Annotated in this window: 50 protein-coding genes and 2 pseudogenes (1 of these 52 running past the window's edge); 29 read left to right on the top strand and 23 right to left on the bottom strand. The window is 72.8% G+C overall.

Annotated features, from left to right (window positions below; translation table 11 throughout):
* Window positions 1-240 precede the first annotated feature (240 nt).
* The 3 genes from BJ961_RS26770 to BJ961_RS26760 form a co-directional block, all read right to left on the bottom strand.
* Complete coding sequence (locus tag BJ961_RS26770) at window positions 241-840, bottom strand: Tat pathway signal sequence domain protein (protein WP_356625756.1); 600 nt, start codon at window positions 838-840, stop codon at window positions 241-243.
* 242 nt (window positions 841-1,082) lie between these two features.
* Window positions 1,083-1,571: a PaaI family thioesterase gene (locus tag BJ961_RS26765; protein WP_271415349.1), complete on the bottom strand. Its 489-nt coding sequence runs from the start codon at window positions 1,569-1,571 to the stop codon at window positions 1,083-1,085.
* 88 nt (window positions 1,572-1,659) lie between these two features.
* Window positions 1,660-3,939 carry an FdhF/YdeP family oxidoreductase gene (locus tag BJ961_RS26760; protein WP_271415348.1) on the bottom strand — a complete coding sequence of 760 codons (2,280 nt, stop codon included), beginning with the start codon at window positions 3,937-3,939 and terminating at the stop codon, window positions 1,660-1,662.
* A gap of 232 nt (window positions 3,940-4,171) precedes the next feature.
* On the opposite strand from BJ961_RS26760, the gene polA reads away from it, so the two are divergent.
* Together polA and BJ961_RS26750 are read left to right on the top strand one after the other, a co-directional pair.
* Window positions 4,172-6,895 carry a DNA polymerase I gene (gene polA, locus BJ961_RS26755; RefSeq protein WP_271415347.1) on the top strand — a complete coding sequence of 908 codons (2,724 nt, stop codon included), beginning with the start codon at window positions 4,172-4,174 and terminating at the stop codon, window positions 6,893-6,895.
* 664 nt (window positions 6,896-7,559) lie between these two features.
* On the top strand, window positions 7,560-7,943 hold the full coding sequence (locus tag BJ961_RS26750; protein ID WP_271415346.1) for a hypothetical protein: 384 nt from the start codon (window positions 7,560-7,562) through the stop codon (window positions 7,941-7,943).
* Here the strand turns inward: BJ961_RS26750 and BJ961_RS26745 are convergent.
* Window positions 7,894-8,751, bottom strand: coding sequence for a DUF4184 family protein (locus tag BJ961_RS26745; RefSeq protein ID WP_271415345.1), 858 nt, complete (start codon window positions 8,749-8,751; stop codon window positions 7,894-7,896). The two genes, BJ961_RS26750 and BJ961_RS26745, sit on opposite strands and share 50 nt — an antisense overlap.
* A 252-nt stretch (window positions 8,752-9,003) precedes the next feature.
* Between BJ961_RS26745 and BJ961_RS26740 the strand changes: the two genes are divergently transcribed.
* Window positions 9,004-10,809 (top strand): lytic transglycosylase domain-containing protein, encoded by a 1,806-nt coding sequence (locus BJ961_RS26740; RefSeq protein ID WP_271415344.1) that lies wholly within the window; start codon window positions 9,004-9,006, stop codon window positions 10,807-10,809.
* Between the two features lie 76 nt (window positions 10,810-10,885).
* On the opposite strand, the gene BJ961_RS26735 is transcribed toward BJ961_RS26740, so the two are convergent.
* Entirely contained in the window at window positions 10,886-13,858 is a 2,973-nt protein-coding gene (locus tag BJ961_RS26735) for an ATP-dependent RNA helicase (protein ID WP_271415343.1), read from the bottom strand.
* 67 nt (window positions 13,859-13,925) lie between these two features.
* Window positions 13,926-14,771 (bottom strand): class I SAM-dependent methyltransferase, encoded by an 846-nt coding sequence (locus BJ961_RS26730; protein ID WP_271417173.1) that lies wholly within the window; start codon window positions 14,769-14,771, stop codon window positions 13,926-13,928.
* A gap of 379 nt (window positions 14,772-15,150) precedes the next feature.
* Between BJ961_RS26730 and rpsA the strand changes: the two genes are divergently transcribed.
* The 4 genes from rpsA to BJ961_RS26710 all read left to right on the top strand — a co-directional run bounded on the left by rpsA (window position 15,151) and on the right by BJ961_RS26710 (window position 18,828).
* On the top strand, window positions 15,151-16,665 hold the full coding sequence (gene rpsA / locus BJ961_RS26725; protein WP_271415342.1) for a 30S ribosomal protein S1: 1,515 nt from the start codon (window positions 15,151-15,153) through the stop codon (window positions 16,663-16,665).
* Between the two features lie 159 nt (window positions 16,666-16,824).
* Entirely contained in the window at window positions 16,825-17,763 is a 939-nt protein-coding gene (locus BJ961_RS26720; RefSeq protein WP_271415341.1) for a PAC2 family protein, read from the top strand.
* A 32-nt stretch (window positions 17,764-17,795) separates the two neighbouring features.
* On the top strand, window positions 17,796-18,398 hold the full coding sequence (gene coaE / locus BJ961_RS26715; protein ID WP_271415340.1) for a dephospho-CoA kinase: 603 nt from the start codon (window positions 17,796-17,798) through the stop codon (window positions 18,396-18,398).
* Window positions 18,399-18,447: 49 nt separating this feature from the next.
* Window positions 18,448-18,828, top strand: a complete 381-nt coding sequence (locus BJ961_RS26710) for a tetratricopeptide repeat protein (protein ID WP_271415339.1) — start codon at window positions 18,448-18,450, stop codon at window positions 18,826-18,828.
* A 50-nt stretch (window positions 18,829-18,878) separates the two neighbouring features.
* On the opposite strand, the gene BJ961_RS26705 is transcribed toward BJ961_RS26710, so the two are convergent.
* Window positions 18,879-19,145 (bottom strand): DUF6343 family protein, encoded by a 267-nt coding sequence (locus tag BJ961_RS26705; RefSeq protein ID WP_271415338.1) that lies wholly within the window; start codon window positions 19,143-19,145, stop codon window positions 18,879-18,881.
* 174 nt (window positions 19,146-19,319) lie between these two features.
* Between BJ961_RS26705 and BJ961_RS26700 the strand changes: the two genes are divergently transcribed.
* Together BJ961_RS26700 and BJ961_RS26695 are read left to right on the top strand one after the other, a co-directional pair.
* Window positions 19,320-20,012 carry a class I SAM-dependent methyltransferase gene (locus tag BJ961_RS26700; RefSeq protein ID WP_271415337.1) on the top strand — a complete coding sequence of 231 codons (693 nt, stop codon included), beginning with the start codon at window positions 19,320-19,322 and terminating at the stop codon, window positions 20,010-20,012.
* A 103-nt stretch (window positions 20,013-20,115) separates the two neighbouring features.
* Window positions 20,116-20,595, top strand: coding sequence for a DoxX family protein (locus BJ961_RS26695; protein ID WP_271415336.1), 480 nt, complete (start codon window positions 20,116-20,118; stop codon window positions 20,593-20,595).
* 14 nt (window positions 20,596-20,609) lie between these two features.
* Here BJ961_RS26695 and BJ961_RS26690 read toward each other — a convergent pair whose 3' ends face one another.
* Window positions 20,610-21,149 carry an RNA-binding S4 domain-containing protein gene (locus BJ961_RS26690; RefSeq protein ID WP_271415335.1) on the bottom strand — a complete coding sequence of 180 codons (540 nt, stop codon included), beginning with the start codon at window positions 21,147-21,149 and terminating at the stop codon, window positions 20,610-20,612.
* A 79-nt stretch (window positions 21,150-21,228) separates the two neighbouring features.
* On the opposite strand from BJ961_RS26690, the gene BJ961_RS26685 reads away from it, so the two are divergent.
* A complete protein-coding gene (locus BJ961_RS26685; protein ID WP_271415334.1) occupies window positions 21,229-21,942 on the top strand; it encodes a uracil-DNA glycosylase in 714 nt (237 codons plus the stop codon).
* Window positions 21,943-22,021: 79 nt separating this feature from the next.
* Window positions 22,022-22,987, top strand: coding sequence for a prolyl aminopeptidase (pip, locus tag BJ961_RS26680; protein ID WP_271415333.1), 966 nt, complete (start codon window positions 22,022-22,024; stop codon window positions 22,985-22,987).
* A 27-nt stretch (window positions 22,988-23,014) separates the two neighbouring features.
* Here pip and BJ961_RS26675 read toward each other — a convergent pair whose 3' ends face one another.
* Both BJ961_RS26675 and BJ961_RS26670 read right to left on the bottom strand, forming a co-directional pair.
* Entirely contained in the window at window positions 23,015-23,473 is a 459-nt protein-coding gene (locus BJ961_RS26675; protein ID WP_271415332.1) for a GNAT family N-acetyltransferase, read from the bottom strand.
* Window positions 23,474-23,481: 8 nt separating this feature from the next.
* Window positions 23,482-23,895, bottom strand: a complete 414-nt coding sequence (locus BJ961_RS26670; RefSeq protein ID WP_271415331.1) for a RidA family protein — start codon at window positions 23,893-23,895, stop codon at window positions 23,482-23,484.
* Between the two features lie 148 nt (window positions 23,896-24,043).
* On the opposite strand from BJ961_RS26670, the gene BJ961_RS26665 reads away from it, so the two are divergent.
* From BJ961_RS26665 to BJ961_RS26650, 4 genes are all read left to right on the top strand, one after another.
* A complete protein-coding gene (locus BJ961_RS26665) occupies window positions 24,044-24,829 on the top strand; it encodes a nucleotidyltransferase domain-containing protein (RefSeq protein ID WP_271415330.1) in 786 nt (261 codons plus the stop codon).
* Between the two features lie 171 nt (window positions 24,830-25,000).
* A complete protein-coding gene (locus BJ961_RS26660; RefSeq protein WP_271415329.1) occupies window positions 25,001-26,845 on the top strand; it encodes an FUSC family protein in 1,845 nt (614 codons plus the stop codon).
* Between the two features lie 128 nt (window positions 26,846-26,973).
* Complete coding sequence (locus BJ961_RS26655; protein WP_271415328.1) at window positions 26,974-27,663, top strand: DUF899 domain-containing protein; 690 nt, start codon at window positions 26,974-26,976, stop codon at window positions 27,661-27,663.
* A gap of 155 nt (window positions 27,664-27,818) precedes the next feature.
* On the top strand, window positions 27,819-28,004 hold the full coding sequence (locus tag BJ961_RS26650; RefSeq protein ID WP_271415327.1) for a hypothetical protein: 186 nt from the start codon (window positions 27,819-27,821) through the stop codon (window positions 28,002-28,004).
* 30 nt (window positions 28,005-28,034) lie between these two features.
* Here the strand turns inward: BJ961_RS26650 and BJ961_RS26645 are convergent, their stop codons facing one another.
* The 3 genes from BJ961_RS26645 to BJ961_RS26635 form a co-directional block, all read right to left on the bottom strand.
* Entirely contained in the window at window positions 28,035-29,900 is a 1,866-nt protein-coding gene (locus BJ961_RS26645; protein ID WP_271417172.1) for an ABC transporter ATP-binding protein, read from the bottom strand.
* A gap of 288 nt (window positions 29,901-30,188) precedes the next feature.
* The gene (locus BJ961_RS26640) at window positions 30,189-30,629 is read right to left on the bottom strand and encodes a hypothetical protein (protein ID WP_271415326.1); all 441 of its coding nucleotides are present in this window, start codon (window positions 30,627-30,629) and stop codon (window positions 30,189-30,191) included.
* Window positions 30,620-31,270, bottom strand: coding sequence for an ATP-binding protein (locus tag BJ961_RS26635; RefSeq protein ID WP_271415325.1), 651 nt, complete (start codon window positions 31,268-31,270; stop codon window positions 30,620-30,622). The genes BJ961_RS26640 and BJ961_RS26635 overlap by 10 nt, the downstream gene beginning before the upstream one ends.
* A 264-nt stretch (window positions 31,271-31,534) precedes the next feature.
* Here BJ961_RS26635 and BJ961_RS26630 point away from each other — a divergent pair, with 264 nt between their 5' ends.
* The 3 genes from BJ961_RS26630 (at window position 31,535) to BJ961_RS26620 (ending at window position 33,568) form a co-directional block, all read left to right on the top strand.
* Complete coding sequence (locus BJ961_RS26630) at window positions 31,535-32,395, top strand: helix-turn-helix domain-containing protein (RefSeq protein ID WP_271415324.1); 861 nt, start codon at window positions 31,535-31,537, stop codon at window positions 32,393-32,395.
* The gene (locus BJ961_RS26625) at window positions 32,396-32,671 is read left to right on the top strand and encodes a DUF397 domain-containing protein (RefSeq protein WP_102929095.1); all 276 of its coding nucleotides are present in this window, start codon (window positions 32,396-32,398) and stop codon (window positions 32,669-32,671) included.
* A 90-nt stretch (window positions 32,672-32,761) separates the two neighbouring features.
* Window positions 32,762-33,568, top strand: coding sequence for an SAM-dependent methyltransferase (locus BJ961_RS26620; RefSeq protein ID WP_271415323.1), 807 nt, complete (start codon window positions 32,762-32,764; stop codon window positions 33,566-33,568).
* A gap of 509 nt (window positions 33,569-34,077) precedes the next feature.
* Here the strand turns inward: BJ961_RS26620 and BJ961_RS26615 are convergent.
* Both BJ961_RS26615 and BJ961_RS26610 read right to left on the bottom strand, forming a co-directional pair.
* The gene (locus tag BJ961_RS26615) at window positions 34,078-35,568 is read right to left on the bottom strand and encodes a glutamate synthase subunit beta (RefSeq protein ID WP_271415322.1); all 1,491 of its coding nucleotides are present in this window, start codon (window positions 35,566-35,568) and stop codon (window positions 34,078-34,080) included.
* A gap of 159 nt (window positions 35,569-35,727) precedes the next feature.
* On the bottom strand, window positions 35,728-36,207 hold the full coding sequence (locus BJ961_RS26610; protein WP_271415321.1) for an anthrone oxygenase family protein: 480 nt from the start codon (window positions 36,205-36,207) through the stop codon (window positions 35,728-35,730).
* A gap of 178 nt (window positions 36,208-36,385) precedes the next feature.
* On the opposite strand from BJ961_RS26610, the gene BJ961_RS26605 reads away from it, so the two are divergent.
* Window positions 36,386-37,018, top strand: a complete 633-nt coding sequence (locus tag BJ961_RS26605; RefSeq protein ID WP_271415320.1) for a nucleoside/nucleotide kinase family protein — start codon at window positions 36,386-36,388, stop codon at window positions 37,016-37,018.
* A gap of 218 nt (window positions 37,019-37,236) precedes the next feature.
* A complete protein-coding gene (locus tag BJ961_RS26600; RefSeq protein WP_271415319.1) occupies window positions 37,237-38,031 on the top strand; it encodes a methyltransferase domain-containing protein in 795 nt (264 codons plus the stop codon).
* 32 nt (window positions 38,032-38,063) lie between these two features.
* On the opposite strand, the gene BJ961_RS26595 is transcribed toward BJ961_RS26600, so the two are convergent.
* Window positions 38,064-39,008 carry a carbohydrate kinase family protein gene (locus BJ961_RS26595; protein WP_271415318.1) on the bottom strand — a complete coding sequence of 315 codons (945 nt, stop codon included), beginning with the start codon at window positions 39,006-39,008 and terminating at the stop codon, window positions 38,064-38,066.
* Window positions 39,005-39,910: a pseudouridine-5'-phosphate glycosidase gene (locus BJ961_RS26590; protein ID WP_271417171.1), complete on the bottom strand. Its 906-nt coding sequence runs from the start codon at window positions 39,908-39,910 to the stop codon at window positions 39,005-39,007. The genes BJ961_RS26595 and BJ961_RS26590 overlap by 4 nt, the downstream gene beginning before the upstream one ends.
* Before the next feature lie 140 nt (window positions 39,911-40,050).
* Here BJ961_RS26590 and BJ961_RS26585 point away from each other — a divergent pair, with 140 nt between their 5' ends.
* Window positions 40,051-40,479 carry a VOC family protein gene (locus tag BJ961_RS26585; RefSeq protein WP_271415317.1) on the top strand — a complete coding sequence of 143 codons (429 nt, stop codon included), beginning with the start codon at window positions 40,051-40,053 and terminating at the stop codon, window positions 40,477-40,479.
* A 33-nt stretch (window positions 40,480-40,512) separates the two neighbouring features.
* On the opposite strand, the gene BJ961_RS26580 is transcribed toward BJ961_RS26585, so the two are convergent.
* Together BJ961_RS26580 and BJ961_RS26575 are read right to left on the bottom strand one after the other, a co-directional pair.
* The gene (locus BJ961_RS26580; protein ID WP_271415316.1) at window positions 40,513-41,067 is read right to left on the bottom strand and encodes a methylated-DNA--[protein]-cysteine S-methyltransferase; all 555 of its coding nucleotides are present in this window, start codon (window positions 41,065-41,067) and stop codon (window positions 40,513-40,515) included.
* Between the two features lie 37 nt (window positions 41,068-41,104).
* Entirely contained in the window at window positions 41,105-41,974 is an 870-nt protein-coding gene (locus BJ961_RS26575) for a glycerophosphodiester phosphodiesterase (protein WP_271415315.1), read from the bottom strand.
* A 290-nt stretch (window positions 41,975-42,264) separates the two neighbouring features.
* On the opposite strand from BJ961_RS26575, the gene BJ961_RS26570 reads away from it, so the two are divergent.
* The 7 genes and pseudogenes from BJ961_RS26570 to aroQ all read left to right on the top strand — a co-directional run bounded on the left by BJ961_RS26570 (window position 42,265) and on the right by aroQ (window position 51,194).
* Entirely contained in the window at window positions 42,265-43,140 is an 876-nt protein-coding gene (locus BJ961_RS26570) for an MHYT domain-containing protein (protein WP_271415314.1), read from the top strand.
* A gap of 40 nt (window positions 43,141-43,180) precedes the next feature.
* Entirely contained in the window at window positions 43,181-45,319 is a 2,139-nt protein-coding gene (uvrB, locus tag BJ961_RS26565; protein WP_271415313.1) for an excinuclease ABC subunit UvrB, read from the top strand.
* 139 nt (window positions 45,320-45,458) lie between these two features.
* The gene (locus tag BJ961_RS26560; RefSeq protein ID WP_052841581.1) at window positions 45,459-46,037 is read left to right on the top strand and encodes a TerD family protein; all 579 of its coding nucleotides are present in this window, start codon (window positions 45,459-45,461) and stop codon (window positions 46,035-46,037) included.
* A 103-nt stretch (window positions 46,038-46,140) separates the two neighbouring features.
* Window positions 46,141-48,185, top strand: a pseudogene (locus BJ961_RS26555) (TerD family protein).
* 254 nt (window positions 48,186-48,439) lie between these two features.
* Window positions 48,440-49,441: a TerC/Alx family metal homeostasis membrane protein gene (locus BJ961_RS26550; RefSeq protein WP_271415312.1), complete on the top strand. Its 1,002-nt coding sequence runs from the start codon at window positions 48,440-48,442 to the stop codon at window positions 49,439-49,441.
* A gap of 124 nt (window positions 49,442-49,565) precedes the next feature.
* A pseudogene (locus BJ961_RS26545) lies at window positions 49,566-50,551 on the top strand (calcium:proton antiporter); the annotation flags it as partial.
* 169 nt (window positions 50,552-50,720) lie between these two features.
* Window positions 50,721-51,194 carry a type II 3-dehydroquinate dehydratase gene (gene aroQ, locus BJ961_RS26540; RefSeq protein WP_271415311.1) on the top strand — a complete coding sequence of 158 codons (474 nt, stop codon included), beginning with the start codon at window positions 50,721-50,723 and terminating at the stop codon, window positions 51,192-51,194.
* A gap of 210 nt (window positions 51,195-51,404) precedes the next feature.
* Here the strand turns inward: aroQ and BJ961_RS26535 are convergent, their stop codons facing one another.
* The gene (locus BJ961_RS26535; protein ID WP_271415310.1) at window positions 51,405-52,061 is read right to left on the bottom strand and encodes an MBL fold metallo-hydrolase; all 657 of its coding nucleotides are present in this window, start codon (window positions 52,059-52,061) and stop codon (window positions 51,405-51,407) included.
* 61 nt (window positions 52,062-52,122) lie between these two features.
* On the bottom strand, window positions 52,123-52,809 hold the full coding sequence (locus BJ961_RS26530; protein WP_271415309.1) for a maleylpyruvate isomerase family mycothiol-dependent enzyme: 687 nt from the start codon (window positions 52,807-52,809) through the stop codon (window positions 52,123-52,125).
* Window positions 52,810-53,032: 223 nt separating this feature from the next.
* Here BJ961_RS26530 and uvrA point away from each other — a divergent pair, with 223 nt between their 5' ends.
* On the top strand, window positions 53,033-56,065 hold the full coding sequence (gene uvrA / locus BJ961_RS26525; RefSeq protein ID WP_271415308.1) for an excinuclease ABC subunit UvrA: 3,033 nt from the start codon (window positions 53,033-53,035) through the stop codon (window positions 56,063-56,065).
* A gap of 94 nt (window positions 56,066-56,159) precedes the next feature.
* Here the strand turns inward: uvrA and BJ961_RS26520 are convergent, their stop codons facing one another.
* Window positions 56,160-57,068, bottom strand: a complete 909-nt coding sequence (locus tag BJ961_RS26520; RefSeq protein WP_271415307.1) for a carbohydrate kinase family protein — start codon at window positions 57,066-57,068, stop codon at window positions 56,160-56,162.
* Window positions 57,065-57,284, bottom strand: partial view of a LacI family DNA-binding transcriptional regulator gene (locus BJ961_RS26515; RefSeq protein ID WP_271417170.1) — the 3' end only. Its footprint extends 875 nt past the window's final position; 220 of the gene's 1,095 nt are visible here — the last part of the coding sequence; its start codon lies beyond the right edge, outside the window; the stop codon is at window positions 57,065-57,067. Before BJ961_RS26515 ends, BJ961_RS26520 begins: the two co-directional genes overlap by 4 nt.

Below are 57,284 nucleotides of genomic sequence, written 5' to 3'. Positions count from 1 at the left end.
GTCGAGCGCTGGGCCGAACTGATAATCCGACGGCGCAGTGACTGGCCGTGACTCTAAGCGGGTGTGGGGAACGTGGAGGAGGGTCTGACTGATGCTGTGACTCTCTTGTTATGACACCGGGTAATGCAGAGCGGTACTGGCTGGGAAGAAGGGCGGAATTCAGGCCGATTCGCCCTGTCCGCATGCTGAGAACCCGCAGGACCAACGGCCCATGTTCAGGCGTCTGGGGCGTTTTGGTGATTACCGTGAATCGTTGCTGCAGGCGACCTCAAGGGCCTCGGAGAGGTCCTGCGCATAGCGCCCACCCAGGATGAAACTGTGGGCTTGTATTGCACGCGTATTACGCAGCGTTACATCCAAGAAAGGGAGGCTGAGATTCCGGGGCGCTTTTTCACATTCCGTCACCCGTATCGTGAAAATGATCTTGCGGGCGGAATGTGATTTTGTCTGGAAAGGTGCCCTGGGGGAGGACGTCACCGACAGGCCGTCGTAGGGCTGCGTCAGCCGGGTCACGGTGACGGGCGGGCCGGAGCGCACACTCAGCAGCACCGAGAAGCTGAAGTCGCCCGCCCGGTCCCCGGGCGGGCCGGCCACGGGGGCCACGTAGACGACGTCGACCACCTGGGACGGGTACGGCGGCGGGGGAGCGGGCCCCGGCTCCGGTCGGCTCGCGTACAGGTAACCGCCGCCCGCCAGGACGACGAGGGCGGCGGCGGAGGCGAGGACGGCCCGGCGGTGGCGGTCGTAGCGCCGGGCGAGACGCCCGCGCGGCCGGGCGTGCGCTGTGTCCCGGGCGTGGGTCTCCTCGCCGGGCTCGATCGGTCCGATGCCGCGCGTCACCGCCGCGGGCCGCCGCTCGGGCCGCCGCGGGCGCCCCGGCCGCGCCGCACGGCCCGCGCCGGGTCCGAGATCTTCCGCGGGATGCCGTACCGCCGGTCGGACAGCGCCATGGACCGATGGTCGCCGCGGGGCCGGGCGCCGTCCAGTGTCCCGCGGGGCCGGTGCCCGGCGGCGGTCGGGCGGGACGGGGGTGCCCCGCGTCGCCGTCGCCGGGTCCGTGAGGGGACGGGGCGGGGTGGGGCTCAGCCCGCCTTGCCCGCCTTCGCCCCGTCGCCGGGGTTCACGTCGCGCAGCAGGCAGGTCAGGCGGGCCGTGCACACCCGCCGGTCCTGCTCGTCGCTGATCACGATGTCGTACGTCGCCGTCGACCGGCCCCGGTGCACCGGCGTGGCCACTCCGGTGACCAGGCCGGAGCGGGCCCCGCGGTGGTGCGTGCAGTTCAGGTCGACACCCACGGCGATCTTGGACGCGCCGCCGTGGAGCATCGAGCCGACCGACCCGAGCGTCTCGGCCAGCACCGCCGAGGCGCCGCCGTGCAGCAGCCCGTACGGCTGGGTGTTGCCCTCCACCGGCATGGTGCCGACGACCCGGTCCGCCGACGCCTCGACGATCTGGACGCCCATGCGCGTCCCCAGGGGCCCGGCGGAGAACAGGGCGGGCAGGTCGACGCCGAGCGCGGCGTACTCGTCGATGACCTCCTGCGGGAACTGCACCTGCTGCTGCTCGCCCATGGGCCGGCTCCGTTTCGTCGATCCGCCTGTGTGCGCCTGCGGGCCGGTCGCGGGACCGGTCGGCCGCTTCGCTTCGCTGAGCAAACGCTCAGTCGGTCGCCGATTGTTCCAGACGGACGACCACGGACTTGCTGGCCGGGGTGTTGCTGGTGTCCGCCGTGGCGTCCAGCGGCACCAGGACGTTGGTCTCCGGGTAGTACGCCGCCGCGCAGCCCCGCGCCGTCGGATAGTGCACGACGCGGAAACCGGGCGCCCGCCGCTCAACCCCGTCCCGCCACTCGCTCACCAGGTCGACGTACGCACCGTCCTCGACGCCCAGCTTCCCGGCGTCCTCCGGGTTGACCAGGACGACGCGGCGGCCGTTCCTGATCCCGCGGTAGCGGTCGTCCAGGCCGTAGATCGTGGTGTTGTACTGGTCGTGCGAGCGCAGCGTCTGGAGCAGCAGCCGCCCCTCGGGCAGCTCGGGGAACTCGACCGGCGCGGCGGTGAAGTTGGCCTTTCCGGTGGCCGTCGGGAAGCGCCGCTCGTCGCGCGGGGCGTGCGGCAGCGCGAAGCCCCCGGGATGCGCCACGCGCGCGTTGAAGTCCTCGAAGCCGGGGACGACCCGCCCGATGCGGTCGCGGATCGTCGCGTAGTCCTTCTCGAACTCCTCCCACGGCGTGCGGCTGTCCTCGCCCAGCACTCGGCGGGCCAGGCGGCACACGATCGCCGGCTCGGAGAGCAGTTGGCGGCTCGCGGGCTCCAGCCGCCCGCGCGAGGCGTGCACCATGCCCATGGAGTCCTCGACGGTCACGAACTGCTCGCCGCCGCCCTGGAGATCGCGTTCCGTGCGGCCCAGCGTCGGCAGGATCAGCGCCCGTGCGCCCGTGACCGCGTGCGAGCGGTTCAGCTTCGTCGACACGTGCACGGTGAGGCGGGCGCGGCGCATGGCCGCCTCGGTGACCTCCGTGTCGGGGGAGGCGGAGACGAAGTTGCCGCCCATGGCGAAGAAGACCTTCGCCTCGCCGTCCCGCAGCGCGCGGATCGCCCGTACGACGTCGTAGCCGTGCTCGCGCGGCGGGGCGAAGCCGAACTCCTTCTCCAGCGCGTCCAGGAACGCGGGCGCGGGCCGCTCGAAGATGCCCATCGTGCGGTCGCCCTGCACGTTGGAGTGGCCGCGCACCGGGCAGACACCCGCACCCGGGCGGCCGATGTTGCCGCGCAGCAGCAGGAAGTTCACGACCTCGCGGATGGTGGGCACCGAGTGCTTGTGCTGGGTCAGGCCCATCGCCCAGCACACGATGGTGCGCTTCGAGGCGAGCACCATGCGCAGCGCCTCCTCGATCTCCGCGCGCGTGAGACCGGTCGCCGCGAGCGTCTCGTCCCAGTCGGCGCCGCGGGCGGCCGCGGCGAACGCGTCGTAGCCGTGCGTGTGTTCCGCGACGAAGGACTCGTCGACCGCGCCCTCGGTCTCCAGGATCAGCTTGTTGAGGAGCCGGAAGAGGGCCTGGTCGCCGCCGAGCCGGATCTGCAGGAACAGGTCGGTGAGCGAGGCGCCCGCGGTGAGCCCCTTGGGGGTCTGCGGGTTCTTGAAGCGTTCCAGACCCGCCTCGGGCAGCGGGTTGACGCTGATGATCCGCGCGCCGTTCGCCTTGGCCTTCTCCAGGGCGGAGAGCATCCGCGGGTGGTTGGTGCCCGGGTTCTGGCCCGCCACGATGATCAGGTCGGACTTGTGGAGGTCCTCCAGCAGGACGCTGCCCTTGCCGACGCCGATGGTCTCGGACAGGGCCGAGCCGGACGACTCGTGGCACATGTTGGAGCAGTCCGGCAGGTTGTTGGTGCCCAGCTCGCGCGCGAAGAGCTGGTAGAGGAACGCCGCCTCGTTGCTGGTGCGTCCTGAGGTGTAGAAGACCGACTCGTCGGGCGAGTCCAGCGCCGTGATCTCCTCGGCGACGATGTCGAAGGCGCGCTCCCAGGTGACCGGTTCGTAGTGCTCGCCGCCCTCCGGCAGGTACACCGGGTGCGTCAGGCGGCCCTGCTGGCCCAGCCAGTAGCCGCTGCGGGTCGCGAGGTCGGCGACGGAGTGCGCGGCGAAGAACTCCGGGGTGACACGGCGCAGGGTGGCCTCCTCGGCCACGGCCTTCGCGCCGTTCTCGCAGAACTCCGCCCTGTGCCGGTGGTCGCCCTCCGGCCAGGCGCAGCCCGGGCAGTCGAAGCCGTCCTTCTGGTTGACGTTCAGCAGCGTCAGCGCCGTCCGTCGCACGCCCATCTGCCGCTGCGCGATCCGCAGGGTGTGACCGATCGCCGGGATGCCCGCCGCCGCGTGCTGCGGCTGTGAGACCTGCGGCGCGTCCTGAACCGGATCACCCTTGGGCGGCTTGGTGGCCATCGCGCGCTCCTTCGCGTACACGTGTGAAGTACGTCTCCGATCCTCGCACGCGCCGCCGACAGCTTGGGATGACGGGCGCGACCGGCGCCCTGAAGGGGCGCGGGGCTCTGCTCGATGTGCGGCTCCGCCGCGTGGGCGCGACCAGCCACGACGCACCCGCACCGTAGAACCGCACCCGTGCCACAGGCGCACCCGGCACCGACTGTCAGTGCCACATGGCAGGATCGGTGTCGTGGCGAAGACAGCATCGAAGAAGACCGACAGCACCTCCGGCGGCCGACCGCGGCTGATGCTCATGGACGGGCACTCGCTGGCGTACCGCGCGTTCTTCGCGCTGCCCGCGGAGAACTTCACGACCGCGACGGGCCAGCCGACCAACGCGATCTACGGTTTCGCGTCGATGCTGGCCAACACCCTGCGTGACGAGGCACCCACGCACTTCGCGGTGGCGTTCGACGTCTCCCGCAAGACCTGGCGGTCCGAGGAGTTCACCGAGTACAAGGCGAACCGCTCCAAGACCCCGGACGAGTTCAAGGGGCAGGTGGAGCTGATCGGCGAGCTGCTCGACTCGATGCACGTCCCCCGCTTCGCCGTCGAGGGCTTCGAGGCGGACGACGTCATCGCCACCCTCGCCACCCAGGCCGAGGCCGAGGGCTTCGACGTCCTGATCGTCACCGGCGACCGGGACTCCTTCCAGCTGGTCAGCGAGCACACCACGGTCCTGTATCCGACCAAGGGCGTCTCGGAGCTGACCCGCTTCACGCCGGAGAAGGTCTTCGAGAAGTACGGGCTGACCCCCACCCAGTACCCCGACTTCGCGGCCCTGCGCGGCGACCCGTCCGACAACCTGCCCGGCATCCCGGGCGTCGGCGAGAAGACGGCCGCGAAGTGGATCAACCAGTTCGGATCCTTCGCCGAACTGGTCGAGCGCGTCGACGAGGTCAAGGGCAAGGTCGGGCAGAATCTGCGCGACCACCTGGAGTCCGTCAAGCTCAACCGCCGGCTCACCGAGCTGGAGCGCCGGGTCGAGCTGCCGAGGACGGTCGACGACCTGGAGCGGACGGCGTACGACCGCAAGGGCGTCGCGGTGATCCTGGACACCCTGGAGATCCGCAACCCCTCCCTGCGCGAGCGGCTCTACGCCGTCGACCCGGGCGCCGAGGAGGCCGAGGCCACCCCGGTGGTCGAGGACGGTGTGGAGCTGGACGGCACCGTGCTGGGCACGGGCGAGCTGGCCGGCTGGCTCACCGAGCACGGCGCGCGGCCGCTCGGCGTGGCCACCGTCGACACCTGGGCGCTGGGCACCGGCTCGGTCACCGAGGTCGCGCTGGCCGCGTCCGACGGCAAGGCCGCCTGGTTCGACCCGACGGAGATCGACGAGGCCGACGAGACGGCGCTGCGGGCCTGGCTCTCCGACGCGGGGCGTCCGAAGGTCTTCCACAACGCCAAGGGCGCGATGCGGGTCTTCGCCGAGCACGGCTGGAGCGTCGCCGGCGTGGGCATGGACACGGCGCTGGCCGCCTACCTGGTCAAGCCGGGGCGCCGCTCCTTCGACCTGGACGCGCTGTCCCTGGAGTACCTGCACCGCGAGCTGGCCCCCGCCGCCGCGGCCGACGGGCAGCTCGCCTTCGGCGCGGACGAGGGCGCCGAGGCCGAGGTGCTGATGGTGCAGGCCCGGGCCATCCTCGACCTGGGCGAGACCTTCGAGAGCCGCCTGGCGGACGTCGGCGCCGCCGACCTGCTGCGCGACATGGAGCTGCCCACGTCCGCGCTGCTCGCCCGCATGGAGCGGCACGGCATCGCGGCCGACCGGGAGCACCTCCGGGCCATGGAGCAGATGTTCGCGGGCGCCGTCCAGCAGGCGGTGAAGGAGGCCCACGCGGCGGCCGGACGGGAGTTCAACCTGGGCTCGCCCAAGCAGCTCCAGGAGGTCCTCTTCGGTGAACTGAACCTGCCGAAGACCAAGAAGACCAAGACCGGCTACACCACCGACGCCGACGCCCTGGCCTGGCTCGCCGCCCAGACGGACAACGAGCTGCCGGTGATCATGCTCCGCCACCGCGAGCAGGCCAAGCTGCGCGTCACGGTCGAGGGCCTGATCAAGACGATCGCCGCGGACGACCGCATCCACACCACGTTCAACCAGACGGTCGCCGCGACCGGCCGCCTCTCCTCCACGGACCCGAACCTGCAGAACATCCCGGTCCGCACCGACGAGGGCCGCGCCATCCGCCGCGGCTTCGTGGTCGGCGAGGGCTTCGAGTCCCTGATGACCGCCGACTACAGCCAGATCGAACTGCGGGTGATGGCGCACCTGTCGGAGGACGCGGGCCTGACCGAGGCGTTCACCTCCGGCGAGGACCTGCACACCACCGCCGCGGCGCAGGTCTTCTCCGTCGAGCAGTCGGCCGTCGACGCGGAGATGCGCCGCAAGATCAAGGCCATGTCCTACGGCCTGGCGTACGGCCTGTCCGCCTTCGGCCTCTCCCAGCAGCTGAACATCGAGGCGGCCGAGGCCCGCGGCCTGATGGACGCCTACTTCGAGCGCTTCGGCGGCGTGCGGGACTATCTGCGCCGGGTCGTCGACGAGGCACGGGCCACGGGATACACGGCGACCCTCTTCGGTCGCCGCCGCTACCTGCCCGACCTCAACAGCGACAACCGCCAGCGCCGCGAGGCGGCCGAGCGCATGGCCCTGAACGCGCCGATCCAGGGCACGGCGGCCGACATCGTCAAGATCGCCATGCTCAACGTGGACAAGGCGCTGCGCGAGGCCGACCTCAGGTCCCGCATGCTGCTCCAGGTCCATGACGAAATCGTCCTGGAGATCGCCCCGGGCGAACGCGCGGCGGCGGAGGAACTGGTCCGCCGCGAGATGACCGACGCGGTGCGGCTCAGCGTCCCCCTGGGCGTCTCGGTGGGCGTGGGCCCGGACTGGGAGTCGGCAGCGCACTAGCCTCCGGCGGCCGGCGGTCGCGGGGTGCTGTCCTTCTGACCGCCCCGCCGCCGCGGGCAGCCTGCGTCGGGACGGCAGGGGCGAGCAGTGGCCCGGGTGGACGCCGGGGACCCCGCCGACGTCGACCCTCCCGCCAACGTCGGCCCTCCCGCCAACGTCGGCCGTCCCGCCGACGCCGGACTGGGCGACACCCCGGTCCCGTGCTCGCGCAGGGTCGGATGCCTTCCGGGGTGGGGAGGCCCTGAGCGCGCCGCGTCATGGCAGCCTGCCGGAGCCCTCGTCCCCGAGGCCCCCGGTCTCGCGCTCGCGCCGCGTTGGGCGTCCTACGGGGCGGGGAGCCCTGAGCCGGCACGTCACGGCGCCTTTGCCCGCGCCCTCGTCCTCTGCCGCCGGCGTCCTCCGTGCGGTCCCGCGCTCGCGCCGGGCAGGGCACTCTTCGGGGCGGAGAGGCCCCGAGTGCTCCCTGTCAGGGCACCCCTGCCCGTTTCCACCGCCCCTGGTTTCGCGCTCGCGCCGGGTCGGGCAACGCTCCGGAGCGGGGACGCCTCCGGGTCCGCCACGTCACGGCGCCCCGCCCAGCCCCTCCCGCCGCGCCCGCCCGGTCCGTCACTCCGGTGGCCCCCGACGAAACGCCCCGGCTCCGCTCTCCCGTGAGGATGCGGGCATGGGTATACGCATGCTCCACCACCGGACGGTACCGGCACGGGCAAGCACCGACGGACCCGCCCGCCTGCCACTCCTCGCGGTCCCGGTCTTCGCGCCGGGCGCCAGTACCGGCCGCATCCCCTCCACCCTCGGGACGGTCCTTCGCCGTACCGCGACGGACGTCCGCCGCAGACTCGTCCGCCGGGCCCCGACGTCCACCGCCCCGCACCAGACCCCCGCCTGGCGCCTGTGGGCCGACCTGGCCCGCGGCTACCTCGCGCTGGCTCTCAGCCTGCTGCCGCGGCCGCGGCCCACCCACAACTTCACCGTGTTCGTCGCGACCGCCGACACCTTCAGCGCGCGACCCGGCGGTCCGGCTCCCCACCGACGCCGGACGGGTTGACGCGGACCGGGGCAGGACGCCACACCCTGACCCCCACGGCGTACAGCAGCAGGGCCGGGACGAGACCGGCGCCCGCCCCGAAGCACACCGTCGGGATCAGTTCCCAGGGCTTCGCGACGTCACCCCAGTAGTCCCACCAGCGCGTCGCCCGCCGCACCGCCCCGGCCACCGCGCAGCCGCCGAGCAACAGCCCGGCCCACCACCGGTCCCGCACCGAGAGGACCGGAACACCCGGCGGCCCGGCCTCCCACCGCGCCCGGCGCAGCGCCCGCGCCAGGAACACGGCGATCACGACCGCGGCCACCGCGGAACCGCCGTACTGCAGGTACCAGTACAGCGGTGAGCCCGCGATCTCCCGCCCCAGGACGGGCAGCACCCGCATCCCCCAGCGGTCGAGGTGCGTGAACGCGTCCCACACCACGTGTGTCAGCGCGCCCAGCACCGCCGACAGGTACCACCGTGCCACCAGGGAGGGCGCCCCGCGCGCACGCGGCGCCCCGCAGCGCAGCAGCACGGCGACGCGGCCCCGTCCGGCCCGCGGCAGCAGGGCCACCAGCGGTTCGCGGACCAGCAGCCACAGCGCCACCAGAGCCCAGGCGACGACGACGTCGACGGTGAAGACACCCGGGAAGGAGTGCGTGACGTCCCCGAACTCCATCGCCCCGGAGACGAAACTCGCCGCGTAGTACGTCGTGTCGGGCGCGAACGATCCCGCCACCAGCACCGCCGGCACCAGCCGCGCCCGGCCGGTGCCGTCGGCCCGCACGGCGGGCAGCACGGCGGCCGCGTGACTGAGGGTGAACGGCAACGGAACTCCTCATATGGTCAACTGGTGAATATCGGGCACGAACGGGTGCCCGTGCAAAGCAAGTTGTCGTAGGGTCGCCTGCGGCACCGTACTGGTCGAACAGATGATCACCGGGCTCGGGAAGTTGCGGTGCGACCGCGGACGCAGGGTCATCGTCACAGCAGGACGGGCACGGCGGGAACGACGGGCGAGCACGAGGGCCGAACACGCACGGAGACGGACGCGGCAGCGTCCACGGGAGGGGTTCACTCTATGGCGGCGCATTTCGACAGGAGGCTCCGCAAGGCGGCGGTCACCACCACCGTGGCAGCGGTCGCGGTCGCGGCCCTGTCCGCGTCCCAGGCCCCCGACGTGACGGCCGACGGCAACGGCAGACGGACGACCGCCGACAAGGCGCCCACGTCCGACACGTCGTCCGCCGAGAGCGCCACCGGCAACTCGCCCTACTACACCGACCTGCCGCCGCTCAACAGCCCCAACCCCGCCCCGACCACGGGCACCCCCGCCTCCCGGGACTCCGCCGAGGCCGGTGTCCCGGCGACCGTCCTCGACGCCTACAAGAAGGCCGAGTCCGCGCTGCGCCAGTCCAAGCCCGGCTGCAACCTGCCCTGGCAACTCCTCGCCGCCATCGGCAAGGTGGAGTCCGGCCAGGCCCGCGGCGGCCGCGTCGACGCCGCCGGTACCACCATCGGCCGCATCATCGGCCCCCAACTCGACGGCAACGGCTTCGCGCTCATCAAGGACACCGACAACGGCGTCTACGACGGCAACAGCAGCTACGACAACGCCGTGGGCCCGATGCAGTTCATCCCGTCCACCTGGGCGTGGGCCGGCCGCGACGGCAACGGCGACGGCAAGGAAGACCCCAACAACGTCTACGACGCCGCGCTCGCCGCCGGCCACTACCTGTGCCGCTTCGGCTGGGACCTCTCCGACCCGGACGACCTCGACCGCGCCATCCTCAGCTACAACAACTCGCAGGACTACCTGCGCACGGTCCGGTCGTGGCTGGAGCACTACCGCAAGGGCACCCACGAGATCCCGGACGGCACGGGCAGCCTCCCCGTCGGCCGCAGCGACGACCCCTTCGGCACCGGCACCTCGTCGCGCGGGTCCGGTGCGAGCACCCGGCCCCAGGCCCCCGCCACGACGACGCCCGCCCCGGACCCCGAGCCGAAACCGAGCCGGCCGTCGAACCCGGGCAAGCCGTCGGATCCGGGCAAGCCCACCAACCCGGGCACCGGTTCCCCGAGCGAGCCCCCGACGGAGCCGGAGCCGCCGACCGAGACCCCCGACCCCACCCCCACCGACACGGTCCACCACCTGGAGAACGCCGGTACCACGGGGCTCACCGCCATCGCGGGGGACACCTTCGCCAAGAAGATCAGCACCCGCGCCGAGACCGAGACCGGCGAGGCAGTCGGCAAGGTACGCATCCGCTTCACCGTCCTCGGCGACACGGACGCCACCTTCACCGGCGGCGAGAAATTCGCCGCGGTCACCACCAACGCCTCCGGGGTGGCCGTCGCCCCCGCGCTGGTGGCCGGCGAGAAGACCGGCGGGTTCACCGTCCGGGCCACCGTGATCGGCCGCGGCGTCGCGGGCCTCGACTACAAGGCCACCGTCACCGAGCGCGTCGCCGACACCCTCGCCCGCACCGGTGCGAAGGACCTGACGTGCACGCCCGGCGGCACGTTCGCGGACCGGGTCGAGGTGAAGGCCACGTTCAAGGGCGCCGCCGCGGACAAGGTCGCCGTCACCGCCACTCTCGTCAAGTCGGAGTCCGACCCGGGCGAGAACGACAAGGGCCCCTACTTCAAGGACGACGACGGAACGGCCGTCCGTACGCTGACCGGCCTGAAGACCGGCGCCGACGGGCAGCTGAAGCTGCCCGAGCTGTTCGCCGACGACACGGCGGGCACGTTCGTGCTCCGCCTGACCACCCCGGGCGGCGGCACGCTCGACGTCGAGCTGAAGGTGGCCGAGGCCCAGCCGTCGACCCCGCCCGCCGAGTCGCCCGGCGCCACGCCCGGCCCGTCCACCGAGCCGGAGGCGTAGGACACGTCCGTCCGACCCGCCCGAGGGCGCCCCTCCGCCGCGACGGAGGGGCGCCCTCGGCAGGCCCGTGCCGTCGTCACTTCCCGAGCCGGGCCTTCGTGTGGCGCGTCGGCTGCGCGGTGGCCGGGTCCTCGGGCCACGGGTGCTTCGGATACCGGCCGCGCAGCTCCGCCCGTACACCCTGGTAGCCGTCCCTCCAGAACGAGGCCAGGTCGGCGGTGACCGCGGCAGGACGGCCGGCGGGGGAGAGCAGATGGACGAGAAGCGGCACACCGGCGACCTCCGGCGACCGCTGGAGCCCGAACATCTCCTGCAACTTCACCGCGAGGACCGGCTGTTCGGGGTCTGCGTAGTCGACCCGGATCCTGGACCCACTGGGGACGACGATCCGCTCGGGGGCCAGCTCGTCGAGCCGCGCAGCCTCCCCCGAGGCCCAGGGCAGCAGCCGCGCCAACGCCTCCCCGAAGTCGACCCGCCCGAGGTCGGCCCGCCGCCGGGCCCGGCTCAGCTCGGGCTCCAGCCATTCGTCCACGCGCGCGAGCAGCGCGTCGTCGGTGACGTCCGGCCAGGGCTCACCGAGATGCCGCCGCAGGAACCCGAGGCGCTTGCGCAGCACGTCCGCCTCGGCCGACCGGCGCAACAGCCCGAACCCCTCCCGCCGCAGCCCCTCGAGCAGCGCGTCCCGTACGAGACCCGGGTCGGCGTCGGTGAGGGGCCGCACCGCCAGTTCCACCGCCCCGAGCCGCTCGACGCGCCGGGCCACCACGTCGCCGCCGGCCCAGTGCACCTCGTCCCGCTCCACCAGCAGCGCCCCGGCCGCGAGGCGTGCGATGCCCTCGTCGACGACCGCGCCGAGCTGCACGCGCGCGTGCCCCTTGCCCACGGGACGGTCGGCCACGGCGACGGCGATCCACCGGGCCCCGCGCAGCGCCGACGACTCCGGCAGTTCCGCCCGGGTGCCCGAGACCATCAGATAGGAGCCGCCGTCCACCTTCCTGCCTACCCGTTCGGGAAACGCCAGAGCCGCCACCAGGCCGGCGAGCGCGTCCTCGGTCACCTGCCCGGCCCGCCCACCGGTTGCGGCGGCGGCCCGCAGCCGCCGCACCTCGGCCCGCCACCGAGCCCCGTACGCGTCCCCGCCCCGCCGAGCGGCCCGCAGCACGGCCACCAGATCGTCCCCGTACTCCCGCGGCGCCTCCTCGCTCAGCAGCCCCACGACCTCGGCCACCACCCCCGCCGCCCCGCCGGCGGCCCCCTTGGCGCCAGGTCCACTCGTTCCCGGCCCACTCGTTCCGGCCCCACTCGTTCCGGCCCCACTCGTTCCGGGCCCACCCGCGCCGGGCCCACCCGCGCCGGGCCCACCCGCGCCGGGCCCACCCGCGCCGGCTCCACTCGTTCCGGGCCTACCGGCATTGGCCACATCCGCGCCGGGCCCACTTGTTCCGGGCTCACCCGCGCCGGCCCCACCCGCGCCGGGCCCACCCGAGCCGGGCTCACCCGCGCCGGCCCCACCCGCGCCGGGCCCACCCGAGCCGGGCCCACCCGCGCCGGGCCCACCGGCACCGGCCCCGCCCGCATCGGCCCCACCCGCCCCGGCCCCGCTCGTCCCGGAGGCGTCCGCCCCAGGCCGCTCCGCTCCGGAGCGGCCCCCGGCCCCCGCCCCCGAGCCCGTACCGGAGGCAGCCGGGGACGCGCCCCCGGCTCCGCCCAGTTGCTCCGCGTCCAGGAGTGCCCGGCCCAGCCGGGGATGCAGACCCAGCCGGGCCAGCCGGACGCCCCTGTCCGTGGCGCGGCCGGCGGAGTCCACCGCGCCGATCGCCGTCAGCACCGACCGGGCGGCCGCCATCGCGCCGCCCGGCGGAGCGTCGAGCAGCGCGAGTCCGGACGCGTCGGGATCGCCCCAGCAGGCCGCCTGCAGCGCGAACGCCGTCAGGTCGGCCACCTTGATCTCCGGCGCCGGGAACCGCGGCAGACGGACGTCCTCCGCCTCCGCCCAGCAGCGGTACACCACCCCCGGCGCCTCACGCCCGGCCCGGCCCGCCCGCTGCCGCGCCGCCGCCCGCGACGCCCGTACCGTCGTCAGCGCGCTCAGCCCCCGCGCGTGGTCCACCCGAGGCTCCCGGGCCAGTCCGGCGTCCACGACCACCCGCACGCCCGGAACCGTCAGCGACGACTCGGCCACCGACGTCGCCAGCACCACCCGGCGCCGCGCCCCGGGCGCCAGCACCGCGTCCTGCACGGCGGCCGGAGCCCGCCCGTGCACCTGGAGCACGTCGACGTCCCCGAGGTCCCGCAGCCGCCCGGCGACACGGGTGATCTCCCCGACGCCCGGCAGGAAGCACAGCACGTCCCCGTCCCGCTCGGCCAGCGCCCGGCGCACCACCGACGCCACGTGCGCGAGCAGCGCCGGGTCCACCCGCATCCCGTGCGGCGGCCGTACCGGACGCGCCGGTGGCGCCCACACGACGTCCACGGGATACGACACGCCCCGCGCCTCGACGACCGGCGCCCCGCCCAACAGCCGGGCCCAGCCCTCCGCGTCGGTCGTGGCCGACGCGGCCACCAGCCGCAACTCGGGCCGCAGGGCCTGCCGTACGTCCCACAGGAACGCCGCCGTGGTGTCCGCGTCCAGATGCCGCTCGTGGCACTCGTCCAGCACCACCGCGTCGACGCCCGCCAGCTCCTGGTCCCGCTGGAGCCGCTGGAGCAGCACACCGGTCGTGACGACCTCCACGCGCGCGCGTGGCCCGACGACCCGCTCACCGCGCACCGTGTACCCGACGCTCCCGCCCGGCTTCTCACCCAGCAGCCACGCCATGCGCCGGGCCGCCGCCCGCGCCGCGATCCGCCGCGGCTCGGCCACCACCACGCGCCGCGCCGGGCCCTCGCCCCCGTCCAGCAGCCCGGCCAGCGCGAGCGGCACGAGTGTCGTCTTGCCGGTGCCGGGCGGCGCGACCAGCACCGCCGTGCCGTGCCCCTCCAGGGCGTTGTGCAGCGCGGGCAGGGCACCGCGCACGGGCAGCGCGTCCAGGGCGTCGTAACGGATCACGCACCCAGTGTCGTACGGCGGCGGAACCGCTCTCCACGCGCGCGTGGACCCCCGGCCGCGGTACGGCTCAGTCGCGCTCGCAGACGAAGATCGCCGTCCCCGGGATCAGATGGCCCCGCAGCGGCGACCAGCCGCCCCACTCCGAGGTGTTCCAGTCCGGCCACTCCGGCTCGACGAGGTCCACCAGCCGGAACCCCGACGTCACCACGTCCCGGACACGGTCGCCCAGCGTCCTGTGGTGCTCGACGTAGACCGCCAGGCCCTCGTCGTCCTGCTCGACGTACGGCGTGCGGTCGAAGTAGGAGGCGGACACCGACAGACCCTCGGGCCCCGGCTCGTCCGGGAACGCCCAGCGCAGCGGATGCGTGACGGAGAAGACGAAGCGGCCGCCGGGCCGCAGCACCCGGCACACCTCGCGCAGCACCAGCCGCGGGTCGGCGACGAACGGCAGCGCCCCGTACGCCGAGCACGCCAGGTCGAACGAGGCGTCCGCGAAGGGCAGCACCGCGGCGTCGGCGCAGACCAGCGGGAAGGAACCGCCGATGCGCAGGGCGTGCTGGAGCTGGCGGTGGGAGAGGTCCAGGGCCACCGGGCGGGCCCCCTGGGCGGTCAGCCAGCGCGAGCACTGGGCGGCGCCGGCCCCGATCTCCAGGACGTTCTTGCCCTTCAGGTCCTCCGGCGGGCCGAGCAGCTCGGCCTCCACCTCGTCCAGGCCCTCGGGACACCACACGAAGCGGTCGTCGCCGAGGAAGGTGCCGTGATCGGTCTGGTACTCGTCCGCGTTCCGGTCCCACCAGCCGCGGTTGGCGCGGGAACTCTCCGTGACACCGGCGGCACGCCGGGTCGCCTCGGGTTCGGCTCCTTCTGCCACCGCTGCCGCCGCTGCGGCCTCGGACGATACGGGCTCTTGGATGACCGGCTCCCTCGTACTAGTCTGCGGGCTCTTCCGTGCCGCCCGCGCCGCCCCGCGTGTCGCGAAAGGGGCGTCCGGGGCTCCATGTGGCCTCGGGAGGCGGCTTTTGTGCCGGGTATGCGACGATCTGCCCCGGGTGTGCGGCTTCGCGCATTGACCCTGCCCGGCTGCCCCCGTATGCTACAAGTTGCGCTGCGGGCCTGCGCACCTCAGACGTAGCAGGTCGCGCTCGCATCTGTTGTATGTCCCCTCGGTTCTCGAGGTGTCACCCCTGGTTTCGGTGACGCTTCCTTGGCTGTCCGGCTTCTGCAGAGCGAAACGGGCTCCCGGCGTAAGCAGTACCTACGACTTCAATGTCCGTACCGGAGCCCTTTCCCACATGACGAGCAGCACCGAGACCACCGCCACCACCCCGCAGGTTGCGGTCAACGACATCGGTAACGAGGAAGCCTTCCTCGCCGCGATCGACGAAACGATCAAGTACTTCAACGACGGCGACATCGTCGACGGCGTCATCGTGAAGGTCGACCGGGACGAGGTCCTGCTCGACATCGGTTACAAGACCGAAGGTGTCATCCCGAGCCGCGAGCTCTCGATCAAGCACGACGTCGACCCCAACGAGGTCGTCGCCGTCGGTGACGAGATCGAAGCCCTTGTTCTCCAGAAGGAGGACAAGGAAGGCCGCCTGATCCTCTCGAAGAAGCGCGCCCAGTACGAGCGCGCCTGGGGCACCATCGAGAAGATCAAGGAAGAGGACGGCATCGTCACCGGTACCGTCATCGAGGTCGTCAAGGGTGGTCTCATCCTCGACATCGGCCTCCGCGGCTTCCTCCCGGCCTCCCTGGTCGAGATGCGCCGCGTCCGCGACCTCCAGCCCTACGTGGGCAAGGAGCTCGAGGCGAAGATCATCGAGCTGGACAAGAACCGCAACAACGTGGTCCTGTCCCGCCGTGCCTGGCTGGAGCAGACCCAGTCCGAGGTCCGCCAGACGTTCCTCACCACCCTCCAGAAGGGTCAGGTCCGTTCCGGCGTCGTCTCCTCGATCGTCAACTTCGGTGCCTTCGTGGACCTGGGTGGCGTCGACGGTCTGGTCCACGTCTCCGAGCTGTCCTGGAAGCACATCGACCACCCGTCCGAGGTTGTCGAGGTCGGCCAGGAAGTCACCGTCGAGGTCCTCGACGTCGACATGGACCGCGAGCGTGTCTCCCTGTCGCTGAAGGCGACCCAGGAAGACCCGTGGCAGCAGTTCGCCCGCACCCACCAGATCGGCCAGGTCGTGCCCGGCAAGGTCACGAAGCTGGTGCCGTTCGGTGCGTTCGTCCGCGTGGACGAGGGCATCGAGGGTCTGGTCCACATCTCCGAGCTGGCCGAGCGCCACGTGGAGATCCCGGAGCAGGTCGTCCAGGTCAACGACGAGATCTTCGTCAAGGTCATCGACATCGACCTCGAGCGCCGCCGCATCAGCCTCTCGCTGAAGCAGGCCAACGAGGCCTTCGGTGCCGACCCGTCCGTGGTCGAGTTCGACCCGACCCTGTACGGCATGGCCGCGTCCTACGACGACCAGGGCAACTACATCTACCCCGAGGGCTTCGACCCCGAGACCAACGACTGGCTCGAGGGCTACGAGACCCAGCGCGAGGCCTGGGAGACGCAGTACGCCGAGGCCCAGCAGCGCTTCGAGCAGCACCAGGCGCAGGTCATCAAGTCCCGCGAGGCGGACGAGAAGGCCGCTGCCGAGGGTGTCGACACCGCGGGTGCGGCTCAGGCCACCTCCGGTGGCGGCGGTGGCGGCGGCGGCTCGTACTCCTCCGAGGGCGGCGACAACTCCGGCGCCCTGGCGTCGGACGAGGCGCTGGCCGCGCTGCGCGAGAAGCTGGCCGGCGGCCAGAGCTGACGCTCTGAACGCAGACCGCTGACACACGGCGGTCGAAGCACAGTGGTCGACTGAGGGGCCGCACCTTCCGAGGTGCGGCCCCTTCGGTGTTTCCCTCCGGGAATGCCCTACGCCGTAAGGGCGTTATGACGTACGAACACGAGGAGGGGAGCGGTCACTGTGCTTGATCCGCAGGGTTTGTACGCATGGGAGCCGAAGGGCCTGGCCGTCGTCGACATGGCACTCGCCCAGGAGTCGGCCGGACTGGTCATGCTGTACCACTTCGACGGATACATCGACGCCGGCGAGACCGGCGACCAGATCGTCGACCAGGTGCTCGACTCGCTGCCCCACCAGGTCGTCGCCCGCTTCGACCACGACCGGCTCGTGGACTACCGGGCCCGCCGCCCGCTGCTGACCTTCAAGCGGGACACCTGGGCCGACTACGAGGAGCCCACCATCGAGGTGCGGCTCGTGCAGGACGCCACCGGAGCGCCGTTCCTGCTGCTGTCGGGCCCCGAGCCGGACGTCGAGTGGGAGCGCTTCGCGGCCGCCGTACGGCAGATCGTGGAGCGGCTGGGCGTCCGCCTGTCGGTCAGCTTCCACGGCATCCCCATGGGCGTCCCCCACACCCGTCCCGTCGGCATCACGCCGCACGGCAGCCGCACCGACCTCGTACCGGGCCACGCCAGCCCCTTCGAGGAGGCGCAGGTCCCCGGCAGCGCCGAGGCGCTCGTCGAGTACCGGCTCATGCAGGCGGGGCACGACGTGCTTGGTGTCGCCGCGCACGTCCCGCACTACATCGCCCGGTCCGCGTACCCGGACGCGGCGCTGACCGTCCTGGAGTCGATCACCGCGGCGACCGGCCTGGTCCTGCCCGGCATCGCGCACTCCCTGCGCACGGAGGCCCACCGCACCCAGACGGAGATCGACCGGCAGATCCAGGAGGGCGACGAGGAACTCACCGCGCTCGTCCAGGGCCTTGAGCACCAGTACGACGCGGCCGCGGGCGCCGAAACCCGGGGCAACATGCTCGCCGAGCCCGTCGAGATCCCCTCGGCGGACGAGATCGGCCGCGAGTTCGAGCGGTTCCTGGCGGAGCGGGAGGGCGACGGCTGACGCCGTGACCGGCAGGGCCTAAGCTTCCGCTCATGCTGTCTGTGGGCCTGACCGGCGGGATCGGCGCCGGCAAGAGCGAGGTGTCGCGGCTGCTCGTCGAGCACGGCGCCGTACTGATCGACGCGGACCGGATCGCGCGTGAGGTCGTCGCGCCGGGAACGCCGGGGCTCGCCGCGGTCGTGGAGGCGTTCGGCGAGGACGTCCTCGCCGGGGACGGCAGCCTGGACCGGCCGAAACTGGGCTCGATCGTGTTCGCCGACCCGCGGAAGCTGGCCGTCCTGAACGGGATCGTCCACCCGCTGGTCGGCGACCGCTCCCGCGCCCTCGAAGCGGCCGCCGCCGAGGACGCCGTCGTCGTCCACGACGTCCCCCTGCTCACGGAGAACGGCCTGGCACCGCTGTACGACGTCGTGGTCGTCGTGGACACCGACCCCGCCACCCAACTCGAGCGCCTGGTACGGCTGCGCGGCATGACCGAGCAGGACGCACGGGCGCGCATGGCCGCCCAGGCGACGCGTGAGCAGCGGCGGGAGATCGCGGACCTGGTCGTCGACAACGACGTGCCGCTGGAGGAACTGCGACGCCGGGTGACGGAGGTCTGGGCCGAACTGGTGCGCAGAGCGCGCACGGAATAGCGGCCCCCGCGCGGGCGTTGATCCCTTGAAGAGAGGGAAGGACTCAGCCGTGCCCGAGACCAGCGGATCGACCGGACGCACTCCGGAGACGGACGTCATCGACTTCCGTGCCGCCGAGCAACTGCTCGCGGCGCGCGACCCGCGCGGCGCGGTGAAACTGCTCGACGGGGTCATCGGTACGCATCCGGAGAACACCGCCGCGCGACTACTGCGTGCCCGTGCCTTCTTCGCGGCGGCGCAACTGCGACCGGCGGAGCTGGAGTTCACGATCGTCCTGGAGCGTGAGCCGGACAACGCCTTCGCGCACTTCGCACTCGCCCGCACCTACGAGCGCCGCGGCTGTCCGGACCAGGCCCGCCGGCACTTCCGGCTGGCGGCCGCCCTCGACCCGAACCCGGAGTACCTGCAGCAGGCCCGGTTCGACTCCTGACAGTCCGCGTCTCGGAGCCCGGGCCCCCGGGGCCCGCGCGACCGCGGGCCTTACGGCTGCCGGCGTCCGGGAGGCCGGTACGGCGGGACGTCCCGGCCGGGCTGGTAGTGCGGGCCCTGGCGGATGTGCCGGAGGATCACGGTCAGGTCGACCGTGGCGACGAGCCACAGCACCCCGCAGGCGAGCGCCCATCCGAAGCGCCCCGTGAGCGCGAAGACGGCCGTGCCGAAGACCGCCCACGCCAGCCCCCACAGACTCAGCCAGAAGCGCGCCCGCAGAGCACTGCGCGCGGTGGCCGGTTCACTGCCCGTACGCATCGGTCTCACCACTCCTGAAAACGAACGTACTCCCGCACGCCACCAGGCGGAAGCACGGCCCACCTGCGGGCGGGCCGCGCCGCCCGGCCCGACGTGTTCACTCGATCGGGTGGACCGAAGTCGAGTGGGAACGGGTGTGCGGGGACGGGCCGTTGGACGGGCATGGAACTGAGAATGCGAGAGGGCCACCAGGGAACCGGGCCCGGAGCCATCACCCCGGACGGCTGCGCGGTCGAGCTCTACTCACGGCTGCCCGCCGGACCCGAGCCGGACGTCGTCGCCGCCGCCGTGCCCCCGGGCGCGCGGATCCTCGAGTTGGGCAGCGGGGTGGGGCGCATGACCCATCCCCTGCTGGAGCGGGGCTTCGTCGTCACCGCGGTGGACGAGTCCGCCGAGATGCTGGAGCACGTGCGCGGGGCGCGGACGATACGCAGCCCGATCGAGGACCTCGACCTCGGCGAGCGCTTCGACGCGGTGATGCTGGCGTCGTTCCTCGTGCACGCCGGGGACGTCGAGGTCCGGCGGGGACTGCTGCGCACCTGCGCCCGGCACGTCGCGGAGGACGGCTGTGTGCTGATCCAGCGGGAGGGCGCGGACTACCACACGAACCTGCCGCGCGAGCGGGTGGACCCCAGCGGCTTCACCATCCGGATCCTGTCGGCGGACCCGGTGGGGGACGGCGTCAATGCGGTCCGGGCGGAGTACGAGTTCCCGGACGCGGTCTGGACGCAGACCTTCCGGGCCCGGCCGCTGACCAGAGAGCAGTTCGAGGAGGCGCTGGAGGAGGCCGGGCTCGCGGTGGACCGGTATCTGACGGACGACGGGACATGGGCGAGGGCCGTACCGGTGCGCCGGAGACAGCGGTAGCGGCAGCCGTCGCGGCGGCGGCCGGTCCGGCGATGAGTTCCGGGGCGGAGGGCGGTCTGAATCCCCGACAGCACCACGGACCGCTCAGCCCGGGAGACCCGCCATGTCCGACACCACCGCTTCCGCCGCCGCCCCCGTCACCGCGCTCTCCGCGGCCGCCGGACCCGCCGGCGCACCGGACCGCGGCCGCGAACGCGGTCGTGGCCTCCGGCTCTGCCTGCGCGTCGTGCAAGTGCTGCTCGCGCTGTTCTTCGCCGGCGCGAGCGCCGCGCCCAAGCTGATCGCGCACTCCTCGGCGGCCGGTACCTTCGCCGAGATGGGCTGGGGCGACCCGGGCATGTACGCGATCGGTGCCCTCGAACTGGCGGGAGCGATCGCCCTGCTCGTCCCGATGCTGCAGTCGGTGGCGGCGACGGCCCTGAGCGCACTGATGGTGGGCGCGTTCGTCGTCCAACTCACCTACTTCGACGGTGAGAACGCGGCGACACCGCTCGTGCTGCTGGTGCCGCTCCTGATCGTCGCCCGGGCCCGTCGCGGGCACAACGAGGAGCTGCTGCGGCGGCTGGGCGTCCGGCGCGGCTGACCGCGGCGGCAGGCTCAGGACCTGGTCTCGGCGTCCCGCCGGGAGCTGCTCAGGCCCTCCAGTCCGCGCAGCCGGTCCATCTCGCGGCGGTCGCGCTTGGTCGGGCGGCCGGCGCCGCGGTCCCTGATGCCGGCCGGGGCGGCGGCCTCGCGGGGCGGGGGCGGAGGGGAGTTGTCGACGTAGCACTGGACGGCGACCGGGGCACCGACCCGCTTGCGGATCAGCCGCTTCACGACCACGACGCGTTCCCGGCCCTCCTGCCGCAGGCGCACCTCGTCGCCGACGCGGAGCGAGTGGGCGGGCTTCACCCGCTCGCCGTTCACCCGGACATGGCCGCCGCGGCAGGCGGTCGCGCCCAGCGAGCGGGTCTTGATGAGCCGGACGGCCCAGATCCAGCTGTCCACGCGGACACTCTCGCCGGTCTTCGGTCCGGCCGCCTCGGCGGCGGCGATCGCCGCCGCCGTCTTCGGGTCCGGTGTCCCGGCGGTGTCAGCGGCGCCGTCCCGCGGGGCGGCCACCGGGCCGCTCCGGCCTGCGTCATGCTCGGAAGCCATGGTTCGACCTTAACCGCCCGGCAGAGGGGACTGGGCCCCATTTTCCTCGGGCGACCGGCGACGGTCTTACGGTGGACGCATGGACACCGGCGGCCTCTCCCTACTCGACCAGCGCATCGCGGGGTGCCGGGCCTGCCCGAGACTGGTCGAGTGGCGGGAGGAGGTGGCCCGTACCAAGCGGGCGGCCTTCGCCGACTGGACGTACTGGGGCCGCCCGGTGCCCGGCTTCGGCCCCCCGGACGCGCGCCTGCTGATCCTGGGGCTGGCCCCCGCGGCCCACGGCGGCAACCGGACCGGCCGCATGTTCACCGGCGACCGTTCCGGAGACGTGCTGTACCAGGCGCTGTACGACGTGGGTCTGGCCTCGCAGCCCACCGCGGTCTCCGCCGACGACGGCCTGGAGCTGTACGGGGTGCGCGTCACCTCGCCGGTGCACTGCGCCCCGCCCGCCAACAAGCCCACCCCCAGCGAACGCGACACCTGCCGTTCCTGGCTGGTGCAGGAGCTGGAGCTGCTGCGGCCGACCGTGCGGGCGGTGGTCGTACTAGGCGCCTTCGGCTGGCAGGCCGCGCTGCCCGCGTTCGCCGGCGCGGGCTGGACCGTGCCCCGGCCGCGCCCTGCCTTCGCGCACGGCGGACGCGTGACGCTGGACGCGGCGGACGGGCCCGGCCTGAGTCTCTTCGGCTGCTACCACGTCAGCCAGCGCAACACCTTCACCGGTCGCCTCAGCCCCGAGATGCTGCGCGACGTGCTGCGCACGGCGGCGCGGACCGCGGGGCTGCCCGCGCGGTGAGACCCGCCCGGTGAAGCGGAGTGACGCCTGCCCCGTAATGCGGTTGAGCCCCCCTGACCAGCGCCGCTAGGGTGCACCGATGGGCCTGTATCCGGAGATAGAACCGTACGACCACGGCATGCTCGACGTAGGCGACGGCAACCGCGTCTACTGGGAGACGAGCGGCAACCCGCAGGGCAGGCCCGCGCTGGTGCTGCACGGCGGACCCGGATCCCGTACGAGTCCGGGCCACCGGAGGTACTTCGACCCCGCCGCCTACCGGATCGTCCTCCTGGACCAGCGCGGCGCCGGACGTTCGCTGCCCCGCGCGAGCGCCCACGACACCGACATGAGCGTCAACACGACGGCCCACCTCATGGCGGACCTGGAACGGCTCCGTGCCCACCTGGGCATCGAGCGGTGGCTGGTGTGGGGCGTGTCGTGGGGATCGGTCCTGGGCCTGCGGTACGCGCAGACGCACCCCGGCGCGGTGACCGAGCTGGTGCTGACCGGGGTCGCGACCGGCTCCGGCGCGGAGGTGGAGCTCATGACCCGCGGCCTGGGGAAGATCTTCCCCGAGGCCCACGAGCGGTTCCTCGCCGAGCTGCCCCCCGACGGACGCGACGGCAGTCTCCCCGCCGCCTACAACCGGTTGCTGGAGTCACCGGACGCCGCCGTCCGCGAGCGCGCCGCGCGTGCCTGGACGGACTGGGAGACGGCCACGATCCCGGCGCCGCCCGGCTCGGTCGCCCGGTTCCAGGACCCGTCATTCCGCATGGGCTTCGCGCGTACCGTCACGCACTACTGGGGCAACGACCACTTCCTCGGAGAGGGCAACGACGAGGGTGTGGTGCTCCGGGACGCCCACCTCCTGAAGGGCATCCCCGGCACCCTGGTCCAGGGCAGCCTCGACTTCGGCAATCTCCTCGGCATCGTGTGGCGGCTCCACCACTCCTGGCCGGAGAGCGAACTGGTGATCGTGGACGAGGCCGGGCACGACGCGGGAACGATCGGTGACGACGCGCTGATCGCGGCGACGGACAAGTACGCGCGCGGCGGCGCCTGACGCGGGCCGGGGCCGGGAGGCGGGGGACTACGGCCGCCAGACGTAGCGCACGTCCGGCTCCCGCTCCTCGTTCCGGGCCCCGTCCGTCCACTCCACGGCCCGGAACCCGTGCCGTTCGTAGAAGCGGTGCGCGGGCGCGTTGACCTGGAAGGTCCACAGGAAGAGCCCGGCCGGGCAGCGCTCCTTGGCGAGGGCGACGAACCGGTCCCCGATCCCGGTGCCGCGCCGGTCGGGAGCGAGGTACAGCTGCGACAGCTCCCCGCCCTCCAGCACCATCACACCGACGATCTCGCCGCCCGCGGTCCCCGCCACCCACGTCTCGTACCGCACCACCACCACGTGCCGGACGTAGTCACGCACCTCCGCGTCGGTGCGGGGCCGGGACACGGTCGGCAGCGCGGCGGCGAAGGAGCGCAGCCAGACGTCGGCCGCCGCACGCGCGTCGGCGGCCGACGCGCGGCGCAGGACGACCGCGTCGGCACTCACCTCCCCGTTCACCGACGGCTCGCGCCGGGCACGACCGCGGTCGCCGTGATCTCCACCAGCTGCCCCGCGTACCCGAGGCAGCCGACCCCGAGCAGCGTCGAGGAGTGCGGGCCCGTGCTGAGTCCGGACGCCTCGACGACGTCCCAGACGGCGGAGAGCACGGCGGTCTCGGTGCTCACGACGTACACGTCGGTCGACAGCACGTGCTCCAGGCCGCTCCCGACGGCGCGCAACTGCTCCGTGAGGTTCGCCAGCACCTGCTCCGCCTGGCGGACCGGGTCGCCCGCGCCGACCAGCCTGCCCTCCGCGTCCAGCGGGACGGACCCGGCGAGGAAGGCCAGCCTGGTCCCGGCCTCGACGACGGAGGCGTGGGAGTAGGCGGGCGGCGGGAACAGGCCGGGCACGGTGACGCGCTGGATCACGGGGACTCCTGGAAGGCGGGCGGACAACCACCCCCGATCGTCCGGTCTCCGCCCGCGCCGCGCACCCGAATATCCCTCGCGGCCCGTTCCCCGGCCGCCTAGGCTTCCCGCCGTCGGCCACACCCTCCACCGTCAGGAGCCCGCAGCGGTGCCCACCCCCACCCCCACGCTCACGGACCAGGCCTTCCTCGACGCCACCGCCGACCGTCTCGCCGCCCTGCCCGCGGTCCGGGCCGTCACCCTCGGCGGCTCCCGGGCCCAGGGCACGCACGGGCCGGACAGCGACTGGGACCTGGCGGTCTACTACCGGGGCGCCTTCGACCCGGACGACCTCCGCGCCGTCGGCTGGCCGGGCGAGGTGTCGGAGATCGGCGCCTGGGGCGGCGGCGTCTTCAACGGCGGCGCCTGGCTGACGATCGACGAGCGCCGCGTCGACCTGCACTACCGCGACCTCGACGCGGTCGAGCACCAGCGGGTGGAGGCGGAGGCGGGACGCTTCGGCGTCGAGCCGCTCATGTTCCACCTGGCCGGCATCCCGACCTACCTCGTCGTCGCGGAACTGGCGATCAACAAGGTGCTGCGCGGCGACCTGCCCCGCCCCGCCTACCCGCAGGCCCTGCGCACCACCGCCCCCGAACGCTGGTACGGCGCGGCCACGGCCACCCTCGCCTACGCCGGGACCGGCCACGCCCCCAAGGGCGCCCTCGCTCAGGTCGCCGGTGCCATCGCCCTCGCCACCACCCAGACGGCACACGCGGTGCTGGCGGCGCGGGGGGAGTGGGTCACCAACGAGAAGGGGATGGTCCGGCGGGCGGGACTGGACGGGATCGACGCGCTGCTCGCGGACCTGACGCCGGAGCCGCGGTCCCTCACCCGCTCGGTGACCCGGGCCGGGACACTGCTGCGCGCCGCCGTGGAGACGGCCCGCGCCTGACCCGGTGACCGTCACGGCCGCCGGCACGCACTGCCGTCATCTCCCCGAAACAGCACCGTCGCCGCACCGTCCACGACCCGTCGTACGCTTGACAGCGCACCGCCCAGCCCGGCCACCGTCGCCCGAAGGCTCGCCACCGCCCTCGCCCGGACGACAGGAGCCCCGCACCCCGTGTCCCGCACCGCAGCCCACGCGCTCCCGCCCTGGCTCGGCCATGCCCTGAACGCCCAGCGCGGCCCCGTGCCCTGGAACGCGGTGGTCCGGGGCGCGCTGGCCGGCGGGCCGCTGCTGATCACGGCCCTGGTCGCGGGGCGGGCCTCCCTCGGGGTCGTCGCCGCGATCGCCGCCATGCTGGCCGGCGTCAACGACCGGCCGGGCAGCCGCCGTACCTCCGTGGTGCGGATCGGCGTACCCGCACTCGCGGGAGCGGCCGGGCTGCTCGCCGGGACCTGGGCCGGGCCGCACCTCGGAGCCGTGGCGCTGACACTCCTGCTGACCGGGCTCGGACTGGTCGCCGGAGCGGTGAGCGCCGTCGGGCCGGTGGCGTCGGCGACCGGGACGCAGTTGCTGGTCGGGAGCGCGGTGGGTGCCGGGATGCCGTTGCCCGACCCCGGATGGCAGAGCGTGCTGGCCTTCCTCGCCGGTGCCGGATGGCTGCTCCTGCTGCGGCTGTTCCTGCCGACCCCGGAATTCGTCACCGGCGACCTCCGTGTCGGCTTCCGCCTCGACGGTGAGCGGGCGGCCGTCGCCGGCGTCTACGAGGCCGTCGCCGCGCTCCTCGACGCGGTCGGCACGGAGCACGCCGTGGCCCGCCGGGCCGCGCTCACCGCCGCGCTCGACCACGCGCAGGACGCGCTCGCCGGACCCCGGCTGCGGCGCCGCGCCGCGACCGCCGCCGAACGCCGGCTGCACGCCCAGTACTCGGCGGCCCTGCCCCTCGGCGAGGCGGCGACCGCGCTGGCGTGGGCCGAACAGGCCGTGCCCGCGCGGGCCTGCGAAGGGCCCCGGCGACTCGCGGCGGCCGTCCGCGGCAACACCCGCGCCGGGCCGCTCCCCGCGCCGAGGCGCACCGATCCCGCCCTGCGCGCCCTGGACGACGCCCTGCTGCACGCGGCGGACGCCTTCGACCGGGGCCGGGGACCGGACCTGCACACGCGCAGGCGTTCGCCCCGCGTCCTCGCCCGTGCCGTGCTCGGCGCCGGCGGGCGGGAGTACGGGCTGCGGGTCGGACTCTGCTTCGGCGCCGGTGCCGCCGTCGCCCAGGCGCTGCACCACGGCCACTGGTACGGCTCCCACCAGCACTGGTACTGGCTGCCCGCGACGGCCGTCTTCCTCGTGAAGCCCGATCTCGGCCCGCTCGTGTCCCGAGTGCTGTGCCGCGCCGCCGGAACCGTCCTCGGAGCGCTGCTGTTCGCCGGGTTCGCGGCCGTGCTGCCCCGGCCCGAGGGGCTGGTCGCGCTCGTCGCCGTGAGCGGCGCCCTGGTGCCCGTCGCCGCCCGGCACTTCGCCGCCCAGACGACCGTCGTCACCGTCCTCGTCCTCGCCCTGGTCATGGTGGGCGGCGAACCCCAGGCCTCCGTCGGCCGTATCGGGGAGACGCTCCTGGCCTGCGCGATCGTGCTGGTCGTCGGGCACCTGCCGATGCCGGGGCAGCGGGGTGCCGGGATACGCGCGAGCATCGAGAGCGCCGACACCGCCGCGCACGCCTACCTCGCACACGTCCTGAGCGAGTCCGACGACCGCGCCACCCGGTGGACGCTGCGCCGCGAGGCCTACCGCACGCTCGCCGAGGCCCGCGCCGCCGTCGGCCGCGCCGCCGCCGAACTGCCCGCCCTCGCCCGGCACTCCGCCGGCACGGACGAGGTCGCCACGGTCCTCGAACGGCTCGTCGACACCACCACCGCCTGCGCCGTGCACCTCGACGACACCGGCCGGCTCACCCCGCGCCACACGGAACGGCTCGCGGTCCTGCGCGACGAACTGGCGCGACGCACCAGGTCGACGGCGTTCCGGTAGGTCTCCGAAAAGAATCTTGCCGGGCGGCGATGAGTTCCGCCGCGCCCTTCGGTCACCACCGGGACGGTCCGACGTGGTGCGGACCGTCGGACCGTCGGACGAAGCACGCCGCACAGGAGGCTGGAAGCATGTCGCTGCCCGAGATCGTCACCCGCGCGCACTGGCGCGCGGCGCGCGAGGCATTACTGGCCAAGGAGAAGGCGGCCACCCGCGCGCGTGACGCCCTCAACGCCGAACGGCGCGGGCTGCCCATGGTGGAGGTCGACAAGGAGTACGTGTTCGAGGGCGGCGACGGCAAGGCCACCCTGTTCGACCTCTTCGAGGGCCGGGACCAGCTCGTCGTCCACCACTTCATGTTCGCACCCGAGTGGGAGGAGGGCTGCCGCGGCTGCTCGGCGTTCCTGGACCAGATCGGCCACCTCGCCCACCTGCGGGCCCGCGGCACGTCGTTCGCGGCGGTCTCCCGGGCGCCGTACCCGAGGATCCTTCCGTTCAAGGCGCGGATGGGCTGGACACTGCCCTGGTACTCGTCGTACCTCAACGACTTCAACACCGACTTCGACGCGACCCTCCAGCACGGGGACGAGCCGGTCGAGCGCTCCGGGCTCAGCTGCTTCCTGCGGGACCACGAGCGGGTCTTCCACACGTACTCGACGTACGGGCGCGGGCTGGACGGGATCGGCTCGACCACCAGCCTGCTCGACCTGACCGCCCTCGGCCGGCAGGAGCCGTGGGAGGAACCCGAGGGGCGCGGGTCGGCTCTCGGTGCCCCTGTGGGCAGGGGGACGGTCCGCTATCACGACGAGTACGAGGGCTGACGCGCTCCGTGGCGAAAACGGCCGAACGGCCGACGTACGGATCACACTTTGCGGTGAACGGGTGTCGACTGTGTCTCAGTACCATCACCGCGCGAGGCATTCGCTCCATGGTTGGCGTTTAACTCTACGAGTACAGCGCTACATGGAGGTGCGGAGTGAACGGGCGAACGGTGCTCGAACGCTTTCCCGCCGGCGGGCCGCGAGGGTCCTGGCCGGCGGAGGAGTTCGCACAGGCGCGGCGTCTGGAGGGCCAGCCCGCCGAGGTCGTCATGGACCTCGCCACGGACATGTTCCTGGTCGTCGTGCGCCGCGGCGACGCCGTGGGGGACGCAGCGGCCTGACCGGCCTCCGCGCGCGGCGGGGCGCCGACGTCAGCCCGCCTCCGGGGCCGGCACCGGCGCCTTCGTGAACTGCTCCGCCTGCAACGAGTACAGCTCCGCGTAGACCCCGCCGGACGCCAGCAGTTCGTCCGGGGTCCCCGACTCCACCAGCCGGCCCTGGTCGAGGACGTGCACCAGGTCGGCGTGGCGCACGGACGCCAGCCGGTGGGTGATGAGGACGACCGTCTGCCCGCCGCCGGCCAGGGCGCGGATCTTCTCGAACACCTCCAGCTCGGCGCGCGCGTCCAGGGCCGCCGTCGGTTCGTCCACGATGAGGATCCGGCCCTGGCGGTACGCGGCGCGGGCGATCCCGACCCGCTGCCACTGGCCGCCGGACAGCTCGTGGCCGCCGCTGAAGTTGCGGGCCAGCAGTGTGTCCAGGCCGTGCGGCAGATCGGCGACCACCTCCTCGGCCCCGGCCTCGGCGACGGCGTCGGCCACCCGTTCGTCGCCGAGCGGTGCCGAGGAGCGGCCCACGGCGACGTTCACCCGCGCGGTGAACGGCCAGCGCTTGAAGTCCTGGGCCACCATCGCGACGCGTTCGGCGAGTGCGTGCCGGTCCGCCGTCGCCGCGTCGACGCCGTCCCAGGTGATCCGGCCGCGCTCCGGTGTGTACAGCCCGGCGAGCAGCTTGACCAGCGTCGTCTTGCCCGAGCCGTTCTCGCCGACGAGTGCCACGATCCGGCCCAGGGGCAGCGAGAGCGTCACGTCGTCGAGTGCGGGACGGGTGGCGTCGCCCGGATAGCGGAAGGTGACGTTCTCGAAGCGGATCTCCTTCGGGTCGTCGGGCAGCGCGGCGCCGCCCACCGGGATGGCACGGTCGGCCGCCTCCACCTCCAGCCGTTCCAGGTCGCCGACGAACAGCGCCTCCTCGTGGAGCGCGTTGACCTCGACGACGAGGGTGCCGAGGCTCTGCGAGCCGGTGCGGATCGCGATCACCGCCGTGCCCGCGACCGACAGGGACATCGCGCCGCCCAGCAGCAGTCCGCCGAGGGTCGCGTACGTCGCCGCCGTCGCCAGCCCCGTCCACGCCGCCGCGATCAGTCCGGTCCGGGCCGCCAGCCGGGCCAGCCGGGCCTGCTCCGCCTCGGCGGTCTCCGACATCGCGCGGAAGTGCCGCAGCAGGAAGGGGCCCACCCCGTGCACCCGGATCTCGGGGGCCGCGGCCGGTTCGATGAGCAGCCCGGCGAGCAGCCGGCCCGCCCGCTCGTGCTGCACCCAGGCGTGGAAGGACTCGTACCGGCGGCGGGCCAGGGTCAGCGCGCTCCAGGCGCTCGGCAGGGTCATCGTCACCAGCAGGGGCAGCAGCGCGGCATGCAGGACGGTGAGGACGCCGGCCGCCGCGATCAGCGAGATCATCGCGTTCACCACGCGCGTGCCGTACATGATCATGCGGCGGGCGGAGGCCGCGCCGTACTGTGCGGTGTCGAGGAGCTTGTGGAAGGCGTGGTCCTCGATCGCCGACAGCTCCACGGCCGCCGCCCGCTCCAGATACCGCTCGGTGGCCACCCGCTCCACCTTCGGCTCCAGCCGCCCGGTCGCGTACGTCGACGCCGCCCGCAGCAGTGCCGCGACCAGCATGACGGCGGCGACGGTGACCAGCGCGGGGACGGCGTCGCGCAGCCGGTCCTCGACCGGGCCGTCGGCCATCAGCCCCGCCAGCACGCTGTTGACCGCGAGCAGACTGACCGCCTGCGCCAGGCCCCGGCCCACCTCGGCCGCCAGCACCGTCCGCGCGGCCTGCGGGTCGGCCTGCCGGGCGAGCCGCAGGCTGGAGGCCAGCAGGGACGGCAGCCGGGTCAGCATCGAGCGGAAGCCCAGCTCGAGGAAGGCGTCGGCGTGCTGGTTCCAACCCATGTCGTAGCGCAGGGGGCCGCCGAAGAGCAGCCGTTCGGACTCCGAGACCCCGGCCGGTGTCGTGCCGCCCTTCCTGCGCACCGTCTGCCTCCCCCGATCGTGGACGGAGGGCCACTATCGCGGGGGCGGGGCGCCCGGGGGCAGGGCGCGAGCGGGGGAGGCCGGGGCACGCGGGCGCACGCCGGACGGGGCGCGGCCGAAAGGGGGCGTGCGGGGTCGGCGGGACGGGGCGCGGTGATCGGGAGGGCGCGGGGGGGGCGCCCTGTGCCCTGATCGGCCGGACAGGTCCTACGCGCTCACCGGGCGCGACCAGGTGGGCGTCGTGTCGGTCAGTCGGCACAGGGCCAGATACAGGGGGATGGGCGGGGTGTAGGGGACCGTGCCGTCCGAGCGGTGGAGGAGCCCCGGGACGTCCGTGGCGCCGGGGACCACCGCACCGGTGGCGTAGCGGGCGGGCGCGGGCCAGTCCAGGGCGTAGTCGGAGTCGGACGGGACGATCCACCACCAGTGCGTCTCGTCGGCGTAGACGCACCCCACGCGCGGCAGCCGGGGCAGCACCTGCTGGCCGAGGAAGGAGGGCACCGCCACCGCGTCGCAGCCCAGCGGCGCCGTCATGCCGTCCGGGACGGGCAGCCTCAGGGGCGCACCGGGAGCGCGCCGTCCGCGCTGGAGGCGCACCATCGTGTCCAGACCGAGCGGTCGGATGCCGGACGCAGCCCTCATAGCCATTCGGTCCCCGTTCCGCGGATCGTCTCCCGGCTCTCCCGACGGCGGGACTCCGCCTCGCCCTCGTCCCGCGTGTCGTCCGCGGGGCCGGGCTTCGGGCGGGCGCCCCAGCCCAGGTCGTTGCAAGGCTCCGGCGGGCCGAGCGGTCCGTCGGCCCCGCGGGGCAGTTCGGCCCAGACCAGCAGTCCGGGGCCGTGTTCGTGGGCGCCCCAGGCGTCGCACAGGGCGTCGACGAGGAGCAGCCCCCTGCCGTGCTCGTCCTCGGGCTGCTGATCGGCCGACGGGTGGGGCTGGCCGGGGGCGCAGCCCTCGTCGCGCACGGCTATGCGCACCAGGTCGTCGGCGTCGTGCAGCTCGCACACTATGTGTCTGCTCGCGGTGTGCACGATCGCGTTGGTCACCAGCTCGGACACCACCAGGGCCGCGGTGTCGCAGGTGTCCTCGCACACCGCCCAGCCGTTCAGCCGGGCCCGGGTCAGGCGTCTGGCCTGCGCGGGAGAGGCCGGGTGGGCGGCCAGTTCGAAACGGAACCGGCGCTCGGCGGCGGTGGCCCCCGAGGAGCCGGCTCCCATGGCGGCACCGAGGCCCAGGGAGCCCGCGGTGGCGTCTGTTCCTAAGGGCGCGGACGGAATCACGCTTGCCACTATCGCCCCGCCGTGAACACTTGGCAAGTGTCACTCTGAAAAATGCAGAGTGCTGTGTGACGTTCTGGACGGTCGTGGCACACTGCTCGCAACAGCACGTCGAGCGGCGCCACTTCAGGTCGTCGAGGACTCTCACGGTCTTCGAATGGACTTTCGAATGGCGCCGCCGGGCTGTCCGCACCAGGACACGCCGACTCGCCGGGGCTGTCCGTACCAGGACACGGGGACGCAAGGACTCATTCGGGACTCTTCAGGAGGTGGGCGGTGAGCGAGCCACGGTCCGCGCCGACGGTCGGCCAGGTCGTACTCGGCCGGCGCCTGCTGGACCTGCGGGAACGCGCCGGACTCAAACGCGAGGAAGCCGCCCGCATCCTGCGCGTCGCCCCCGCCACGGTCCGCCGCATGGAAATGGCCGAGGTCTCCCTCAAGATCCCGTACCTCCAGCTCCTGCTGAAGGCCTACGGCGTCAGTGACGAGGAGGCCGACGCCTTCGTCCGGCTGGCCGAGGACGCCAACAAGCCGGGGTGGTGGCAGCGCTTCCACGACATCCTGCCCGGCTGGTTCTCGCTGTACGTCAGCCTGGAGGGCGCGGCCGCCCTGATCCGCTCCTACGAGCCGCACTTCGTCCCCGGAGTGCTGCAGACCGAGGACTACGCGCGCGGGGTGCTGCGCTCGGGCGCCATCGGGCAGACCCGCCCCGACGACATCGAGCGCCACGTCGACCTGCGCATGCGACGCCAGGAACTGCTCACCCGCAAGGACGCGCCCCGGCTGTGGGTCGTGATGGACGAAACCGCGCTGCGCCGCCCCGTCGGGGGGCCGGAGGTGATGCGTGCCCAGATCGACCGGTTGCTCGACGCCACGAAGCTGCCCAACGTGACGCTGCAGGTCGCCCCGTTCTCCAGCGGGCCGCACCCCGGCACGTACGGGCCCTTCGTGCTGTTCCGATTCGCCATGCCGGAACTCCCGGACATGGTCTACAGCGAGTACCTGACCGGCGCCGTCTACCTGGACGCGCGTGCCGAGGTGGCGACCCACCTCGAGGTCATGGACCGCATGGCGGCGCAGGCCGCCACGGCACATCGCACGAAGGAGATCCTCCGGGACCTCCGCAAGGAGTTGTGAATGAACCGCATCAAACCCCAGCGCCCGCCACTGACCCGCGGTGAGCGGATCTACAACGGCATGCCCGCCCGTGAACTGGGCAGCGAGGGCTGGCACAAGCCGTGGAGCGGCGGCAACGGAGGCAACTGCCTGGAGGCGATGAAGCTCGCCGACGGCCGGATCGCGGTCCGCCAGTCCACCGACCCGGACGGGCCCGCGCTGATCTACACCTCGGCCGAGATGACGGCCTTCATCGAGGGAGCGAAGGCGGGAGAGGCGGACTTCCTGCTGTCCTGAACCGTGCGCCCTGTTGATTGTTGTTTTTAAGCTGTTTGGCACTGAGCTGATCACCCGTCGCGACGAGAACGCAACACCTGGGAGTGCGTGATGACCGGGCAACACCGCGCCACCGAGATCGACACGAGCAAGCCGCACCCCGCGCGGATGTACGACTGGTATCTCGGCGGAAAGGACAACTACCCGGTCGACGAGGCGATGGGCCGGCAGATGCTCGCCCTCGACCCGAGGGTGCCGGTGATGGCACGGGTCAACCGCGCCTTCATGCACCGTGCCACCCGCTGGCTGGCGGGCCACGGCGTACGGCAGTTCCTGGACGTCGGCGCCGGTATACCGACCGAGCCCAACCTGCACGGTCTCGCCCAGGAGATCGCGCCCGACGCCCGCGTCGTCTACTGCGACAACGACCCCATCGTGCTGGCACACGCGGCGGCCCTGCTGCGTGGCACGCCCGAGGGGGAGACCGAGTACCTCCAGGCCGACGTCCGGGATCCGGACGCCGTCCTGGAGGGGGCCCGGAAGATCCTGGACTTCGACCGGCCCGTCGCGCTGTCCCTGGTCGCGCTGCTGCACTTCGTCTCCGACGAGGACGGTGCGCACGACCTGGTCCGCCGACTGCTGGACGCGCTGCCTTCCGGCAGCCACCTCGTGATGACCCACGCGACGGCGGACTTCACGCCCGAGCAGTCGCGGGCGGCCACCGAGAAGCTCCGGGCCGCCGGGGTCACCCTGGCCCTGCGCTCGCGCGAGGAGTTCACCCGCTTCTTCGACGGCCTCGAACTCGTCGAGCCCGGCGTCCAGGTGCCGCACCTGTGGCACCCCGAACTGGGCGAGCCGGTCCCCGGCCAGGAGGACGGGGTCGTCCCGGGGTACGGGGCGGTGGCCCGCAAGGCGTGACGGAGGGCGGGCCGCCCCCAAGCCGGGGCAGGGCGGGGCACCGGTCCCGCGCCGGTGGTGGGGCGTGTGCGGAGGTCGGGTGCCGGTCACGCGCCCGTGGCGGGCCGTCTGCGAAGGCGGGATGGCGGTCCCGCGCCGGTGGTGGGGCGTGTGCGGAGGTCGGGTGCCGGTCACGCGCCCGTGGCGGGCCGTCTGCGAAGGCGGGATGGCGGTCCCGCGCCGGTGGTGGGGCGTGTGCGGAGGTCGGGTGCCGGTCACGCGCCCGTGGCGGGCCGTCTGCGAAGGCGGGATGGCGGTCCCGCGCCGGTGGTGGGGCGTGTGCGGAGGTCGGGTGCCGGTCACGCGCCCGTGGCGGACCGTCTGCGAAGGCGGGATGGCGGTCCCGCGCCCGTGGGGGTCGTCTGCAGAGCCGGGATGCCGGCCAGGCGCCGGTGGCAGGTCGTCCACAAGCCGGAGAACAAGGCAGGGTGGCACGGCACCGGTCCGCGCCCGCGCCGGTCGCGGGCGGCTCAGGCCGTCATCGGCCGGTCGTACGGGCCGACCGGGGACGGCAGCCGGGTGCCGCCGCCGGACAGGTGGCGGTCGACAGCCGCCGCCACCGCCCGCCCCTCCGCGATCGCCCACACGACGAGAGACTGCCCGCGCGCCGCGTCCCCCGCGGCGAACACCCCCGGGACGTTGGTCGCGAAGTCCTCGTCCCGGGCGATCGTGCCACGGGGCTCCATGGCCAGCCCCAGCCCGTCGACGAGCCCGTCCGCGCGGTCGGGCCCCGAGAAACCGAGGGCGAGGAGGACCAGGTCCGCGGGGAGCGACCGCTCGGTGCCGGGCAGCGGACGGCGCCCGGCGTCCACCCCGACCAGGCTCAGCGAACGCACGTGACCCCGCGCGTCGCCGGTGAAGCGGAGCGTGGACGCCGCGAACAGCCGGGCGTCCGCGTCCGCCGCCGGAGCGGACCGCAGGTCGCGTGCCTCCTCGTGCGCCGCCGACAGCCGGTACACCCGCGGGTACGTCGGCCAGGGCTCGCCCACCTCGTCGCGCTCCTCGCCGGGCCGCGCGCAGATGTCCAACTGCGTCACGGACGCGGCCCCCTCGCGCACCGCCGTACCGAGACAGTCCGCGCCCGTGTCGCCACCGCCGACGATGACGACATGCCTTCCGGCGGCGGACAGCGGGGAGCACTCCAGGTCGCCCTCGCACACCCGGTTGGCCCGCGGCAGGTACTCCATCGCCTGATGGACTCCCGCCAGCTCCCGGCCGGGCACGGGCAACTCCCGCCACGCGGTCGCCCCGGTGGCGATCACCACCGCGTCGTACCGGGCCCGCAGCTCGGCCGCCGCCACGTCCCGGCCCACCGCCGTCGACGTACGGAACCTCGTCCCCTCGGCCCGCAGCTGGCCGATGCGCCGCTCCAGATGCCGCTTCTCCAGCTTGAACTCGGGGATGCCGTACCGCAGCAGCCCCCCGATCCGGTCGTCCCGCTCGTACACCGCGACCGTGTGCCCGGCCCGGGTCAGCTGCTGCGCCGCCGCGAGACCCGCGGGCCCCGAGCCGACCACCGCCACCGTCCTCCCCGAGAGGCGGTCCGGCGGGCACGGCGGGACGAAACCCTCCTCCCAGGCGCGGTCCGCGATCGCGCACTCGACGTTCTCGATGGTGACGGCGGGCTGGTTGATGGCGAGCACACAGCCCGCCTCGCACGGCGCCGGGCACAACCGACCGGTGAACTCCGGGAAGTTGTTCGTGGCGTGCAGCCGCTCGCTCGCCGCCCGCCAGTCCGACCGGGAGACCAGGTCGTTCCACTCGGGGATCAGATTGCCCAGGGGGCAGGCCTCGTGACAGAACGGAACACCGCAGTCCATGCACCGGTCGGCCTGCGCGCCGACGATCGGCAGCAGCGCGCCCGGGACGCACACCTCGTCCCAGTCCCGGACCCGCTCCGCGGCCGGCCTGCGGGGCCACTCCTCGCGGGGCGTCGTCAGGAAACCCTTCGGATCGGCCATGGCCGTCTTCCTCGCGTACGGGCTCGCTGGCCGGGCGTCGCCTCTCGGCGCTCTCGCGCTCCACGATACGACCGGCCCGCCCCGCGCGCAGAGCGCCGCACGCCCCCTCGACCACGGCGCCCCGCGCCGAGAGCGCACCCGCCCCTCGCCCCGGGCGCATCAGGCCAGGGCCAGCACGTACGCCACCGCCGCCGCGGCCGAGGCACCGGTACGGACGTGATTCCAGGCCGTCCACTCGCGCACGTACGAGCGCCACCGGTCGGCCGTCTCCGCGGCGCCCGGCTCCAAGCCCAGCAGCGCGGCGTTGCGCGGCACGTTGGCGCCCGCGGTCACCCCGAACGACCCCACCAGGTACAGCGCACTGCCCAGCAGCAACTCCACCGCGGCCCCCTCGGGCCACAGCACGAACGTCACCACGGCGATCACCGCCGCCAGCACCGCCGTCCCGAGGAACACGGACATGAACGCCGGCCGTACCGCGGCCCTGTTGATCGCGTTCATCGCCGCCACCCCCTGCGCGGGCGGCAGCGCGGCGAGCCCCCGCATGACGAAGGTGGAGAACCCGCAGAAGACACCGGCCGTCACACCGGTCCCGAGCACACCCAGCACCGTCAGCACGAAGTACGGTCCCTCGATCACGCCGCGTCAACTCCCACCCGTCGAGTAGATGCCGGCCCGATGGACGCCGGTCCGGCGCCGTCGGCCGTCGATCACCACAAGTCAACCTCCGCACCGGCACGGTGACCATGGCCGAGCGCCGCGAACCCATGCGCGAGCGTCCAGGCGGCCGACGCGTCGGCTGACGCATCATGGGCGGGTGCGACTGGAAGCGATCACCTGGGACCGGCTCGGCGACCGCCTCGCCGAACGACTGCTCGACCTGGAGCCCACCGACGGCAGCCCCTGGACGCGCGTCGCCCTCGACGGCGCCCCGGCCGCCCGCCCGGACGAACTCGCCGCACGGGTCTGCGAGGCACTGCGCGTCCGAGGCCGCCCCTCCCTCGTCGTCGGGACCGAGGGCTTCCTTCGCCCGGCCTCCCTCCGCCTGGAGTACGGGCACCAGGACGTCGAGTCCTACTACAACGGTTGGTACGACACCGGCGCCCTGTGGCGCGAGGTGTTCGACCCCCTCGGGCCCGGCGGCGACGGGCGGATCCTGCCCGACCTGTGGGACCCCGTCACCGATCGCGCCACCCGCAGCCCCTACGCGCAACTCCCGCCCGGCGGCGTGCTGCTGCTCCACGGACCCTTCCTGCTGCGCCACTGGTTCCCCCTCGACCTGAGTGTCCACCTCGTCCTCACCCCCGGCGCCCTGCGCCGCCGCACCCCGGGGACAGAGCACTGGACCCTGCCCGCCTACGAGCGGTACGACGAGGAGAACGACCCCTCCGCCACCGCCGACGTCCTGGTGCGCGCCGACGATCCGCGGCACCCCGCGTGGAACGGCTGACGTGTTTGGTGAACGGCCGGCCCCGCCTCGCCACGCCAGTCTGCCAGGCCGGAGCAGACCGCGAACGGGCCTGTGGAAACGGAGGATTCCGCTTTGTTCCCGCCTGTGGACAGGCCCGCACGGGCCCTCAGGACACGTCCGGTCCCGCCGGACCGCAGGGGCCCCGCGCCGGAGCGTCGCCCCCTCCGGGCAAGCGGGACAACTGGGATGATCGCAGCATGACGCGAACCGACGGATACCTCCTCGACAACGGGCGGGCCGAGGCGGCGGAGCGCTTCGACGCCTTCGCCACGCTCTTCGACCCCACGACGTTCAGGCACCTGGAGACGCTCGGTGTCGGCCCCGGCTGGCGCTGCTGGGAGGTCGGGGCCGGAGGCACCTCCGTGGTGTCGTGGCTGGCCAAGAGAGTGGGACCGACCGGCAGGGTCCTCGCGACGGACATCGACACCTCCCGGGTCGCTCCGGCCGCCCGCCCGCCGGTCGAGGCACGGGTGCACGACGTGGGCGCGGAGGAACCTCCGGGGGAGGGGTTCGACCTGGTGCACGCGAGACTCGTACTCGTCCACGTGCCCGACCGGGAGCGGGCGTTGCGATCGATGATCAAGTCCCTGCGCCCCGGAGGCCGCCTCCTGGTCGAGGACGCCGATCCGGCGCTCCAGCCCCTGCTGTGTCCGGACGAGCACGGCCCCGAGCAGCAGCTGGCGAACAGACTCCGGCACGGCTTCCGCCAGCTGCTGTCCCAGCGTGGCGCCGACCTCTCCTACGGCCGTCGGCTGCCGCGCCTGCTGAGGGAGGCGGGACTGCGCCGAGTGGAGGCCGACGCCTACTTCCCGGTCACGTCGCCCGCCTGCACGGCCCTGGAGTCCGCGACGGTCCGCCAGGTCCGCGACCAGCTGGTGGCGGCCGGGGCGGCCACCCACGACGACATCGACCGCCACCTCGCGAACGTCGCCTCCGGCGGCATGGACCTCGCCACGGCCCCCATGATCTCCGCGTGGGGGTGCAAGGGGTAGTGCGCGCCGGGGAAGCACACGGGAGACCGCGTCTATCCGTCGTCCGGTCGCCGACGGTCCGAGCGCGGAGGTCTCCCGCCCACCCGCTCGACCGCCCGCGCGCCCGCCCGGCATCCCGCGGCCGCCGCCTCCCCGGGCTCCGCGCCCGTGAGCAGCGCCGCTAGGAACGCGCCGGTGAAGGCGTCACCGGCGCCCGTACTGTCCCGCGGCGACGCCCTGACGGCGGCGATCCGCGCGCCCACGGCGCCCGACCGGGCCACCAGGGCCCCGTCCGCGCCCTGCTTCACGACCACCAGTGGAACGTGCCGGCTGAGCTTCGCGGCGGCGTCCGACGCGTCGGGCAGGCCGGTGAGCAGGCACGCCTCGTCACGACTGGGCAGCAACACGTCCACGCCCTCGACGAGGCTCAGGAAGCGCTCGACGCCCAGTCCGGCGAGGAAACCGGCCGACGCCGGGTCCAGGCTGACCGGCACCCCACGCGCGCGGGCCGCCGTCACGGCGACCGGCACCAGAGCCCGGCCCGGCTCCGAGAAGAGGAGGTAGCCCGAGAGGTGCAGCCGGCCCACCCCGTCGAGCAGCGCGTCCGCCCAGTCGCCCGGCCCGAGCCGCAGCGAGGCCCCACTGTCCGTCAGGAACGTCCGCTCGGCCGAGTCCTTGGTGTCGACCAGGCAGATCACGGTCCCCGTGGCGGCCGCCACGTCGACGACCAGGAGCGGACGCACACCGTGCGCCACCAGCTCCCGTTCGTGCCAGACGGACGCGTCGGCGCCGACCCGGCCCAGCAGCCGCACGTCCCCGCACCCTCCGTACGCGGCCCAGCACGCCACGTTGGCGCCCGCTCCGCCGGGCAGCCGCCGGATGGAGGCCGCGGTGTCCGTACCGGCGGCCAGCGGGCCCCGGTGCCGGGCGACGACGTCCGTGACGACGTCCCCCACGACGAGCAGCGCACCTCCCGGACCCGTGGGACCCGTGATCATGCCCCGGCCCAGGCCGCCGCGACACGGGCGGCCAGCCGTACGTTCCCACGCACCGCCGCCAGGTTGGCGCTCAGCGAGGCGCCGTCGGTGAGGCGTACCAGACGATCGAGGAGGAACGGCGTCACCGCCTGGCCCGTGACCCCCTCCGCCTCGCACGCGGCGAGCGCGTCGGCGAGCACGCGCGCGTGGAGCGCGGGATCGAGCTGCTCCTCCTCGGCGACGGGACGGGCGACCACCAGCGCGGACCGCGGCCCACCCAGCGCGTCCTGCGCCCGCATCACCGCCGCCACCTGCTCCGGGTCGTCCAGCGTCCAGTCCACCGGATGCCCCGAGTCGGACAGGTAGAAGCCCGGGAAGCGGTCCGTCCGGTAACCGGCCACCGAGACCCCCAGCGTCTCCAGCCGTTGCAGGGTCGCCGGCACGTCCAGGACGGACTTCACCCCCGCGCAGACCACCGTGATCCCGGTGCGCGCCAGCACGCCCAGATCGGCCGACTCGTCCTGCGTCACCGTCCACTCCCGATGGACACCGCCCAGCCCGCCCGTCGCGAACACCCGCACGCCCGCCAGGGACGCCAGCAGGGCGGTCGCCGACACGGTGGTCGCGCCGCTCGCGCCACGGGCCACCGCGAGAGGCAGGTCACGGTGCCCCAGCTTGCGGACGCCGTCCTCGTTCGCGACCCGCTCCAGCTGCTCCTTGTCCAGGCCGACACGGGGCCGCCCGTCCAGCACGGCGATCGTCGCCGGTACGGCGCCCTCCTGGCGCACCGCCTCCTCCAACTCCCGAGCCACCAGCAGATTGCGCGGGCGCGGCAGGCCGTGCGCGATGATCGTGGACTCCAGGGCCACCACGGGGCGACGCGCCTCGACCGCTTCCCGTACCTCTTCCGACACCACCAGCATCACGTGCCTGCCTCCTGTCCGACGGATCTCCCTCGGCTCCGGTCTCCCTCACATCTCTGGCGGGCGGGGCACCGGACCAAACCCCGCCGGAGCCGGAACGGGCCCTTGCGGCTCGCGCGGCAGCCCACGAGCCTGGGACCATGACGGACAACACGACACGTCTCGACCACGTCGTCCTCTGGGTGCGCGACCCGGTGGCCGCGGCCGACTTCTACGAGAAGACCCTGGGGCTCGAACCCCTGCGGATCACCGAGTACGCCGCGGGGACCGTGAGCTTCCCCTCCGTACGCCTCAACGACGAGACCCTCCTCGACCTCGCACCGCACTCCATGGTGGAACGGATGCGCGTGGTTCCCGGCGCCGACGCCAGCGCGGGGCACCCCGTCAACCACATCTGCGTGTCCCTGCCCGCGCACGACTTCGACGCACTGCGCACCCGCCTCGAGGAGCGGTCCGTCCCGGTCTCGGACCTCTCGTACGACTCCTACGGCGCCCGCGGCACGGCCAGGCGAAGCTTCTACTTCGGCGACCCGGACGGCAACATCGTCGAGGCCCGACACTACGACTAGCCACGACTGGCCGCGCCCGACCCCCGCGGCGCCTCAGAACAACGGCTCGGGCAGTACGCCCTCCAGCGCGAGCAGCAGCCTCTTGGTGTCCACGCCGCCGCCGAACCCGCCGATGCCACCGCCGCTCTCGACGACCCGGTGGCACGGCACGACGACCGGCAGCGGATTGGCGCCCATGGCCATGCCCACCGCCTGCGCGGCGCCTGACCGGCCCACCCGGTCGGCCAGGTCCCCGTAGCCGACGACCGATCCGTAGGGCACGCCGGACGCCAGTTCGCGCAGCACCTGCCGGTTGAAACCGGAGATCAGCGACCAGTCCAACGGCAGGTCGAAGTCGCGTCGCCTGCCCGCGAAGTACGCCTCCACCTGGCCTGTCGCCTCGGCCAGCAGCGGGGAGCCGGGCGCCTCGACGGGCTCCGTGCCCAGCCGGGCCGCGAGCCCGTGAAGCGCCCGGTCGCGCACGGCGTCCGTGGCATGGAAGACCACGTTGACCAGACCCTCGCGGGTGGCGGCCAGCAGCAGGGGACCGATGCCGGTGCCGACGACGGTCCACACGAGCCGCTGTTCGTACTGCCCATGGCTGTCCATGCGCCCACGGTACGGCCCGCCACTGACACCGCCCGGATCAGTCCACGGCGCCCCGCACCACGTCGGGCTTGTTGGTGATGATGCCGTCGACGTCGTACCCGGCGACCCGGCGCGCGGTGTCCGCGTCGTTCACCGTCCAGGCGAGGACCTCCAGCGGCCTGCCGTGCGGCCCCGTGAAGGCGTGGACCGAGGACACGTAGCTCATGGACAGGGAGCCGTACGACGGGTTGATCTGGTCGGCGAACTCCGCGTACGCCGGCAGCTCCGACACGGCCGGAGTGCCGAGGAACCCGGTCTTGACGGCGGGCTTGAGGTCGTGGACCGTCCGGATGCTGTCGGCGTCGAAGCTCTGCACGACCAGCCGCCCCGCCACGTGCCGCCGGTCGAGCCAGCCCTCGTTGGCGAGGACCTTGAGGGTCTGCTGCTCGATCCCCGGATACAGGCCGGGGCTCTTCAGCTCCAGCAGCAGCTTCTGGTGGTTGTGGTCCAGGCGGTCCACGTACTGCTTCAGCGTCGGCACGCGCGCGCCCGCGTACTCCGACCCGAACCAGCTCCCCGCGTCCAGCCGCGCGATCTCCGCGGCGGTGAAGTCCTTCACCATCCACGGGGACCGGTCCGGGAAGACCTCCTCCACGTCGGTCGTACGCTTCAGGCTCTCGTCGTGGACGACGACGAGTTCGCCGTCCCTGGTGCGCTGGACGTCGTTCTCCACCCATCGGATGCCCAGGTCGGCCGCCCGGTCCACGGCGGCCAGGGTGTTCTCCGGCGCATATCCGGAAGCACCCCGGTGCGCCACGACGCTGGGCCCGTCGCCGCCCGCCCCGTCGGCTCGGGCGTGCGAGAGGGGAGCCGTGAGGGCGACCCCCAGCAGAGCGGTGGTCGTGACGGCAACTGCGCGCACAGACATGCGTACTCCTCGCGTCTGACGATCACGGACAGCACCACTGTGACATCAGAGAGTCAACGAAAGAGGGGTGCAGAGTGGCCACAGGCTGAATGGAGTTGCTCAACTACGCTCACGGAGGCGGCACAAGTGGGGCGAGACCGTGATTCTTTGCCGGAGAATCGTTCGACCATTCCGGTGGAAGCCATACTCTCTGCCTCGACCCTGATCGTTCGCGCGGTCCTGGGAGGGTGCGCACATCAGGAGAATCCGGGACACAACCGGGGCGTAAGAAGGCGGAAGGGCAGCCGCACATGCAAAGCACGGTCGACGGATTCAGCTACGGGCTCGTCACACCGCTGGTGGCCTACCTCATGGCCTGCCTCGGCGGTGCCCTCGGTCTGCGCTGCACCACCAGGGCCATGCTGGTCACCCGCTCCTGGCGCCCCGGCTGGCTGGCCCTCGGCTCGGCGGCGATCGGCTCCGGCATCTGGACCATGCACTTCGTCGCCATGATGGGGTTCTCCATCGAGCACACGCCGATCCGCTACGACGGGCCCATGACCTTCGCGAGCCTCGCCGTCGCCATCGTCATGGTGGGCGTCGGAATCTTCATCGTCGGCTACCGGGGCGCGCGCGGGACGGCCCTGTTCACCGGCGGCACCGTCACCGGTCTGGGCATCGCCTCGATGCACTACCTGGGGATGGCCGGGATGCATCTGGACGGCCGGCTGACCTACAACACCTTCACCGTCGGTGTGTCCGTCGCCATAGCCATGGCCGCCGCCACCGCCGCCCTGTGGGCGGCCGGACAGGTCCGGGGCTTCCTGTGGAGCGTCGGCGCCGCCCTGGTCATGGGGCTGGCCGTCACCGGCATGCACTACACGGGCATGGCCGCCCTCGACGTCCATCTCAGCGGCACGTCCGAGCCCTCGCTCGACGGGTCCTCCGCCGAACTGCTCGCCCCCATGCTGATCGGCCCCCTCGCCTTCCTCCTCGTGGCCGGCGTCGTCGTCCTGTTCGACCCGCTGATGGTCATGGGGAAGCCCGCGGCGGCACCCGCGGAGCGCAAGCCCGGCATCCCCGCCCACACCGGAGCCCCCCGCGCGATCCGGCACCCGGCACACCACCCCGCGCGCCTCCGCCGCCCCCTCGCCCACCGGCGCCCCCGCACCCCGCAGAACCACTGATCGGGACCCGTTGTCAGTGCGGGGTCGTACGGTGGAACACATGCGGCCCGTTTCCCAGATCGAACGCACGGTGGCGCCCTTCGAGGTCGTCAGCCCCTACCAGCCGAACGGCGACCAGCCGGCGGCCATCGCCGAGCTGGCCCGGCGCGTCGAGGCAGGCGAGAAGGACGTCGTCCTCCTCGGCGCCACCGGCACCGGCAAGTCCGCCACCACCGCGTGGATGATCGAGAAGCTCCAGCGCCCCACCCTCGTGATGGCGCCGAACAAGACCCTGGCCGCCCAGCTGGCCAACGAGTTCCGCGAGCTGCTGCCGAACAACGCCGTCGAGTACTTCGTCTCGTACTACGACTACTACCAGCCCGAGGCCTACGTCCCGCAGTCGGACACCTACATCGAGAAGGACTCCTCGATCAACGAGGAGGTGGAGCGCCTGCGCCACTCCGCGACCAACTCGCTGCTCACCCGCCGCGACGTCGTCGTGGTCGCCTCCGTCTCCTGCATCTACGGCCTCGGCACCCCGCAGGAGTACGTGGACCGCATGGTCCCGCTCCGGGTCGGCGAGGAGCACGACCGGGACGAGCTGCTGCGCCGCTTCGTCGACATCCAGTACACGCGCAACGACATGGCCTTCGCCCGCGGCACCTTCCGGGTGCGCGGCGACACCATCGAGATCTTCCCGGTCTACGAGGAGCTGGCCGTCCGCATCGAGATGTTCGGCGACGAGATCGAGGCCCTGTCCACGCTCCACCCGGTCACCGGCGAGATCATCAGCGACGACCAGCAGCTGTACGTCTTCCCGGCCTCCCACTACGTCGCCGGACCCGAGCGCCTGGAGCGGGCCGTCAACGACATCGAGAAGGAGCTGGCCGAGCGCCTGACGGAGCTGGAGAAGCAGGGCAAGCTCCTGGAGGCCCAGCGACTGCGGATGCGCACGACGTACGACCTCGAGATGCTCCGCCAGATCGGGTCCTGCTCCGGCGTCGAGAACTACTCGATGCACTTCGACGGCCGCCTGCCCGGCTCCCCGCCGAACACCCTGCTGGACTACTTCCCGGACGACTTCCTCCTCGTCATCGACGAGTCGCACGTCACGGTGCCGCAGATCGGCGCCATGTACGAGGGCGACGCCTCCCGCAAGCGGACCCTGGTCGACCACGGCTTCCGGCTGCCCTCCGCGCTCGACAACCGCCCGCTGAAGTGGGAGGAGTTCCAGGGACGCATCGGGCAGACCGTGTACCTGTCGGCGACCCCGGGCGCCTACGAGCTCTCCCGCTCGGACGGAGCCGTCGAGCAGATCATCCGCCCCACCGGCCTCGTCGACCCGGAGGTCGTCGTCAAGCCCACCGAGGGCCAGATCGACGACCTGGTGCACGAGATCCGCAAGCGGACCGAGAAGGACGAGCGCGTCCTGGTCACCACCCTCACCAAGAAGATGGCCGAGGACCTCACCGACTACTTCCTGGAGCTCGGCATCCAGGTCCGTTACCTCCACAGCGACGTCGACACCCTGCGCCGCGTCGAACTGCTGCGTGAGCTGCGCGCCGGGGAGTACGACGTCCTGGTCGGCATCAACCTGCTGCGCGAGGGCCTCGACCTGCCCGAGGTCTCCCTGGTGGCGATCCTCGACGCCGACAAGGAGGGCTTCCTGCGCTCGGGGACCTCCCTGATCCAGACCATCGGCCGCGCGGCGCGCAATGTCTCCGGCCAGGTCCACATGTACGCGGACAAGATCACCCCGGCGATGGAGAAGGCCATCGACGAGACCAACCGCCGCCGCGAGAAGCAGGTCGCGTTCAACAAGGCGAACGGCATCGACCCGCAGCCGCTCCGCAAGAAGATCAACGACATCGTCGCCCAGATCGCCCGCGAGGACGTCGACACCGAGCAGCTCCTCGGCTCGGGCTACCGCCAGGTGAAGGAGGGCAAGGGCGCCAAGGCCCCCGTGCCCGCGCTGGGGGGCCAGGCGCCGGGCGGTGCCAAGGCGGCCAAGGGCAGGGCCAAGGAGACGCCGGTGACCGACCGCCCCGCGGCGGAACTCGCCGAGCAGATCGAGGACCTCACCACCCGTATGCGGGCCGCCGCGGCAGACCTCCAGTTCGAGATCGCGGCCCGGCTGCGCGACGAGGTCTCCGAGATGAAGAAGGAACTGCGCCAGATGAGAGAGGCGGGGCTGGCCTGACCGTGCGCCGGTCAGCGCTGTGTTGCAACACCGACACAAAGTGCGAACCGGGGTGGGTCACTGTCAGCGCCCCTGCGTAGGGTTCTGGTCAACCGCGAGCACCGCGGCAACAGGGGACAGTTCGAGAGGGGATCAGCGCGTGACCGTCAACATGACCAAGGGTCAGGCCATCAGTCTGCAGAAGAGCGACGGCGGCAGCCTGACGTCGGTGCGCATGGGTCTCGGCTGGCAGGCGGCTCCCCGGCGCGGCCTGTTCGGCTCGCGCACCCGGGAGATCGACCTGGACGCCTCCGCGGTCCTCTTCGCCGACAAGCAGCCGGTGGACGTCGTCTTCTTCCGCCACCTGGTGAGCGACGACGGATCGGTCCGCCACACCGGGGACAACCTCGTCGGCGGTGTCGGCCAGGGCGGCGACGACGAGGCGATCCTCGTCGACCTGCAGCGCGTTCCGGTCCACATCGACCAGATCGTCTTCACCGTGAACTCGTTCACGGGCCAGACCTTCCAAGAAGTGCAGAACGCGTTCTGCCGTCTGGTCGACGAGACCAACGGCCAGGAACTCGCCCGCTACACCCTGGCCGGAGGCGGGGCCTTCACGGCCCAGATCATGGCCAAGGTGCACCGCGCGGGCCAGGGCTGGGCCATGACCGCCATCGGCACCCCGGCCAACGGCCGCACCTTCCAGGACCTGATGCCGGCGATCCTGCCGGTCCTGTAGCAGTCCGACACCAACCGGCCGGTCCCGTACGCGGGACCGGCGATTCCCGCACGACGTCTTGCGGGAGACGCGCGAGCGACACGAGTGACACAGGGGGAAGGCGATGACGGCCGAGCTGACGCGGGGACAGAACCACCCGCTTCCCCGGGCCCGTCTCGAGATCCGGGTCTCGGCCGGCACACCGGTCGTGGCCGGGGCCACGCTCGGCGACGAGAACGGCACCGTCCACGGCGTCGAGCAGGTGGCCCACCCGGGCAGCCCCACCCTGCCGGGCCTGGAAGTCTCCCGCCAGGCCGCCGCAGACCACCGCCTCGCCGTGGACCTCGACGCCGTGCCGGACGCCGTACACCGCGTCAGCGTGCTGCTCGCCCTGCCCGTCGGCGGGGCGGGCCCGGTCCGGTTCGGGGCCGTCGCAGCCCCCTTCGTCTCGGTCACCGGCCTCGACGGCGACGAGGTCGCCAGCTACACCATCACCGGCCTGGACGCCGAGTCCGCCGTCGTCGCGCTGGAGCTCTACCGGCGACAGGACACCTGGAAGGTGCGCGCCGTCGGCCAGGGCTACGCGGGGGGCCTCCCCGAGCTGCTGACCGACCAGAACCTGCCCCAGGCCCATCAGCTCGCGGGCCGCATCCAGGAGGCGGTGGCGAGCGGCCTGGCCCGTTCGGTGCCGGCCCCTCCGGCACGCGCCGCGGACGGCGACCGCGCCCGCCCGGCGGCCACCCCGGCACACGGCCCGGACCACGGCACCGCGCCCCAGGCCGGCTCCGGCCCCGTAGCTCCGGCCTCTCCGTACGACGCCCAGGGTGCCCCCGCGCCCGCCCCGCAGCCGCCCGGGGCGCCTGGACAGCACGGGACGCAACAGCCCTGCCCGGACGGGCCCCGGACCCCGCCCACGCCGGCCGGCCGTCCACGCCCGCCGCGGGCGGCCCGATCGACTACAGCCACCCCAGGCGACAGAACGCGGCACCGCCCCCGCCCCCGCCGACCGCGCCCCCGGCCGAGCCGGGACAGCCCGCCCGGCCCGTGGCCGGTGACGCCACCGGCTGGTCCATGGAGGAGCGGCTCTACAACCAGGTGTGGGGCATGTTCGAGGACCTTGCCCGCACCGCGGCCGCCTACCGCAGCGCCGTCGACTTCGCCGACTCCCGCATGGAGAAGGAACTCGACCAGGCCCTGTCCGACCCGCGCAACCGGATCGGCGGGCAGGGCGACGCCGCCCGGGAAGCGGCGCGCGCCCGGCACGGCCAGTTGGTGTCGCAGGCCAGGGAGGTCCTGGACCGGGACGTCGCCCAGCTCGTCGCGGAGGCCGGGGTCGTCGAACCCGCCCTGCCGGCCGCCTTCGCGCGCTGGGACAACCCCGTCTGGCACGCCTACCGCGTCCCCATGGAGATCCCCATGGCCCTGCGGCTGGGCGATCTCCATCTGCCCGAGGCCGACGGCATACGCGTTCCGATGCTGATGAGGCTGCCGCTGGAGCGCGGGCTGTGGATCGACAGCGGGCGCTCCACCTCGACCGACGGTTCGTCGGCCGACTCCCACGAGATGCGCCGCCTGGGCCTGGAGGCGGCCGTCGCCCACGCGGCCCGGCTGCTCGCCGTCTACCCGGCGGGCGAGTTCACCGTGCACGTCATCGACCCCGCCGGATCCGGGACGCAGGCACTGGCGCCGCTGGTGCGGAGCGGGGTGCTCGCCGCGCCGCCCGCCCACGGTGCGGCGGGGGCCGCGGACGTACTCGCCCGTCTCACCCAGCGTGTCGACCTGGTGCAGATGGCGTTGCGCGCAGGTGCTCCCGACGCACTCCCGCCCGGCCTCGACACCTCCCAGCAGCTACTGATCGTCAACGAGTTCCCGCACGGCTTCGACGACCGCGCGGTCAACCAGCTGCGCTACCTGGCCGACGAGGGCCCGGCCGTCGGCGTCCATCTGATGATCGTCGCCGACCGCGAGGAGTCCGCCGGGTACGGACCGCTGCTCGACCCGCTGTGGCGCTCGCTGCTGCGGCTGACGCCGGTGGCCGACGACCACCTCGCCGACCCGTGGGTCGGGCATGCCTGGACGTACGAGCCCTCGCTCGTGCCACCCGGCAGCCAGGTGCTTCAGCAGGTCCTCGCACAGGTCGCGTCGGCCCGCCGACCATGGGGCAGGTAGACGCCTCCGAGCTGGGCTTTTGAGCTTTATTTGCAAATCTCTTTACCTTCCCTTGGGGATTGGGGTACTGTCGTCCGTACGGAGGGGAGTACTCCCTATCTGCTGCGGCGTACCCGTCAATACGGATCAGGCCAGATCCCGGGGCGTCGGCCCGTGGCTTCCGGACGCGTCACGTGTCCCGGACGCCCGGGTGGAAGAGACCTCCGGCAGCGACGACGCTGACATCTGCCGTGTGACGTACTGCCGGAGGCGTAGTGGAAGTTTCCGTGACCCTGTGGGTCCTGACCATCGTGGGCCTCGCCGCCCTCATCTCGGTCGATTTCTTCATCGGCCGCAAACCGCACGACGTATCGATCAAGGAAGCCGGCATCTGGACCGGTGTGTGGATCGCCCTGGCGGGCCTCTTCGGGCTCGGCCTGCTGCTCTTCGGCGGCGGTGAACCCGGGGGCGAGTTCTTCGCGGGCTTCATCACCGAGAAGTCGCTGAGCGTGGACAACCTCTTCGTCTTCGTCCTGATCATGGCGAAGTTCGCGGTGCCCTCGCAGTACCAGCAGCGGGTTCTGCTCATCGGTGTCCTCATAGCCCTGGTCCTCAGGGCCATCTTCATCGCCGCGGGTGCCGCGATCCTCGCCAGCTTCGCCTGGGTCTTCTACATCTTCGGCGCCTTCCTCATCTACACCGCCTGGAAGCTCATCCAGGAGGCGCGGGCCGACGAGGAGGACGAGGACTTCGAGGAGAACAAGCTCCTCAAGGCCGCCGAGCGCCGCTTCGGCGTCGCCGACCGGTACCACGGCACCAAGCTGTGGATCGAGGAGAACGGCAAGCGGATCATGACCCCGATGCTGGTCGTGATGCTCGCGATCGGCACCACCGACGTGCTCTTCGCGCTCGACTCCATCCCGGCGATCTTCGGCCTGACGCAGGACCCGTACATCGTGTTCACGGCCAACGCGTTCGCCCTGATGGGCCTCAGGCAGCTGTACTTCCTCATCGGCGGCCTGCTGAGGAAGCTGGTCCACCTCTCCTACGGCCTGTCCGTGATCCTGGGCTTCATCGGCGTCAAGCTGGTGCTGCACGCGCTGCACGAGTCCGGCGTCCACGTCCCCGAGATCAGCATTCCGGTCTCGCTCGGCGTGATCTGCTCCGTCCTGATCGTCACCACGATCACCAGCCTCCGCGCCTCGAAGAAGCAGGCCGAGGCGGAGGCGGCCGCCGCCGCGAGCGGCGACACCTCGAAGGACAGCGTCGAGGCCTGAACCACCGGGTCCCGGAGCGGCGAACGGCGCCCAGCCGTTCGCCGCTCCGGCGTGCCGGGAGGGGCGAGAGGGCCGGCCGGGAACCCGGAGTACGACGCCCGTCGCTCTCTGCGACGATCGCCGCATGGTCACCGGACCCAGGGCGCTCCTCGCACAGTGGACGACCGCCGTGCCGTGATCGCCGTCGTCCTGCTCGTCCTGACCTGGGGCCGCTTCCTGCCCGGGGTGGTCGTCGCGCTGCTCACGATCGTTCTGGCGGCGTCCGTCCTGGCCGCCGTGCACCATGCCGAGGTGGTCGCCCACCGGGTCGGGGAGCCCTTCGGCTCCCTGGTCCTCGCCGTCGCCGTCGCCGTCACGGTCATCGAGGTCGCGCTCATCGTGACCCTGATGGCGGACGGCGGCGACAAGAGCGCCTCCCTGGCCAGGGACACGGTCTTCGCAGCCGTCATGATCACCTGCAACGGGGTGGTCGGCCTCGGCCTGCTGGTCGCTTCACCGCGGCACGGGACCGCCGTGTTCAACACCGAGGGCACCGGGGCCGCCCTCGCCACGGTGGCGACCCTCGCCACACTCAGCCTGGTCCTGCCGACGTTCACCACCAGCGCGCCCGGCCCGGAGTTCTCGACCGTGCAGCTGACCTTCGCGGCGCTGTCCTCGCTCGCCCTCTACGGCCTGTTCGTCGCGACCCTGACCGTGCGCCACCGCGACTACTTCCTGCCGATCACCCGCCAGGGGGAGGTGATCACGGCCGAGGAGCACGCCCACGCACCGTCCTCCCGCACCGCTCTGACCAGCCTGGGGCTGCTGGTCCTGCTCCCCGAGACCATCGCCGCGGTGCGCTCCGCGCGCCGCGACCGGGTGCAGACCAGCCTGAACCTCGCGCTCGGCTCGGCCATGGCCAGCATCGGCCTGACCATCCCGGCGGTCGCCCTGGCCTCCGTGTGGCTCTCGGGGCCACTGGTCCTCGGCCTCAGCTCCCTCCACATGGTGCTGCTCGCCCTGACCGTGGTCGTGGCCTCGCTGACGGTCGTACCCGGCCGGGCCACCCCCTTGCAGGGCGGCGTCCACCTGGTGCTGTTCGCGGCGTACCTGGAACTGGCCGTCAACCCCTGGACCGGGCGGACCGGGGCGAGGGCTCGGGCGGGCACGCGACGTGGGAACGCGACAGCCGTCCTCCGCGCGAGGTCCGGCACGCCGTCGCCGCGGCGCACCGTGATAGACCGGGGGCCGAGCAGCGGTCGCGCACGGGCCGCCGCACCCCTCACGGACCGGAGGAACCGTGCCCCGCACCCTGGCCAACGCCCCGATCATGATCCTCAACGGCCCCAACCTGAACCTGCTGGGCCAGCGGCAGCCGGAGATCTACGGCTCCGACACCCTCGCCGACGTCGAGGCCCTCTGTGTGAAGGCGGCGGCCGCGCACGGCGGCACGGTGGACTTCCGCCAGTCCAACCACGAGGGCGAACTGGTCGACTGGATCCACGAGGCCCGATTGAACCACTGCGGCATCGTGATCAACCCGGCCGCGTACTCGCACACGTCCGTCGCCGTCCTGGACGCGCTCAACGCCTGCGACGGGCTGCCGGTGGTGGAGGTCCACATCTCCAACATCCACCAGCGTGAGCCGTTCCGGCACCACTCCTACGTCTCGCAGCGCGCCGACGGGGTCGTCGCGGGATGCGGCGTACAGGGGTACGTGTTCGGCGTGGAGCGCATCGCGGCCCTGGCCGGGGCCGGATCGGCCAGGGCCTGACGCACCCCTGACGCGCCGGGGCCGCCGGCCGGGGGCGGGGATGGGGAGGCCGACGGCCCGTGCCGCCCAGGAGCCGTCGCCCTGCGCGGGGCAGTCACCAGTCGACCGCGCCGCACCCGTGTCCCGGGAGCGCGCGCGGCTCACTGGTGCGTGCGAACGCTTCACACGGGGCATGCACGGCGCCGGTCGCCCGTGGACCGTGCCCGGCTGTCACCAGCCGCGCGCCCGCCATTCCGGCAGGTGGGGGCGCTCCGCGCCGAGCGTGGTGTCGTTGCCGTGCCCCGGGTAGACCCATGCCTCGTCCGGGAGCGTGTCGAAGACCTTGGTCTCCACGTCGTGGATCAGGCTCGCGAACGCCTTCGGATCCTTGTGGGTGTTGCCCACACCGCCCGGGAAGAGGCAGTCCCCGGTGAACACGTGAGGATGCCCGTGCGGGTCGTCGTAGACCAGGACGATGGAGCCCGGCGTGTGTCCGACCAGGTGGCGCGCGGTGAGCTCCACCTGCCCGACCCGGATCGTGTCGCCGTCGTCGACCAGGACGTCGGTCGGCACCGGGATGCCCTCGGCGTCGTGCCGGCCGGCGTGGGTGCGGGCGCCGGTGGCCGCGACGACCTCGGCGAGCGCCTGCCAGTGGTCGCCGTGGCGGTGGGTGGTGACGACGGACGCGATGCCGTCGTCACCGATCGTGCCGAGCAGGGTGTGCGCGTCGTTGGCCGCGTCGATCAGCAGCTGCTCGTCGGTGGCCCGGCAGCGCAGCAGATAGGCGTTGTTGTCCATCGGACCGACCGCGACCTTGGTGATCATCAGGTCCTTGAGCTCGTGCACGTCGGCGGGGCCGCCGACCCGCACCTCTCCGCTGTACGTCATGACGGCCAGCCTAGCGCCGGGAGGGTGCCCGCAAGCCGCCTCCCGGGCGCCTTCTGCCTGCCTACAGGGGAGGCAGCGCCGGCAGCGCTCCGCCCTCCACCGTGAGCGCGGTGCCCTCGCGGCGACCGGCGAGCCAGCCGAGCAGGTCGGCCGGGGGACCGGTGACGGTCACCGCGGGGGCGTCGGCCTCCCGTCCCGTGCGCCACGCGCGCGTGCCGTCCGTGAGCCGGGTGGGCGGCACGTCGGGGTGCCCGGTGAACCGGGCGGCGAGGAAGGCCGTCTCCCGCTCGGTGAACTCCGCCGGAAGGTCCTCCAGCTCGTAGCCGACGCCCAGGTCCACGTGGTGCAGTTCCACCTCGGCCCACCGCCGGAACGGCACCCTGGAGGCCGAGTCGGTGACCCCGTTGCGCAGCTCCACCGTGCGTGACCAGTCCGCGGGGGCCGCCCCCGTCTGCTGGAACCGGTCCGCGCTCTCGCGCACGTCGGCGAGCTGGCCGTCGAGGGGGCGGGGGGCGTCCCGCTCGATGTCGGCGTCCCGGGCCTCGCCGGAGACGTACATGGGGCGTCCTTCGAGGACGTTCACGAGGGCGTCGGCGTTGCGGGCGAGGTGGGCGAGGACGTGACCGCGGCTCCAGCCGGGCAGCCGTGACGACTCCGTCACGGACGCGTTGTCCAGTTTCCCGACCGCGGTCAGCAGCCGCTCGGTAGCGTCACGTACAGACGCCAGGTCATGAGCGTGATCAATCATGCTGCTGACCCTAGACCGCACCACACCTTCGGGTGAAGGTTGTGGCCGACCCCCGTAAATCGAATGCACGTGCTATAAGCTCGACTGCGGCGTCGGGCATGCTGGGAAGTCGGGGTTTGTTGACAACCGGTGAATCCGACCGGCGTTGTCAGTGGCTCCCCCTAGTCTGAGAAAGACGGGGGCCCCGCCCCTGTCACTTCTCTCAAGAAAGGTGCGGACCGGCGTGGCCGACCGTCTCATCGTCCGTGGCGCGCGCGAGCACAACCTGAAGAACGTCTCGCTCGACCTGCCTCGTGACTCGCTCATCGTTTTCACGGGCCTGTCCGGGTCGGGCAAGTCCTCCCTGGCCTTCGACACGATCTTCGCCGAGGGCCAGCGGCGCTACGTGGAGTCGCTCTCCTCCTACGCCCGGCAGTTCCTCGGCCAGATGGACAAGCCGGACGTCGACTTCATCGAGGGCCTCTCCCCGGCGGTCTCCATCGACCAGAAGTCGACCTCTCGCAACCCGCGCTCCACGGTCGGCACCATCACCGAGGTCTACGACTACCTGCGCCTGCTCTTCGCCCGCATCGGCAAGCCGCACTGTCCCGAGTGCGGCCGCCCGATCTCGCGCCAGTCGCCGCAGGCCATCGTCGACAAGGTCCTGGAGCTGCCCGAGGGCAGCCGCTTCCAGGTGCTGTCGCCGCTGGTGCGCGAGCGCAAGGGCGAGTTCGTCGATCTCTTCGCCGACCTCCAGACCAAGGGCTACGCACGCGCACGGGTGGACGGCGAGACCGTCCAGCTGTCCAACCCGCCCACGCTGAAGAAGCAGGAGAAGCACACCATCGAGGTGGTCGTCGACCGCCTCACGGTGAAGGACACCGCCAAGCGCCGCCTCACCGACTCCGTGGAGACCGCGCTCGGCCTGTCCGGCGGCATGGTCGTACTCGACTTCGTCGACCTCCCCGAGGACGACCCCGAGCGCGAGCGCATGTACTCCGAGCACCTGTACTGCCCTTACGACGACCTGTCCTTCGAGGAGCTGGAGCCCCGCTCCTTCTCCTTCAACTCGCCCTTCGGCGCCTGCCCCGACTGCTCCGGTATCGGCACGCGCATGGAGGTCGACCCGGAGCTGATCGTCCCCGACGAGGACAAGTCCCTCGACGAGGGCGCCATCCACCCCTGGTCGCACGGGCACACCAAGGACTACTTCGCCCGCCTGATCGGCGCCCTCGCGGACGCGCTCGGCTTCCGGACGGACATCCCCTTCGCCGGCCTGCCGCTGCGCGCCCGCAAGGCCCTGCTGAACGGCCACAAGACCCAGGTCGAGGTCCGCTACCGCAACCGGTACGGCCGCGAGCGCCGGTACACCACCGCGTTCGAGGGCGCGATCCCCTTCGTCAAGCGCCGGCACAGCGAGGCCGAGAGCGACTCCAGCCGCGAGCGCTTCGAGGGCTACATGCGCGAGGTGCCGTGCCCCACCTGCGAGGGCACCCGCCTCAAGCCGCTCGTCCTCGCGGTCACCGTCATGGGCCGGTCGATCGCCGAGGTCTCGGCGATGTCCATCAGCGACTGCGCGGACTTCCTGGGCGAGCTGAAGCTCAACGCCCGCGACAAGAAGATCGCGGAGCGCGTGCTCAAGGAGGTCAACGAACGGCTGCGGTTCCTGGTCGACGTCGGCCTGGACTACCTCTCGCTGAACCGCGCGGCCGGGACCCTCTCCGGCGGCGAGGCCCAGCGCATCCGCCTGGCCACCCAGATCGGCTCCGGACTCGTCGGCGTGCTCTACGTCCTCGACGAGCCGTCCATCGGCCTGCACCAGCGCGACAACCACCGGCTGATCGAGACCCTCGTCCGGCTGCGCGACATGGGCAACACGCTCATCGTCGTCGAGCACGACGAGGACACCATCAAGGTCGCCGACTGGATCGTCGACATCGGCCCCGGCGCGGGCGAGCACGGCGGCAAGGTCGTGCACAGCGGCTCCCTCAAGGAGCTGCTCGACAACGCCGAGTCGCAGACCGGCCTGTACCTGTCCGGCAAGAAGGCCATCCCGCTGCCCGACATCCGGCGCCCGCAGGACCCCTCCCGGCGGCTCACGGTGCACGGCGCCCGGGAGAACAACCTCCAGGACATCGACGTGTCCTTCCCGCTGGGCGTGTTCACGGCCGTCACCGGCGTCTCCGGCTCCGGCAAGTCGACCCTGGTCAACGACATCCTGTACACGCACCTGGCCCGCGAACTGAACGGCGCACGCAACGTCCCGGGCAGGCACACCCGCGTGGACGGCGACGACCTCGTCGACAAGGTCGTCCACGTCGACCAGTCGCCCATCGGCCGCACCCCGCGGTCGAACCCCGCGACGTACACCGGCGTCTTCGACCACATCCGCAAGCTGTTCGCCGAGACGACGGAGGCGAAGGTCCGGGGCTACCTGCCCGGCCGGTTCTCCTTCAACGTCAAGGGCGGCCGGTGCGAGAACTGCGCGGGCGACGGCACCATCAAGATCGAGATGAACTTCCTCCCGGACGTCTACGTCCCGTGCGAGGTCTGCCACGGCGCCCGGTACAACCGGGAGACCCTGGAGGTCCACTACAAGGGCAAGTCCATCGCGGACGTGCTGAACATGCCGATCGAGGAGGCGACCGACTTCTTCGAGGCCGTCCCCGCCATCTCCCGGCACATGAAGACCCTGAAGGACGTCGGCCTCGGCTACGTCCGGCTCGGCCAGTCCGCGACCACCCTGTCCGGCGGTGAGGCCCAGCGCGTGAAGCTCGCCAGCGAGCTGCAGCGCCGCTCCACCGGCCGCACGGTCTACGTCCTGGACGAGCCGACCACCGGTCTGCACTTCGAGGACATCAGCAAACTGCTGACCGTCCTCGCGGGCCTGGTCGACAAGGGCAACACGGTCATCGTCATCGAGCACAACCTCGACGTGATCAAGACCGCCGACTGGGTCGTCGACATGGGCCCCGAAGGCGGCGCCGGCGGCGGCCTGGTGGTCGCCGAGGGCACGCCCGAGCAGGTCGCGGGCGTCCCCGCCAGTCACACCGGCAAGTTCCTGCGTGACGTCCTCGGCGCCGACCGGGTCAGCGACGCGGCCTCGGTCACCAGGCCGCGCAAGGCCGCGAAGACGGTCGCGACCAAGGCCACCGCCAAGAAGACCGCCACGAAGGCGGCCACCGGCACGGCCGTGAAGAAGGCGACCGCCACCAAGACGGCCAAGACGGCCGCGAAGCCCGCCGCGAAGAAGACCACGCGGACGAGCAAGGCCTGAGTCCGGACGGCGCCGGGCCCCACGGGTGATCCCGTGGGGCCCGGCGCCGTCCATTGGCCCCACCTGCCCGGCCACCGGTGCCGACCGGCCTCCCTCAGCCGGCGACTTCGCGGGCGTACGGCGGTTCCGCGCCCGCGCGGGAGCAGGTGACCGCCGCCGCGCGGGCGGCGAAGCCCAGCAGCCCGGCCCAGCCGTCCGCGCCCAGACCGGCCACGGCCGCTTCACCGAGGGCACCCCTCACCGCGAGGCCGTGCAACAGCGCCGCGTTGACCGTGTCACCCGCGCCGATCGTGTCCACCACCGCCACGCGCTCGCCCGGCACCGAGTACTCGCCCCCGTCACGGGTGAACGCCGTCAGCCCCGCACCGCCCCGGGTGACCACCACCGCGGCAGGGCCCGCCGCGAGCCACTCCCGCGGCGTGCCGCCGAGCCACTCGGCGTCCTCGGCGGACAGCTTCAGCAGCGACACCGACGGCAGCCAGCTCCTGAAGCGGGCCCGGTAGGCGTCCGGGTCCGGGATCAGCCCGGCCCGGATGTTCGGGTCCAGTGCCGTGAACACGCCCCGCGCGGCCGTCTCGCGCAGCAGCTCCTCGTACGCGCTCGCGCCCGGCTCCAGGACCAGTGAACAGGTCCCGAACGAGACGGCCCGGGTACCGGACGGCAGACCGACGGGCAGCGCGAACAGCCGGTCGGCCGTCCCGTCCACGTAGAAGGAGTACGCGGCCGAGCCGTCCGCGTCGAGCGAGGCCACGGCGAGGGTCGTCGGCTCGGCCCCGCGTTGCACCGGCGAGACGTCCACGCCGGTCTCGCGCAGCCGGTCCAGCAGCGCCTCGCCGAACGCGTCGTACGACACCCGCGAGCAGAACGCGACGGGCGAGCCGAGGCGGCCCAGCGCGACGGCCGTGTTGTACGGACCGCCGCCGAGCGCCGGCTGCAGCGCGGCCAGGGCGCCCCTGCCCCGCGGTACCAGGTCGATCAGTGCCTCACCGGCGACGACGATCACGGGAGGGTCCTTTCGTGGGCCTTGGCGTGGGCTTTCCCGGACGGACCGGGGGAGTGTCCGGGCCGACCGGACCGTTCGGCGCAGCCGCAGGAGGTGCGGTGGACGAAGGTGCAGGGCAGCCGCACGGTCCGCGCGGGCCGGTCCGGCGCGGCGAGGCGTTCCAGGAGAAGCCGCACCGCCTGCGCGCCGAGGTCCCTGCTGGGCTGGGCGACGGCG

Source organism: Streptomyces lienomycini (genome assembly GCF_027947595.1).
GTDB lineage: Bacteria > Actinomycetota > Actinomycetes > Streptomycetales > Streptomycetaceae > Streptomyces > Streptomyces lienomycini.
This window is presented reverse-complemented; position numbering and strand designations above follow the sequence as displayed.

Excerpts from the sequence above, each read along its gene's own strand:
- BJ961_RS26750 (WP_271415346.1), top strand. The coding sequence starts at position 7,560 with ATGGGTATACGCATGCTCCACCACCGGACGGTACCGGCACGGGCAAGC.
- BJ961_RS26740 (WP_271415344.1), top strand. The coding sequence starts at position 9,004 with ATGGCGGCGCATTTCGACAGGAGGCTCCGCAAGGCGGCGGTCACCACC.
- BJ961_RS26700 (WP_271415337.1), top strand. The coding sequence starts at position 19,320 with ATGCGAGAGGGCCACCAGGGAACCGGGCCCGGAGCCATCACCCCGGAC.
- BJ961_RS26570 (WP_271415314.1), top strand. The coding sequence starts at position 42,265 with ATGCAAAGCACGGTCGACGGATTCAGCTACGGGCTCGTCACACCGCTG.
- BJ961_RS26645 (WP_271417172.1), bottom strand. The coding sequence starts at position 29,900 with ATGGGTTGGAACCAGCACGCCGACGCCTTCCTCGAGCTGGGCTTCCGC.
- BJ961_RS26765 (WP_271415349.1), bottom strand. The coding sequence starts at position 1,571 with ATGGGCGAGCAGCAGCAGGTGCAGTTCCCGCAGGAGGTCATCGACGAG.
- BJ961_RS26620 (WP_271415323.1), top strand. The coding sequence starts at position 32,762 with ATGACCGGGCAACACCGCGCCACCGAGATCGACACGAGCAAGCCGCAC.
- BJ961_RS26590 (WP_271417171.1), bottom strand. The coding sequence starts at position 39,910 with ATGCTGGTGGTGTCGGAAGAGGTACGGGAAGCGGTCGAGGCGCGTCGC.
- BJ961_RS26625 (WP_102929095.1), top strand. The coding sequence starts at position 32,396 with ATGAACCGCATCAAACCCCAGCGCCCGCCACTGACCCGCGGTGAGCGG.
- BJ961_RS26575 (WP_271415315.1), bottom strand. The coding sequence starts at position 41,974 with ATGTCTGTGCGCGCAGTTGCCGTCACGACCACCGCTCTGCTGGGGGTC.
- BJ961_RS26640 (WP_271415326.1), bottom strand. The coding sequence starts at position 30,629 with ATGGCTATGAGGGCTGCGTCCGGCATCCGACCGCTCGGTCTGGACACG.
- BJ961_RS26535 (WP_271415310.1), bottom strand. The coding sequence starts at position 52,061 with ATGACGTACAGCGGAGAGGTGCGGGTCGGCGGCCCCGCCGACGTGCAC.
- BJ961_RS26600 (WP_271415319.1), top strand. The coding sequence starts at position 37,237 with ATGACGCGAACCGACGGATACCTCCTCGACAACGGGCGGGCCGAGGCG.
- BJ961_RS26530 (WP_271415309.1), bottom strand. The coding sequence starts at position 52,809 with ATGATTGATCACGCTCATGACCTGGCGTCTGTACGTGACGCTACCGAG.
- BJ961_RS26615 (WP_271415322.1), bottom strand. The coding sequence starts at position 35,568 with ATGGCCGATCCGAAGGGTTTCCTGACGACGCCCCGCGAGGAGTGGCCC.
- rpsA (WP_271415342.1), top strand. The coding sequence starts at position 15,151 with ATGACGAGCAGCACCGAGACCACCGCCACCACCCCGCAGGTTGCGGTC.
- uvrB (WP_271415313.1), top strand. The coding sequence starts at position 43,181 with ATGCGGCCCGTTTCCCAGATCGAACGCACGGTGGCGCCCTTCGAGGTC.
- BJ961_RS26585 (WP_271415317.1), top strand. The coding sequence starts at position 40,051 with ATGACGGACAACACGACACGTCTCGACCACGTCGTCCTCTGGGTGCGC.
- BJ961_RS26685 (WP_271415334.1), top strand. The coding sequence starts at position 21,229 with ATGGACACCGGCGGCCTCTCCCTACTCGACCAGCGCATCGCGGGGTGC.
- BJ961_RS26655 (WP_271415328.1), top strand. The coding sequence starts at position 26,974 with ATGTCGCTGCCCGAGATCGTCACCCGCGCGCACTGGCGCGCGGCGCGC.
- BJ961_RS26695 (WP_271415336.1), top strand. The coding sequence starts at position 20,116 with ATGTCCGACACCACCGCTTCCGCCGCCGCCCCCGTCACCGCGCTCTCC.
- BJ961_RS26690 (WP_271415335.1), bottom strand. The coding sequence starts at position 21,149 with ATGGCTTCCGAGCATGACGCAGGCCGGAGCGGCCCGGTGGCCGCCCCG.
- BJ961_RS26705 (WP_271415338.1), bottom strand. The coding sequence starts at position 19,145 with ATGCGTACGGGCAGTGAACCGGCCACCGCGCGCAGTGCTCTGCGGGCG.
- BJ961_RS26595 (WP_271415318.1), bottom strand. The coding sequence starts at position 39,008 with ATGATCACGGGTCCCACGGGTCCGGGAGGTGCGCTGCTCGTCGTGGGG.
- pip (WP_271415333.1), top strand. The coding sequence starts at position 22,022 with ATGGGCCTGTATCCGGAGATAGAACCGTACGACCACGGCATGCTCGAC.
- BJ961_RS26580 (WP_271415316.1), bottom strand. The coding sequence starts at position 41,067 with ATGGACAGCCATGGGCAGTACGAACAGCGGCTCGTGTGGACCGTCGTC.
- BJ961_RS26760 (WP_271415348.1), bottom strand. The coding sequence starts at position 3,939 with ATGGCCACCAAGCCGCCCAAGGGTGATCCGGTTCAGGACGCGCCGCAG.
- coaE (WP_271415340.1), top strand. The coding sequence starts at position 17,796 with ATGCTGTCTGTGGGCCTGACCGGCGGGATCGGCGCCGGCAAGAGCGAG.